The organism is Brevundimonas sp. TWP3-1-2b1 (assembly GCF_049896165.1).
Taxonomy (GTDB): Bacteria; Pseudomonadota; Alphaproteobacteria; order Caulobacterales; family Caulobacteraceae; genus Brevundimonas; species Brevundimonas subvibrioides_B.
The window spans coordinates 55,271-109,091 of sequence record NZ_JAFCTT010000007.1 but is presented as its reverse complement, the minus strand read 5'-3'; the positions used below and the strand labels follow the sequence as shown (position 1 = coordinate 109,091).

Below are 53,821 nucleotides of genomic sequence, written 5' to 3'. Positions count from 1 at the left end.
ACACGGCCTGACGCGCGCGATCCGAGGTCGGGCGCGTGCCCTGTCCCTCCGGCGCCACGATGGCGCGACCTTTGAGCTTTCCGGCGACGATCCTCATGGCCTGCCTCTGGACCGAAACCGCGACGCAATGCAACGGTCGGCCATGTCCCCGTATGAAGCCCTGATCCGCGCCGTCCCCCTCGCGCGTCAATCGCCGATGATCACCGGCTTCGAACCGGAACGGCCCTGGCTCAAGCTGGGCGGCTTCATCGCCCTGGCGATGCTGCTGATAGTCGCCGTCATGATCGTCCTGGCCATTATCGTCCGCATCATTCCCGGGGCGACCGATCAACTAGGCCTGTCCGGGCCCTTGCCGGAGACGCCCCTGCGGTTGATCGACGAGAGCGTGAGCACCCTGCTGCTGGCGGCGATACTGGGCAGTCTGGCCGTGGCCATTCTCGCCGCGGCGGCCATGATCTACCTGCGTCCGCTGGCGGACTTCCTGTGGCCCGGCCGCAGATTCAATGCCGGGGATCTCGGCGTCGGCTTCCTGGCGATGGCCTGTGTCAGCGTGATCCTGTTCCCCTTCTATCTCATGATGGGCGCAGAATGGACCCCGCCGCTTCTCAGCCCGACCTATGCCGACTGGACGCGGCCGGTCTTCGTCGTGGCCAGCATCGTCGGCCTGCTGGGCGCGGCGGCGGCGGAGGAGGTCATCTGTCGCGGCGTCCTGCTGCGTCTCACCACCCAGCTGACGCGGCATCCCGTCGTCCTGTGCCTGATCAACGGCCTGCTGTTCTCGGCCCTGCATCTCGACCCCGATCCCGTGGCAAATGTCGCGCGGGCCCTGTCCGGCGCGATCTGGACCTGGGCCGCGATCCGGCTGGGCGGGCTGGAATTCGCCATCGGCGCCCACCTGGCCAACAACCTGATGATCTGCCTGTTCTGGCAGCCCCTCTCTGCGAGCGAGGTGGGACGCGATTCGGACTGGATCGAGCTGGCGCCGGAGGTCTTCGTGGCCATTGTCATGCTGGTCGTCATAGAGCGGCTGGCCGACGGACCTCGCGACTGGCGACTGGCGCGACTAGCCCCGCGAGGGGCCGCGTGATCCGCCGGGCTTGCCGCCTGTAGGACGAGGACCGCCCGGGCCAGAGCGAGGCCCGCTGGAACGCGGCGCGCCGGCGCCGTCGCGCGGCTTGAAGTCGCGCCTGGGCTTATCCCCGTCGCGGGCCCAGGTCGCCGACTTCGGACCGATCATCTTGTCCTCGCGCGGCTTGAACACCCGGGCGGGCCGTTCGCCGCCCCCGGCGCCCTCTTCGCGAGGCTTCCACGGCGTCTTGGTCGAGGGACCGCGCGGATTGGGCGCGCCGGCCTTGGCCCAGCCGGCCTTCTTGGGCGGCCGGTTGGCGCGTTCGACGCCCTGGACATGGGCGGTCTCGGCGGCGCGCACGCGGCTGGGCTTGCGCGACGGGTCCGACATGGCCGAGCCCGAGACGCCCGCCACCTTGGGCGTGCTCGTGCGGCGACCCGGTACGGGCGCGGGCGTGGCGACCGTGTTGCCCTCGGGCAGATTGTCGGGGCGGATGTGTTCGCCCAGCAGTTCGCGGATCACGCGAGGGCCGATCTCCTCGACCGAGCCGGTCGCCAGGGTCCCCAGCTGGAAGGGTCCGTAGGCCAGCCGGATCAGCCGATTGACGGTCAGGCCGACCGATTCCAGCACCTTGCGGACTTCGCGGTTCTTGCCCTCGGCGATCTGGACGCTGATCCACAGGTTGGCGGCCTGCGAGCCGTCCTCCTTGGTCGTGGCCTTGTCTATGGCCGCCTCGACCGGGCCGTAGCGGACGCCGTCGACGGTGACCCCGTCCTTCAGCCTGTCGAGCTCGGCCTGGGTGATGCGACCCCGCGCCCGCGCCCGGTACTGACGCACCAGCGCGGTCTCAGGCAGCTCCAGGGCACGCGACAGCTCGCCGTCGTTGGTCAGCAGCAGCAGGCCTTCGGTGTTGATGTCCAGACGCCCGACCGAGATCACCCGCGGCAGGCCGCTGGGCAGGGCGTCGAACACCGTCGGCCGCCCTTGTGGATCGTTGTGCGAGGTCAGCAGGCCGACCGGCTTGTTGTAGCGCCAGACCCGCGTGGCCTGGGCCGCCGCGATCGGCTTGCCGTCCACGGTGATGACGTCGTCGCGCGTCACCAGGGTCGCCGGCGTGTCGAGGATGCGGCCGTTCACCGCCACCTTGCCCAGGCCGATCAGCCGCTCGACCTCGCGGCGCGAGGCGATGCCGGCGCGCGCCATCGCCTTGGCGATCCGCTCGCTGCGTTTCGGCTCGACCGGAGCGGCATCCTTGCCTGGCTTGCCGCCCGGCTTGCCACCGGCGCGCGGGCCCTTCGGCTTCGGTTCCGGGCGTGCGCCCTTGTCCGGCGCATAGGCGCGTCCGCTGCCCGAGCTCCGTCCCCCTTCAGGGGCCTTGGTGCTGGACTGGAACAGGGCGGCGGAGGCCGAGCCTGGGCGCGCGGAGCCGCTTTTCGGGCGGTCGCCGGGCTTATGCGCCCTCGGGGCTTGACTGGGCCGGGGCTTCTTGTCGTTGTCGTCTGTATGGCGGGCCATGATGAGCGGTTCATGCGCATGGCATTGGACCTGGCGCAAGCGGCGGCGGACGCCGGAGAGGTGCCTGTGGGCGCCGTCGTGGTCGATGAAGCGACCGGATCCGTCGTTTCCGTCGGCGCCAACGGCCCCATCGGAGGCCTTGATCCCACCGCTCACGCAGAGATCGAGGCCATTCGCGCGGCGGCCCGGGCGACCGGAAACTATCGTCTCACGGGCCTGACGCTTTATGTGACGCTGGAGCCCTGCGCCATGTGCGCCGGGGCCATCAGCCACGCCCGAATCGGCCGCGTTGTCTGGGCGGCGGACGATCCGAAGGGCGGCGCCGTGATCCACGGCCCCCGCCTGTTCGAACAGCCGACCCTGCATTCGCGCCCGACGACCGAGGGCGGCCTGTTGGGGGAAGAAGCGGCGGCGCTGCTGCGCAGATTCTTCCGGGAACGGCGGTCCGTCCGGCCCGTTAGCCAAGCCTGACCGTAACGCCTGGAGAGACTGATGCGTCACCTGATCCTGATTGCGGCCGCGACTTCGGCCCTCTCCGCCTGCGGCCCCAAGCCCGCCAAGGCCCCGACTGACGGCGAGGCCGTGCGCCAGCGTGCGATCGACGCCCAGACCGCGCGTCGTCGCACGGGTGCCGAACTTCAGGATCGCACGGTCAACCGCGTCATCCGCACCGTCTATCTGTGCGACAACGGTGAACGCCTCTCGGTCGATTTCGACAACCCCCGCGCCATGGCGACGGTCCGCAACTCGAACGGCGAGGCCGTTGATCTGTATCAGGAAAGATCCGCCGACGGCATCTGGTACAAGGCCAGCGCCTATGAGCTGCGCGGCAAGGGCATCCTCGCCACCTGGTCCGCCGACGGCCGTCAGCCGACGGACTGCCGGGCGATCGACTAGGCCGGCGCCGTCAGCCGAACGTCGAGGCGGCTCCGGACCTCCGGCCAATCCCGGTCCAGAACGGCATACAGCGCCGTATCCCTGACCCGGCCGGTCCAGGTGATCTTGTGATTACCCAACACGCCCTCGAACCGCGCGCCCAGCTTCGTGATCGCCGCACGGCTGCGGGCATTGATTGCGTCGGTCAGGATTTCGACCCGCACGATGCCCGAGGTGAACGCGTGCTCCAGCATCAGCCGCTTGCAGGCCGGGTTGACCACCCCGCCTCGCGCGTCCGGCCGATAGAAGGTCGCTCCGATCTCGCAGCGCCGGTGCTCGGGCCGGATCTCATAGAGGCTGGAGGTGCCGACCACGACGCCGTCCGACAACCGCCGCACAGCGTAGGCCACCTTGGTCCCGGCCTGCATGTCCCGCAGCGCCGAGGTCCAGAACCGGTCGAAATGCTCACCGTGCGCCGTCCCGACCATGACGGCCCAGCTGTCCGGATCGACGTTCAGCGCCGCCCGCACCTCCCCCTCCAGCCCGGCCGCATAGGGCTCCAGCCGCACGCAGGCGTTTTCCAGCGGAACGATCGGGATCACGCCGCGCCTTCACGCTTCAGGAAATCGAGGATCGGCGCGGTGTCGTCATATCGCTGCACAAAGGCGTCGCCGATCCGACGCGCGAGGATCAGGGTCACTCCCCCGGCCTCCGCCTTCTTGTCCCCCGCCATACGCGCCAGCAAGGCCTCGGCCGAAAATTGACCCGCCTGCGTCAGCCGGGTCGGCAGACCCGCCGCCGCGATCACCGCCTCGACCCGCTCCGCATCAGCAGCGTCGCACAACCCCTGTCGCACCGAGAACCGGAACGCCATGCAGCAGCCGAGCGCCACGGCCTCGCCATGGGCCAGCGCCGCCGCCTCGAAGCCCAGTTCCGCCTCGATGGCGTGGCCGAAGGTGTGGCCGAGGTTCAGCAGGGCGCGACGGCCCGCCTCCTTCTCGTCCTCGCCGACGATGGCCGACTTGATCTCGACCGAGCGAATCACCGCCCGCTCCAGCGCCGCCGGATCGCCCCTGGCCCCCGCTGCCCCGTCTCCCGCCAGCCAGTCGAAGAAGTCCGCATCGCAGATCAGCCCGTGCTTCAGCACCTCGGCCCAACCCGACCGCAGCTGCACATCCGGGAGGGTCGCCAGCACGTCGATATCGGCCAGCACCAGCCGCGGCTGGTGAAAGGCCCCGACCAGGTTCTTGCCCCGGGGCGTATCGATCGCCGTCTTGCCGCCGACGGAGGAGTCGACCTGGGCCAGCAGGGTCGTGGGAACCTGCACGAAATCGATGCCGCGCATGTAGAGGGCCGCCGCCAGACCGGCCAGGTCGCCGACGACCCCCCCGCCCAGGGCCACCACGACGTCCTTGCGATCCAGCCCCGCCGCCAGCAGGCGGTCCATCAGCCGTTCCAGCTCGGCGAAGGACTTGGACGCCTCGCCCACCGGCACCGCCACGATCTCCGAGCGCACGCCCGCCGCCGCCAGCGAGGCCTGCAGCGCCGGCCCGTGGAGCGCCGCCACCGTCTCGTCCGAGACGATCACCGTCCGCCCGCGCGCGATCGGTGCGATCCGCGCGCCCGCCTCGGCCAACAGGCCGCGCCCGACAACGACGTCATAGGCGGCGAACGATCCGCCGGAGACCGCAACCACCGTCATGCCGTCGCTCCGTTCGCCCAGTAGTGGTTCAGGGCCGCGACGATCGCGTCCACCGCCTGGGCATGGGCGCCCGCGCCGACGTCCACGGTCAGATCGGCCGTCGCCTCGTAGAGGGGGTAGCGCACCTCGGCCATCGCCTTCAGCGCCACGAGCGGGTCCTTGCCGCGCAACAGGGGCCGGGTGTCCCGCCGTTGCACCCGCTGGGCCACGATCTTCAGATCGGCTCTCAGCCAGACCGAGGTCGCATGGGCCTTCATCAGCTCCCGCGTGTCGGGATTCAGCACCGCCCCGCCGCCGGTGGCCAGCACGATCGGCGGCCCTTCCAGCAGGCGGCGCATGACCCGCGCCTCTCCGGCCCGGAACTCGGCCTCACCCATCCGGGCGAAGATGTCGGACACGGTCATCCGCGCCGCCGCCTCGATGGCCTCGTCGCCATCGACAAAGGCCAGGCCCAGCCGGTTGGCGAGGCGACGCCCGACCGTCGATTTGCCCACGCCCATCAGCCCCACCAGCGCTATGGTGCGGGTCGGCGCGGGAATCGCGGCGGCCGAGGCGCGTGCGCTCACGGTCGGTCTCGGCGGGAGGAGTTACGGCAAGGCATGGTCGCTCCAGTCTCTACACCAAGCGCCGCCGCTCGCCAGCGCCCGTCTGACGGCGCCCGACAATGACCACGCCGCCATGACCACACCACAGGTCGAAGCCTTCCTGGAGATGATGGCTGTGGAGCGGGACGCCTCGCCAAACACGCTGTCGGCCTACGCCCGCGATCTCGCGGATGCGGAGGCGGCCCTCGGTGCGCTCGGCCTGATGGCCGCGGATGAGACCGCGATCGAGGCCTGGTTCGCCGGACTCTCGCTTCGGGGCCTGTCCGCCGCCACCGCCGCGCGCCGTCGCTCGGCCGTGCGCCAGTTCTACCGCTTCGCCATGGGCGAGGGCTGGCGCGCCGATGACCCCTCCCGGCGCCTGGACGCCCCGAAACAGGGCCGTTCCCTGCCCCGCACCCTGAGCCGCGAAGAGGTCGTGCGGCTGCTGACCGCCTCCGCCGCCCGCGACGGCGCGTCGGGCGTGCGCATGATCGCCCTGGTCGAACTGGCCTATGCCTCGGGCCTGCGGGTGTCGGAACTGCTGGCCCTGCGGGTCGAGGCCGTGCGCCGCGATCCCGCCTACCTCATCGTGCGCGGCAAGGGCGGCAAGGAGCGGCTCGCCCCCCTCAACGCCTCGGCGCGCGAAGCCGTAAAAGCCTGGCTCATCGTTCGGGACGCCGCTCGTCCGGAAAAGGCGCCCGACAGCCCGTGGCTGTTCCCGTCAGGCACGACCGCCAGCCATCTGACGCCGCGTCGCTTCGCCCAGATGCTGGATCAGGCGGCGCTGGACGCGAACATCGACCCCGCCCGGGTCAGCCCCCACGTCCTGCGCCACGCCTTCGCCACCCATCTGCTCGAGGGCGGCGCCGACCTCCGCGTGGTCCAGACCCTGCTCGGCCACGCCGACATCGCCACGACCCAGATCTACACGCACGTGGCGACCGACCGCCTGACCCAGGTGGTCAACCGGCACCATCCCTTGGCAAAGGACGAGTAGGCTCAATCGACATTCAGCCTTGTCATCCCGGAAATCGCGCTGGCGATTATCCGGGACGAAAAAACGTCTGTTCGACCCTCCCGGAAGACGCGAAGCGGCTGTCCGGGAGACAGAGATGGCCGTCGGGCCTTCTCCCGGATAATCGCCAGCGCGATTTCCGGGAGCCCGACGCTCGGCGTCCAGCGTCCCGGCTCTCCGCTTCGCTGCGGCCGGGATGACAAGCGTCTGGAACGCTGAACGTCGATTGGTCCTGGTTTCCCTCTGTCGACCTCAGGCCTGTCCCGAGGAGAACGGACTGTCGATGCCTTGATCCCGCCCCGCCCCTCCCCTAGCCTCTGACGCTCACCCCAGACGAAGGCCCGCGCCGACCATGTGATCCCCTCCCGACCGCAACTGCCCCTCAAAGCCTTGCATCGGGAAAGCCATGTCCGCCTCCATCGTTCTGCATGATCTCGCCTGGGCCCCGCCCGGCGGATCGCCTCTCTTCTCCGACCTGAACCTCGCCTTTGGGCCTGAGCGCACCGGGCTCGTCGGTCGCAACGGCGTGGGAAAGACCACCCTGCTGAGCCTCATCGACGGCCGTCTGACGCCTCAGGCCGGGAGCGTGACCGTAAACGGCCGCGTCGCGCTTCTGCGCCAGACCGTTCAGGTCGATCAGATCGAAACCATCGCCGACCTGTTCGACGCGACGGACGCCCTCGCCCTCCTCGGCCGCGCCGAGGCGGGACTGGCCGACGCCGACGACCTGGCGCGCGCCGACTGGACGCTGGAGGCGCGCATCGCCTCGGCTCTCGGCCGGCTGAGCCTCGACGCCACCCCGGCGACACGTCTTGTGACCCTGTCCGGCGGCCAGCGCACCCGGGCCGGCCTCGCCGCCCTGCTGTTCGCAGAGCCGGACTGGCTGATCCTCGACGAGCCGACCAACAACCTCGACAGCGAAGGGCGACAGGCGGTGATCGACCTGCTGGCCGACTGGCGCGCCGGAGCCATCGTGGTCAGCCACGACCGCGAACTGCTGGAGACGATGGACGCCATCGTCGAGCTGACCACCCTCGGCGCGACCCGCTACGGCGGGAACTGGTCGGCGTATCGCGTCCGCAAGGCGCTGGAGCTTGAAGCCGCCCGGCGCGCCCTCGCCGACGCCGACAGGCGGCTGACCGATCTCGCCCGCACGGCGAGACAGACCGCCGAACGCAAGGCCCGCTCCGACAAGGCCGGTCGAGCCGCAGCCGCGCGCGGCGACCAGCCGAAGATCCTGCTCGGCGCCAGGAAGGACCGCGCCGAGGACACCGGCGGCGAGCAATCCCGTCTCGCCGAGCGCCGCCGGGAACAGGCGGAGGGCGTGGCGACAACAGCCCGCGAACGGATCGAGGTGCTCCAGCCCCTGACCGTAACCCTGCCCTCGACCGGCCTGTCCATAGGCCGGGAGATCCTGGCCCTCGACAGGGTGACCGCCGGCTACGTCTCTGACCGCCCCGTCCTGACCGGCCTGTCTCTTCGTATCGCAGGACCGGAGCGGGTCGCCGTCATCGGCCCGAACGGCTCGGGCAAGACCACCCTGCTGGCTCTGATCATCGGCGCCCTCGCCCCCCTGTCGGGCAGCGTCCGAAGGTCCACGCCCGCGGCCATGCTGGACCAGCAGGTGGCGATCCTCGATCCGGCTCTGTCGATCCGGGACAATTTCCGCCGTCTGCACCCGGACGTGGACGAGAATAGCTGCCGCGCATCCCTCGCCCGCTTCATGTTCCGCGCTGACGCCGCGCTCCGGATCGTCGGCGACCTGTCGGGCGGCCAGCGCCTGCGCGCCGGCCTGGCCTGCGTGCTCGGCGGCCCGGCGCCTCCGCCCTTCCTGATTCTCGACGAGCCGACCAACCATCTCGATATCGACTCTATCGAGGCGGTGGAGGCGGGCTTGAGGGCCTATGACGGCGCGCTTCTGATCGTCAGTCACGACGAGGCCTTCCTCGACGCCGTCGGGATAACGCGACGCATCGACCTCTGTTCTCCTGAACCCCCGCTTGCCCCCGTGCGTTGACCTCTCTAGGTTCCCGCGCCTTGCGACAGGGCCGTTTCGCCCGCCCCTTCCGGACGCCTCATGGCCACCCACTATCTCGAATTCGAAAAGCCGATCGCCGATCTGGAGGCCAAGATCGAGGAACTCGGTCTGCTTTCGGCCACCTCCGGCTCGTTTGAGACCGAGATCGACGGCCTGCGCCGCAAGGCCGAGCAGCTTCGCAAGAAGACCTATGCCGAGCTGGACCCGTGGAAGAAGACCCAGGTCGCCCGCCACCCCCAGCGTCCGCACTTCATCGACTATCTGGACGCCCTGTTCACCGACTATGTCGAGCTGCGCGGCGATCGCCAGTTCGGCGACGACCAGGCCATCCTGGGCGGTCTCGCCCGCTTCCGGGGTCAGGCCGTGGTCGTCATGGGCCACGAGAAGGGCCACGACACGGCGACCCGCCTGACCCACAATTTCGGCATGGCGCGGCCCGAGGGCTATCGCAAGGCCGTGCGCCTGATGGACATGGCCGACCGCTTCGGCCTGCCGGTCCTGACCTTCGTCGACACCGCCGGCGCCTATCCGGGCCTGGGCGCCGAGGAGCGCGGCCAGGCCGAGGCCATCGCCCGTTCGACTGAGCGCGGCCTGATCCTGGGGACGCCGATGATCGCCACGGTCACGGGCGAAGGCGGATCGGGCGGCGCCATCGCCCTGGCCGCCGCCAACCGCGTGCTGATCCTCGAACACTCGATCTATTCGGTGATCTCGCCGGAGGGCGCCGCCGGCATTCTGTGGCGCGACGGCGCGCGGGCCAGGGACGCGGCTAACGCCATGAAGATCACCGGCCCCGACCTGCTGGCGATGAAGATCGTCGATCGGATCATCCCCGAACCGATCGGCGGCGCGCACGCGAACCGCGAAGCCGCCATGCAGTCCGTCGGTGACGCCGTCTGGGACGAACTGCAGCAGCTCATGCCCCTGACCCCGGCCGAGTTGCGCAAGCAGCGCTCGGACCGCTTCTACGCCATCGGTCGTGAGGCCTAGAGGCTGATCGTGTGAGACGGAAGCGCTTCACGCTTCTGTCGAAAGCGTGAAGCAGGCTCTCGCCGATAGCTGATGCCGATCCTGCTCCAGAGACCGTCCGGCGGCTGCGCTTGGCCACGTTCCGTCATGGGAACCGGACTCCGGCGTTAACGCGTCGTAGAGAAGAAACCGCCATTTTTGGCCCTTCGCGACCAAGGCCACCCCATGCACCCTTTGATTTCCCGGACCCGGCGTCGTCCATGAGCGCTGTCGGCGAGCCGCTGCGCGAAAGCGCGGTCTTCAATCTGACCGAGGCGGTCACGATGGTCGTCGACGAGTCGCCATTCAGCATGGAGGTGACCATCCAGGCGCTCCAGGGCTTCGGCATCCGCACGAAACACACGCCACGCAGCACGGCCCAGGCGATGGAATTGCTGAAGATCCACTCCATCGATCTACTGTTCATCGACTGCGAAATGGAGGGCTCCGACGGTCACGGACTCGTCCGCTGGCTCCGCCGCTCCGGCCTGGAGCCCAACGCCTTCGTCCCGGTGATCATGACCGCCAGCCATGTGCGCCGCTCCAAGGTGGCGGACGTGCGCGACTGTGGCGCCAACTTCCTTGTCACCAAGCCCTTCAGCCCCGCCGTGGTGCTGGAACGCATTATCTGGGTCGCGCGTGACAACCGGCCGTTCCTCGAGGCCGGGGACTTTTCCGGCCCCGACCGTCGCTTCGCCCCCGCGACGCCGCTTAACGACGGCGAACGGCGCGCCGACATGATCCGCCTGATCTCGCACCTGGCCGACAGTTCCGCCGCCGCTTCCACCGAGGCGCTCTCATCATGACCGCCGTGATGTGGAAGCCGCGCACGTCGCGCCTGTCGACCATCATCGACCAGCCCGGCGGCCTGAGCGTCGGCGTCGCCATGGCCCAGGCCCGCGCCAACCTCGACAACCTGAAGACCGAAAGCCAGTCCATCGTCGCAGAACGGATCGGCCGGCTCGCCGCCCTTCTGGCCCCGCCCGCGGATCAGGACCCGGTTCAGCGGTTGAACGAGGCCTATGAGATCGGCAGCGCGATCATCGACGCGGCTGGCCCGTTCGATCGCGACGACCTGTGCAAGGCCGCCGCCGGCCTGTGCGACCTGATCGACGCGGCCCTCCCCGGCGCGCCTTTCGACTGGCGTATCGTCACCGTCCACGCCCAGGCGCTTCAGCTGATCCTCGGCCTGCCCGAGGATGCGGAGGAGACCCGCACCGCGATCCTGGCCAATCTGCACCAGATGGTGGCGCGCAAGATTCCGGCGGCGGATCAACCCGCCGACTGACGGTCCCCGTCGAGGCCGATCCGCGCGCCGCGCGTCTGCTTCTTCCACAGAGCCGCGTATTCGCCGCCAACCCGGGCCACCAACTCATGGTGCGCCCCGCGCTCGACGATCCGGCCGGCCTTCAGCACCAGGATCTGCTCCGCATCGGCGATGGTCGACAGCCGGTGAGCCACCACCAGGGTCGTCCGACCCGCCTTGGCCTTGCGCAGGGTCTTCTGGATCGCGGCCTCGGTGCGGCTGTCCAGCGCGCTGGTCGCCTCGTCCAGGATCAGGATACAGGGATCGGCCAACAGGGCCCGGGCGATGCCGACCCGCTGACGCTCGCCGCCGGACAGCTTCAGACCCCGCTCGCCGACACGCGTCTCCATCCCGTCCGGCAGGCTGCGGATAAACTCCGCCAGTTCCGCCGCCTCCGCCGCCGCCCAGATCGCCGCCTCGTCCGCCTCGGGGCGGGCGAAGGCGATGTTGACCGCCAGTGTGTCGTTGAACAGGGCCACGTCCTGCGGCACCAGGGCCACCGCGCGCCGCAGCGAGGCCTGGGTCACATCGCGCACGTCAGCCCCGTCGATCACCACGCGTCCAACCTGCGGGTCCAGCAGCCGCAGCGCCAGTTTGACGATCGTCGACTTGCCCGATCCCGAAGGCCCGACCAGGGCCGTCGTCGTGCCCGGCTGGACAGTGAAAGACACATCCTCCAGCCCGTTTGCGCGCGCGTCGTGACGGAAGGACACGTCCTCGAAGGCCAGCGCCCCGCCGCTCTGCCCCTCGGGCCGGACGAGATCCGCGGCGCCCGGCGCATCGGCGACCTGCGGCGTCTGGCGGGTGACCTTCAGCATCTCCTCCATGTCGATGAAGGACTGGCGGATTTCCCGATAGGCGAAGCCCAGGATGTTGAGGGGCGCATACAGCGAGATCAGGATCAGCACCGCCGCCGTCACGTCGCCCGGCCCCATCCGCCCGGCCGCCGCCTCGAACCCGGCCATCACGGCCATCACCCCGAGGCCGACATTCATGATCAGGGCCTGCACCGCGTTCAGCAGCGCCAGCGAACTGTTGGCCTTCAGCGCGGCGTCGTTATAGGCGCCCAGGGCCCGGTCGTAGCCCAGCGCCGCCCGCGTCTCGGCCCCGAACGACTTCACGGTCTCATAGTTGATCAGGGCGTCGACGACCTGGCCCGCTGCCTCGGTGTCGGCCGTGTTCATCGTCCGCCGATGCTCGATCCGCCAGTTGGAGATCGAGAAGGTCAGGATCGAGTAGACGACCACCACGACCACCGCGACGGCCGCGAACCGCCAGTCGTATTTCCCGCCCAGCACCGCCGCCGCCAGGATCAGCTCCAGCCCGGTCGGCGCGAGGTTGAACGCGAGAATCCTCAGCAGGAAGTCGACCGAGCGCGACCCGCGGTCGACCGTCCGCGACAGGGAGCCAGACCGCTTTGTCTGGTGGAAATCGAGCGACAGGCTCAGGGCGTGGGCGAAGGTCTCGGTCGCCGCCGTCCGCTGCGCCGCCGCCCGCACGGGCGCGAAGACCACGTCCGAAAGCTGCGGCGCGCTCGACGACAGGAACCGCACGATCGCCCAGCCGACCGCGAAGCCCGCGAAGCCCAAGCCGACCGAAACGCCCGCCGGCTGATCCGCCGCCAGATGGTTGACCGCCGCGCCCAGCACCAGCGGCGCCAGCACCCCCAGCCCCTTGCCCGCGATGGTCAGCAGGATGGACACGGTCAAACGCAGCTTCAGCTGCGGTGCGCCGGATCGGCCGACCAGCCGGATCAGATCCATCAGGGCGGGGATGGTTTTGGGATCGACGGGCGCCTCGGCCGCGGCGCCGGCGTTCTGCGCCTTCGCCTCTATGCCGCCCCCGCCCCTCTGTCCCGATCGTTCACCACGCGCCATGCGACCGATATGGACTGCGTTGGGGTCTCACGAAAGGCCCGCGATCGCCTCGATGATTTCATCCACCGCCGCCTCTTCCGTGGCCCATGAGCAGACGAACCGCACCGAGCCGTCGTCGAAGCGGTAGCAGGCCCAGCCCATCTCGTTGAGACGCGCATGCGCCTTTACGGGCATGCGCACGAAGACCGCGTTGGCATCGACCGGATGGGCCAGGACCCAGGGAGAGCGCGTCGCGATACCCTCCGCCAGGCGCGCCGCCATCCGATTGGCGTGGGCGGCGCCGTCCTCCCAGGCGTTGGACTCCAGCATCCCCAGGAAGGGCGCGGCCAGGAAACGCGCCTTGGACGCGGTCTGCCCCGCCTGCTTCAGCCGGTTGTCCACCCTGCGGGCCAGGGTCTTGTCGAACATCACGATGGCTTCGGTGCAGAGGCCGCCGGCCTTGGCTCCGCCGAACACCAGGACATCGACGCCGAGCCGCGCGATCTGGGTCAGGTCGAACCCCGCCGCCGCCGCGTTGGCGAGCCGCGCGCCGTCAAGATGAACGCCATAACCCCTGGCCTTCACCGGCTCGATCAGGTGGCGCAGTTCCTCCTCGGTATAGACCGTGCCGTATTCGGTCGACTGGGTCAGCGACAGGGCGGCCGGCGGCTGGCGGTGTCCGACCTCCGGCTCGTCCAGCGCGGCTTCCAGCGCCTTCTGATCGATCTTGCCCGACACGCCCGGCAGACCGATCAGGCCCAGCCCCTGGCCGAAGAAGCCCGGCGCGCCGGTTTCGTCCGTGCAGATGTGAGCCGCGTTGTGCGCCAGCACCGCCTCGTGCGGATAGGCCAGCATGGACAGGGCGATGGCGTTGGCGGCCGTGCCCGAAAAGACGAATCGGATCTCGGCGTCCGCATCCAGCCTCGCCCGGATCTGCTCGGCCGCGCGCGCGGTGACATCATCCGCCCCATAGGCCCGGGCGAACCCGGTATTGGCGTCGATCAGCCCCTGCAGGGCGGCGGGGGCCATGCCGGCGGTATTGTCCGATCCAAAGTCGTAGCGCATCGCGGATCAGGCCTCGTTCTAGTCGTCGTCGGGACGGGTGTCGAACCCCGCGCTGCGGGGATTCGTCCGGCCGCGCAAACCCTGCACGCCCTCCGTCGCCAGAGGCAACGGCGCCTCCTCGTCGCCATAGGGCACGGCGACCTGGTGCGGGAACGGGATCTCGATACCCGCCGCGTCCAGCGCCTCCTTCGCCGCCTGGAAGACATCGGCCCGGGCCTGCCAGTAGTCATCGGACGTGGTCCACGCCGTCAGGGTCATCTCCACCGAACTGTCCAGCAGGTCGGTCACCCCGGCCCAGGGCGCGGGATCGGGCAGAACCGCATCAATGCCGCTCGCCGCTCCGACCAGCGCCGCCTTGGCGGTATTCAGATTATCGCCGTAACCGACCCCGAGTTTCAGCTCCATCCGCCGGTTCTTTTGCCCCGACAGATTCAGGATGATGTCGCCAAACACCTTCCCGTTCGGGGCCATGATCTTCACATTGTTGGCGTCCGACAGCTGGGTGAAGAACAGGTCCAGCCGCTGCACCTTGCCGACATTGCCGCCGATATTGACCAGATCGCCGACACGATAGGGCCTCAGCACCAGCAGCATGACCCCGGCCGCCACGTTCGACAGCGTCCCCTGCAGCGCCAGGCCGACGGCCAGGGAGGCCGCGCCCAGCACGGCGATGATCGAGGTCGTCTGCACGCCCAGCCGCTGCAGCACGGCGATGAAGCCGATCAGATAGACCAGCACCCGCACGACCTGAACGGCAAAACTCAGCACCGTGGGGTCGTGGCGGAACCCGCGCACGCGACCCAGGGCCTTGCGCGTCGCAGACGACGCCCAGCGCGCGGCGAACACCGTGGCGACCAGGATGATCAGGGCGATCGCCAGATTGACGGCGAAATCGCCCGCGATCTGGGTCAGCCTGGCAAGCATCACCGCATCGACGGCGACAGCCTGCTGTCCCGTGGCGAGGAGTGTGTCGAAGGTATCGAGCGTCGAAGACATGGGCGGGGTCTAACGCCTTGGCCCCGATTTGGAACCCTGCCTGTCAGGAACCCTGTTTCGCCAACCGTCCGCCGCCGCTCTCCAGCGAATCCAGCAGGTCCATCACGTCGTCCAGGGTATTGGCCTCCCGGGCCGGCTTGTCCCAGCGGATGCGGCTGACGCGGGGGAACCGCATCGCCACCCCCGACTTGTGCCGCGGCGACCGCTGCAGGCCCTCGAAGGCGATCTCCAGCACCAGGCCGAAGTCCCGCTCCGCACGGACCGACCGCACCGGTCCGAACCGCTCCACCGTGTGGTCGCGCACGAACTTGTCGAGCTGTTTCAGCTCCTCGTCGGTGAACCCGAAATAGGCCTTGCCCACCGGAGTGAGCGCTCCCTCGGAGGTCCAGACCCCGAAGGTGTAGTCGGAATAGAAGCTGGACCGCTTCCCGTGCCCGCGCTGGGCGTACATCATCACGCAGTCGACCGTGTGCGGGTCGCGCTTCCACTTGAACCACGGCCCCTTGGGACGCCCGGCGATATAGGGACTGTCCCAGCGCTTGAGCATCAGCCCCTCGGCCGCCGCCCCCACCGGCGGATCCGCCCGCAGAACGCCGAGCCCCTGCCAGCTGTCGAACGCCACCACCGGCGAGAGATGCAGCCGGTCGCCGGTGTGGCCCGCCACCACCGCCTCGAGCCGCGCGCGTCGTTGGAGCAGCGGCAGACCGCGCAAATCTTCCCCCGCCTCCCCCAGCAGGTCGTAGGCATAGAGCGACGCCGGCCAGGCGGCCATCAGCTTCGCATCCACGGTCTTGCGGTTCAGCCGCTGCTGCAGGTCCCCGAACGGCGCCACCTGCCATTCTCCCTGCGATCCGGCGCGCATGACCAGCAACTCCCCGTCGATCGCCGCTTCGAAGGTCAGGGCGTTCATCAGGTCGGGGAAGGCGCTGGTGATTTCGTCGCCGTGCCGGGAATAGAGCCGCGCCACCCCGTTCTCGCGCACCGCCTGCACGCGGATGCCGTCCCACTTCCATTCGGCGGCGTAGTCGGCGGGATCGAGCCTGTCGAAATCCACGGCCTCGTCGATGGCGACGGCCAGCATGACCTGCCGGAACCGGCCCGGCGCCTCGGTGTCCGGCCGCTGCGCCCGCCCCTCGACCCAGGCGAACAGCTCGGCATAGGGCGGTTCGACGGCATGCCACACCTCGACGATGTCGGCGGCGGTCAGCGGCTCGAGCGATTGCGTCGCCTCCCCGCCCCCCGGCTCCGGCGCCCTGGTGACCGTCCCGGGCCGCATCATCGCCACCGCCGTACGCGCCAGCTGCGCCGACAGTCCGACCCGCATCCCGCCCGTGACCAGCTTCAGCAGCGCCCACCGCCCCTTGGGTGCCAGAGCGTCCAGCCAGCCCTCGATCAGCCCCTGCACCTCGCCGCGCTTCGCCAGGGCCAGGGCATCGACCACCTCGCCCAGCTCCGGCTCCCGGTTCGGCCGATGGTCCGGGCTCTCCGGCCAGATCAGGGCCACCGTCTCCGCCAGGTCGCCGACATAGTCGTAGGACCAGCCGAAAAGCACCGGATCGACCCGGGCCTCCACAGCCTTGCGGATCATCGCCGGCTTCGCGGCATCGAAGGTCAACTCACCGGTCAGGGCCGCAAGGGCCCAGCCCCGGTCGGGATCGGACGTGGCGCGAAGATAGTCTCTCAGCAACACCAGCTTGGCGTTCCGCGACCCGGTCAGCGCCAGGCGGTCGAGCAATTCGGCGAAGGCGCGCATTGTTCCCCATGAGAAGAAGCCTGAAGCCTCTCCCCACTCCGTGCACCGCAGCGAAGGCCGGGGTCCAGATGCAAACTCCGAAGATGCCGATTGGTCTCCGGCATGCCTACCTGCGACGAACATCGAATCCGCGATCTGGACCCCGGCCTTCGCCGCGGCGCACGGTGATTTATCGTGCGAAAACGCCCCGGAAGTTTCCCTCCGGGGCGCCATCATCAAGCGGGGATCAAACTAGTTGAACAGACCCGCAATCACGGCGGTGATCAGACCCCCGGCGACGGCGGTCAGGACCACGTCATTGCCCGAGCGGACGTACTGGTATCCGCGCGGCGGCGCGCGCAGGCCGTAACGGTTGTAGTCGTTCACGACATAGCCGCGCGAATAGTAGCTCGGCATCCGCTGGCCATAGCTCCACTGACGGACCTGATAGCCGCGCGGCGGGGCATAGCGACCGGCGTTGTAACGACGCTCCGACCGCTGCCAACGGTCATAGGCCCGGACGTCCTGACGGTACTCGCGACGGTCCTCGCGGTTGTCCTGACGCCATTCCCGACGGTCGTCACGATGATCGGAGCGATCGTCGCGTCGGTCGTCACGACGATCATCGTGACGGTCCTGGCGGTGTTCCTGGCGATCCTGACGGTCGTGGCGCGACTGCGCGTCGGCGGCCGAGGCGACACCCATGCTGCCGGCCGCGATCAGGGCGGCCAGTGCGACTGTGGTGAACTTCTTCACGGCGAACTCTCCTAATGGTCGGGGACTTCCGACTTCCCCCCCACATTAGGATCCGGCGTTTGAGCCGGGCCTGAACGACGCCGCTCACCTCAGGTTCAGGCGGCCGCCGCCGTTTCGCCCAATTCGGCCACCTCGGCCGCCACGCGCACGCCGCTCCGGCCGCCGTGCACCTTTTGCATCAGCCGGGCCAGGGCGGCGAAGTCGATCGGCTTGTTCAGATAGGCGTCGGCGCCCGCTTCGAGGCCTGCCTGATGGTCCTCGTTTCGCGCCGAGGCGGACAGGACCGCGATCGGCGTCTCCGCGTTCGGCCCCTTGGTGCGGATCAGGCGCGTGGCGCTCAGACCGTCCATGACCGGCATGTTGACGTCCATGATGATCAGGTCGAACCGCTGCTGGCCCGCCATTTCGACAGCGATCTGACCGTTCTCGGCGGTGACGGTCGCATGGCCCGCCGAACCCAGCCAGGCTTCCAGGATCATGCGGTTGACCGGGTGATCCTCGACCACCAGGACGTTCAGGCTTTCCCCGTCGCCGACCTCGGCATCGATGGCCTCGGCCTCGGTCAAGGCCTGCCATTCGACCACGTCCGCCTCGACCACCAGGGTGAAGGTCGAGCCCTGGCCCACGGTGGAGGTCACGATGATGTCGCCGCCCATGATGTTGGCCATGCGCCGCGCGATGGTCAGTCCCAGGCCCGTGCCGCCGAACCGGCGGGTCGACGAGGCGTCGGCCTGGGTAAAGGGCTGGAACAGACGTTCGAGATCGGCCTCGGCAATGCCCGAACCGCTGTCGGTCACCGAAAAGGTGAAGGCCACCCGGCGGTCGTTGATGCGGGTGGATTCGGTGCGGAATTCGATCACACCGGCGTCGGTGAACTTCACCGCATTCGACAGCAGGTTCTGGAGCACCTGGCACACGCGCAAGGGATCGCCCTTCACCACGGCCGGGGTTTCACCGACGAAGGTAGAGCGGAACTCCAGCCCCTTGGCCTCGGCCTGGGCCACGAACGGGCCCGTCACGCGGCGATGCAGATCCTCGAGCGAGACGTCGATGCTCTCGAAGGTCATCTTGCCGGCCTCGATCTTGGTCATGTCGAGGATGTCGTTCAGCAGGCTCAGCAGGTTGTCGCCCGAGTTGCGGATGATCGACAGATATTCCCGCTGCGTCGTCTCCAGCCGCGTCGCGCCCAGCAACTGGGCCGCGCCCAGGACGCCGTTCATCGGCGTGCGCAGTTCGTGCGAAATGACGCCGAGGAAGTTCGACTTGGCCTGGTTGGCGGCGTCCGCCTTGTCGCGGGCGCCCTGCAGTTCCTCGATCAGGTGGGCCTGATGCTCCTGGAAGGCGCGAATTCGCTCTTCGCGCAGCATGGTCATGGTCACCAGAACGAACATGCCGGCAGAGGTGAAGGGCAGGATGGCCACGAACGGCCAGAACAGCGGCCCGCCCCACAGGCTGGCGGCGATGATCAGCGCCGCCAGCGTATAGGGCGACGAGATCACGATCGCCTGTTTCGGCGAGCTTCTAAGCTGGGCAAATACGAGCACATAGCCGCTGACCAGCAGGGCTACGGCCAGCGGTTGTCCGAACGGATGAGGCGAGAACCACGCCATCAGGGGCGCGGAGGCCCAGGCGGCGGTGGTCACGGTGGCGACGGCGGGGAACACCAGGCCCCAGCCCGCATCGACCCGACCCGCCATGCCCTTTTCGACCTTGCCGCGGATCGCGCCGGCGCCGACCGTGCCGATGAACCAGATGATGGCCTCGACCCAGCCGACCGTGCCCAGCAGGCCGATCGCCCAGCTGCCGATGATGATGTAGCGCAGATACTGGGTTTGCAGGATCGCCGTCAGGGCCTGCGCAGCCTCGCTCGCGCTAACGCCCGCCGAGCGACCCGCGTCGAGGCTTTTGCCGATATCCTCGGATCCAACCATACGTTCGCGCCATCCCTGAAAGTCCCGGGACTGACGCTATGACGAACCTTCTAAGACGAGGTGAACGCTGGTTTCTCCTCAACCCCCGGCTTCATCAGGGGTCAGGGCCTTGATCGACAGCGCATGGACCGGCCCCGCCAGCTCGTCGGCCAGCACGGCGTTCACCGCCCGCTGACGCTGCACCCGCCCCAGGCCCGCGAAAGCCTCAGACACGATAGTCAGGTTGAAATGGCTTTCGCCGCCGGGCTTCGCGTCCATTCCGCCTTCGTGATGGTGTCCGGCGTGCCTGGCGCTGTCATCTTCGAGCTCCAGCCGTGTCGGCTGGAGCGCGGATGTGAGTTTTTCCCGCATAATCGACGCGATAGGGCCTTCCGGCATGTCGGTTTCCTTGATGGTGACCAATTCGACCCTACACTGGGATCAATGCCAGCGTCATTCGAGTACAAACCCCGTTTCAAAGACATGCGGATCAAACCGCCCAAGGCCGGCGAAGCCGAAGCCGCGGCCGATGTCCTGCACCTGAAGCCCGGCGAGAAGCCGTGCGACTGGCCCGATTGTCTCAAAGCCTCGACGGCCAAGGCGCCGAAGTCGCGCGAGCGGCTGAACGACTTCTATGAATTCTGCCAGCCGCACGCCGCCGAGTACAACAAGAGCTGGAATTTCTACGCCGGCATGAACGAGGCCCAGGTTCGCGCAGCCAAGGAAAACGAGGCCATGACCGGCGGCCGTCCCACCTGGGAAATGAAGGCCGGCAAGAACTCGCGCGAAGCCGCCGCCTTCGCCTCGAAGATGGGCACGACCCGGGCGGAAGGCGCCGCCGGCTCATGGCAGGACAGTTTCGGCCTGTTCGGTCGCCGCGTCCGCGAACAGGCGGTCAACGAGGAAGACACCCTGCGAATCGGCAAGCTGGAGCGTCAGGCCCTGGCGGACCTCGATCTGGACCTCCGCACCGACAAGGCGGGCATCAAGGCGCGCTATCATGAGCTGCTGAAACGCTTCCACCCTGACCTCAACCAGGGCGACCGCGGCGCCGAAGCCAAGCTCCAGCGCGTCATCAAGGCCTACAAGACGCTGAAGAAGGCCGGGATCGCCGGCTGAAACACCCTCTCCTCCCTGCTGCTCAGCGGTGGGGAGGCGGCAGAGAGCCCTTGTGAGCTGACGGCAGGGGTCTTGCCGCCGCAGAGAACCCCTCCGTATCCACCACCCCATCGCTGGCGCGACAGGGAGGAGACACTACGTAAGCGGTTCCCACACCCAGGAGCGCTCCATGAACATCCTCTACAAGGCTCACGCCACCTCGACCGGCGGCGGCCGCGACGAAGGCCGCTCGGCCACCAACGACGGCAAGATCGATGTCCTGCTGTCCCTCCCCGCCGAGATGGGCGGCAAGGGCGGCGCGGGCACCAATCCCGAACAGTTGTTCGCGGCCGGTTATGCCGCCTGCTACATGGGCGCCCTGCGTCTGGTCTCGGGCAAGGCGGGCACGCCGGTCGGCCCCGACACGAAGATCCACACCACGGTCGGCATCGGCCCCAACACGCGCGGCGAAGGTTTCAACCTCGACATCGCCATCAAGGTCACCGACCACGGCCTCGACAAGGCGACCATAGACGCCCTGATCCAGGCCGCGCATCAGGTCTGCCCCTACTCCAACGCCACCCGCGGCAACGTCGACGTGGACCTGTCGGCGGAATAACTGACGCACCGGGCCGCGCGCGTGTTGAGCCGCGCGCGCGGCGCCTCTAGATGATGCCCATGGCTCCTCTCCTCGACGCGACCCCCGATCCGCTGCTGACGTTCGAACCCCACCGCAAGGTCTCCGTGCGCGAGATCTTCGGCATCGATTCCGACATGATGGTGCCCAGGTTCGACACGGTCGACAGCCATGTCCCCGAGACCGATCCGGCCTACAAGTTTGACCCCCAGACGACCCTGGCCATCTGCGCCGGCTTCGCCTTCGACCGTCGCGTCATGGTCCAGGGCTATCACGGCACCGGCAAGTCGACCCATATCGAACAGGTCGCCGCCAAGCTGAACTGGCCGACCATCCGCGTGAACCTGGACAGCCACGTCAGCCGCATCGACCTGGTCGGCAAGGACGCCATCGTCCTGAAAGACGGCAAACAGATCACCGAGTTCCGCGAGGGCATGCTGCCCTGGGCCCTGCAACGCCCGATCGCCCTGTGTTTCGACGAATACGACGCGGGCCGCCCTGATGTGATGTTCGTCATCCAGCGCGTGCTGGAAGCCCAGGGTCGCCTGACCCTGCTGGACCAGAACCGCGTCATCCGGCCCAACAAATGGTTCCGCCTGTTCGCCACGACCAACACCATCGGTCTGGGCGACACCTCGGGCCTGTATCACGGCACCCAGCAGATCAATCAGGGCCAGATGGACCGCTGGAACATCGTCACCACCCTGAACTACCTCGACCACGACGTTGAGGCCGAGATCGTCGCCGCCAAGGCGCCCGAGTGGAACACCGCCGACGGCAAGCGCGCCATCGCCGCCATGGTCCGCGTCGCCGACATGACCCGCAACGCCTTCATGAACGGCGACATCTCCACGGTCATGAGCCCCCGCACGGTCATCACCTGGGCCCAGAACGCGACGATCTTCGGCGGCGACCTGGGGCTGAGCTTCCGGCTGACCTTCCTCAACAAGTGCGACGAGCTGGAACGGCCGACCATCGCGGAATTCTACCAGCGGGCGTTCGGGGAGGACCTCCCCGAGGCGGCGACGCGGGTGAAGGTGGGTTAATGACGACCGCCGACTACGCGCTGATCATCAGTATCGTATCGGTCTTTATCGCTATCGCTTCGTTCGTCTGGAACGTCTGGTCGAAGTTCATATTCCCTAAGCCGAAGGCTTCCGCATCGGCTGGCATCTTTATGATGTACACGGATGCTGGCTCCTCGAACCAGCATCTGGCGGTGACATTCACGAACCACGGGCCAGGCGAACTAACGCTTCATCTCGCGTGCATCAAATACAAGCCTTGGCCTTGGTCCAAAGCGTTAGCAGCTATGCTCAACCCGATACATAACTTTCCGTACGAACCTTACGAGAGCTTGGGACCATTTAGTGGAGGGCTGCCTAAGAAGCTGCTCGTGGGCGAAGGGCACACAATTCGCTTCCCGTACGAGGCAAATGGCTTTCTCGCCTTGCCATTCTCGCATCTTGGCGCGGTCGATACTTTCGGACGCGACCATTGGGTGCCCAAAAAGCAAATCAAAGCCATCCGTAAGCAGTTTAAAGAAGACTTCCCGGACGCACCCGCGCGCAAATGGGGCGAGCAGCCCGACCAAGGCGAGTTGGAATCTAACAATTAAGCGTGGACGACAAATCCAAGGAGGTGCCCCCTCACCCCCTCCGGCCACCCCGCCACCCCGCCTCGAACCCCGCCGCGTCCCCCCACGAACAGCCTCCGCGTCGCCTCCTCATACCCCGGCAGATCTCCCGCCACCGCGGTCATGAAGCGGTAGGCCGCCTCCCGGCCCTTCCTCACCCGGTCCGGCCCCTCGGCCTCCCCCACCGTGCACCCGGCCCCCGGGGTCCGGCTTCGCCGGCCCGAGGATGAACTACGGCCGGGGTCCAGAGGCACACTCCGTCGGCTGGAGCAGGCACGGCAACTCCAGACTTCTTGGCGTCCATCCCGTGATCTGGACCCCGGCCTTCGCCGGGGTGCACGGTGAGGGGGGAGGCTGCGCGGCGGGTCGGTGATCACGGCTCGCCGATGCGCCGTTTCACTTCGACCCGCTCCGCAACCCGGTTCCGCTTCCAGAACGCGCGGCTGGTGTCGCGCAGGTGTTTCCACCAGGCCGAGAGGCTCAACGGCGTCGCCAGATAGCCCTTCTTTACCGACGCCATCACCAACCGTGCACCCCGGCAAAGGCCGGGGTCCAGAGGCACACTCCGTCGTCTTGTGCAGAATCACAACCCAGACTTGATTTTTTGAGACCCGTCCTGTGATCTGGACCCCGGCCGCGGTTCATCCTCGGGCCGGCGAAGCCGGACCCGGGGGCCGGGGTGCACGGAGAAGTGTGAGCCGGGATGCACGGAGATTGGGATGGCGCGTCAGGTCTATGTCGGGATGCGGCGCGACGGCGGCCCGATCGGCTTCTGGGTCTACATCATGGCCAACAGGCGCAACGGCACGACCTATGTCGGCCAGACCGACGACCTCGCCAAGCGCGTCCATCAGCATCGCACCGGGACAGGTTCCGACTACACTCGCAAATACGGTTGCAAGACACTGGTCTGGGCGGAGTGGCACGAGACCCGCGCGGGCGCCTTTCAACGGGAGCGCCGGATCAAGGAATGGAACCGGGCGTGGAAGCTGCGCCTGATCGAGGAGAAGAACCCGACCTGGTCAGACAGGCTGGAGTACTACCTGAACTGACCCCTCCCCCATCTCCGTGCACCCCAGCGAAGGCCGGGGTCCAGATCAAGGACACAGGCCGCCGGGATGGGCCACCTGACTGTTATTCAAGGGCACTGTCTGCTCCATCTGGACCCCGGCCTTCGCCGGGGTGCACGGAGAAGTGTGGATCAGGAGACAACCAACCCCGCCGCATACTCCCGCACCCCCTCCGGCCAACCCGCCACCGCCGCGTCGAACCCCGCCGCGTCCCCCGCGAACAGCCTCCGCGTCGCCTCCTCATACCCCGGCAGGTCCCCCGCCACGGCGGTCATGAAGCGGTAGGCCGCCTCCCGGCCCTTGCGCACCCGGTCCGGCCCCTCGGCCTCCCTCAGCGACGCTTCGACCAGTTTCCTCAGCGCCACCGACGCCCCGCCGGGCTGGCCGGCCAGCCAGTCCCAGTGGCGCGGCAACAGGGTGACCTCGCGCGCCGTCACCCCCAGCTTGGGCCGCCCCGGCCCGCGCTTCGGCTCCTCGACCGGCGGCGCCAGCCGCGCCAGCGTCGCTTCCAGGTCGCCGCGCAGGTCGAACTCGACCGGCCGGGCGTCGGCGTCGTCGAACACCAGCACGCTCTCGCCCGCCTCGACCGCCGCCTTCACCGCGCCCACGATCTCGCGCGGCGAACCGGACGCGATCCGCCGATGGCCGGCGAAGGCGGTGCAGGATTGAACTGTGGCGGCGGACATGACGGAATCTCCTCGAAATCGAGGCCTGATTTGCCCGGATGAAATCATGCCGTCAATATCGCCCGGGTATTAATCCCGCGCGACAGGCCGCCGGTCGTCGGGAATGATCGAGCCGGCGATCCAGCTGACTACGCCGGTCACGATCGCCGCGCCCACGCCCGCCCACAGACCCTCGACCACGAACCCACCGAGGAAACTCGCGACGATCCCGATCGTCGCCGCGTTCACGACCAGCAGGAACAGGCCGAAGGTGATCACCGTCAGCGGGAAGGTCACGAACACCAGCACCGGCCGCACGATGGCGTTGACCAGCCCCAGCAGCACCGCCGCCGCGACCAGGGACCCGGTCGACAGGAACTCCACCCCCGGCACCAGATAGGCCGCCAGCCACAGGCCCAGCGCCGTCACCACCGCCTGAAGGATGAATCTCAGCATCTCGTCGTTCCCGCTTTCGCCATTATCGTCACGCTTGATATCGCCATGCCTTAACGGGCTCGCAAGGACCATTGTTCAAGGAACCTGAGCGGTTCGCGCGCGCTATCCCGACACGCCTCCCCGGCACACCCTCAGCAAGGATTTAGACCATGACCGACGAACGCATCGAAGGCGCCGCCACCGGCCTGAGCGGCAAGCTGAAAAGCGGCCTCGGCACCCTGACCGGCGACACGAAGCTGCAGCTCGAAGGCCGGTTCGACGAGGTCAAGGGCAAGGCGCTCGACTACTACGGCCGCGCCATCGACCAGCTGGAAACCCTGTCCGACCGCGCCCCGGAAGACCTGCGCGGCCCGGTCAGGACCGGCCTCGACTTCGCCCGTCGCAAGCCCCTGCTGACCACCGGCATCCTCGCCGGCATCGCCTTCCTGATGGCCGGCTCGGGCCGCCGCCGCTACTAGGGTCCGCCCCCGGACGAACGAAAGGCCCGGGATCGCTCCCGGGCCTTTTTGCTATTCCTCCCCCATCGGGGGAGGTGGCGCGGAGCTCTTCGCGACGTGACGGAGGGGGCCCACCTCAGACAACGAGTCTGCGGCCGGCCCCCTCCACCACTTCGTGGTCCCCCTCCCCCGTCGGGGGAGGAATAACCTAGACCGTCTCGCCGTCGACCGTTTCCTTCACCGGGCCGCCCGAGGCGGCCTTGATGTCGAAGACGATCTTGCCGTCCTTGAGCTCGACCTTCACATGGCCGCCGCGCGTGAGGCGTCCGAACAGGATGTCGTCGGCCAGCGGCTTCTTGATGTTTTCCTGGATGACCCGACCCAGGGGACGGGCGCCATACAGTTCGTCGAAGCCGTTCTTGGCCAGCCAGTCGGCCGCGTCGTCGCTCAGTTCGATGGTGATGTTGCGGTCCGCCAGCTGGGCTTCCAGCTGCAGGACGAACTTGGTCACCACCTGACGGATGACGTCCGGCTGCAGCGACTTGAACGAGACCACCGCGTCCAGACGATTGCGGAACTCCGGCGCGAACAGGCGCTGGATGGCCTTCTCGTCCTCGCCCTCGACCTTGCCGCGCCCAAAACCGATCGAGGCCCGGGCATTGTCCGCCGCGCCCGCATTGGTGGTCATGATCAGGACCACGTTGCGGAAATCGACCTTCTTGCCGACGGCGTCCGTCAGCATTCCGTTGTCCATGACCTGGAGCAGGATGTTGTAGACGTCCGGGTGGGCCTTCTCGATCTCGTCCAGCAGGACCACGGCGTGCGGATGCTGGTCGACGGCGTCGGTCAGAAGCCCGCCCTGGTCATGCCCGACATAGCCCGGAGGGGCGCCGATCAGGCGGCTCACCGTGTGCCGCTCCATGTATTCCGACATGTCGAAGCGCAGCAGCTCGATGCCCAAGGTGGCGGCGAGTTGCTTGGCCACCTCGGTCTTGCCCACGCCGGTCGGGCCGGCGAACAGGAACGACCCGATCGGCTTCTGCGGATCGCGCAGGCCGGCGCGGGCCAGCTTCATGGCCGAGGCCACCTGTTCGATCGCCGAGTCCTGACCGAAGACGGCCCGGTTCAGGTCCTTCTCCAGTTCGCGCAAACCTTCGGTGTCGGACTTCGACACCGACTTCGGCGGGATGCGCGCCATCTTGGCGACGACGGCCTCGACCTCCTTCTGGCCGATGACCTTCTTGCGCTTGTTCTCGGGCAGCAGCATCTGCGACGCCCCCGCCTCGTCGATCACGTCGATCGCCTTGTCGGGCAGTTTGCGGTCGGTCATGTAGCGGGCCGACAGCTCCACGGCCGAGCGGATCGCCGCATCGGTGTAGCGCAGCCTGTGGTGGCTCTCGTAGGCGGTCTTCAGCCCTTTGAGGATCTTCACCGTGTCCTCGACCGTCGGCTCGTTGACGTCGATCTTCTGGAAGCGACGCACCAGGGCGCGGTCCTTCTCGAAATGCTGGCGATATTCCTTGTAGGTCGTCGACCCCATGCAGCGCAGGGTGCCGGACGCCAGGGCGGGCTTCAGCAGGTTGGACGCATCCATCGCCCCGCCCGAGGTCGCGCCCGCGCCGATCACCGTATGGATCTCGTCGATGAACAGGATCGCGTTCTCGTGGTTCTCCAGCTCCTTGACGACCTGCTTCAGCCGTTCCTCGAAGTCGCCGCGATAGCGGGTGCCGGCCAGCAGCGCCCCCATGTCGAGGCTGTAGATGGTCGCGCCTTCCAGCACGGCCGGGACCTCGTGGTTGACGATCTTGAGCGCCAGGCCTTCGGCGATGGCGGTCTTGCCCACGCCGGGTTCGCCGACCAGCAGCGGATTGTTCTTGGTCCGGCGGCACAGGATCTGGATCGCCCGGTCCACCTCGGCATGACGGCCGATCAGCGGGTCGATCTTGCCCTTGCGCGACTTCTCGTTGAGGTCGACGCAATAGGCTTCCAGCGCCTCGCCGCCCGACTTCACGGCGGCGGCGTCCTCGGCCTCCTCCGGCGACTGGCCGGCGGTCTTGGCCGGACGCTGCTCGCTCATGCCCGCCTTCTTGGCGATGCCGTGGGCGATGTAGTTGACGGCGTCGTAGCGCGTCATGTCCTGCTCCTGCAGGAAATAGGCGGCGTGGCTCTCGCGCTCGCTGAAGATGGCGACCAGCACATTGGCCCCGGACACCTCCTCGCGGCCCGAGGACTGGACGTGGATCACCGCGCGCTGGATCACGCGCTGGAAGCCGGCGGTGGGCTTGGCGTCCTCCCCGTCCGAGGTCGCCAGCGCGGCCAGGTCGGTGTCGACATACAGGGTCAGCGCCGTCTTCAGCGCGACCAGATCGACGTTACAGGCCTTCATCACCCCGCTGGCGTCAGTGTCGTCGATGAGGGCGAGCAGCAGGTGTTCGAGCGTCGCATACTCGTGGCGGCGTTCGTTGGCGTAGGAGACCGCGCGATGCAGGGTCTCTTCGAGAGGACGTGAAAACGAGGGCATGGGGAGATCCTCTCAGTCTTTTTCCATAGTGCATTGCAGCGGATGCTGGTGACGGCGCGCCGTCTCGACCACCTGGGCGACCTTGGTTTCGGCCACTTCGTAGGTGAAGACGCCGCAGACCCCGACGCCATGCTGGTGCACATGCAGCATGATGCGGGTCGCGTCCTCGCGGCTCTTCTGGAAGAACCGCTCCAGCACATAGACGACGAATTCCATCGGCGTGTAGTCGTCGTTCAGGATCAGCACCCGATACAGCGAGGGCTTCTGAAGCTTCGGTTTCGTTTCGGTGATGGTGCCAGCGCCGAAGCCCTGATCCTGTCCTTCACCTGGCCTTTTGGTTGGCATCGTCGTCCGTCATTTCGGGGGAGTCGAAACGCTATGTAGGAAGTGTCAGCCGGTTTTGGAGTCGCGTCCAGTCACGGCTGTCGTGAAACGCCCGCGGAGCGCTGGCGCCATCCGCCGTTTCGCGCCTGCGCTTCATCAGCCGCGCCGAGAGTTTCGCTCGCGATCGTCGCATCGACGAGGTCCAGCACAGCCTCGGGCGTATCGCTCCCAGCCATCCGGATATCGCCCGACGAGGGCGCCAACGGAGCCAGCACCTGCATGGCCCAGCCGTCGTCGCGCCGACAGGCCAGGCCCGCCACCCCGGCCTCGCCCGCCCGGAACGTCCGGCACCAGCGCCCCTCCCCATCCCTGAACGTCAGCCCCACCGATCGGCCCGCTCCGTCAGCTCCGTCGGCGTTCAGTCGCGTGTCCAGCACCCGGACCAGACCCGCGTCGGACAGTGCCCCGCCTTCGACGCGGAGACCCTCGGAACGACCGCCCAGCAAAGGCCCCAGCGCCAGCCCGCCGACGAAGGCCGCCGTCGCCAGTCCGCCCCAGATCATCGCCCGGCGCGGCGCGAACGCCTCCGCCAGAGCCCTGCCGATCCCTTCGAACAGCGACGGCCGCCTCGATGCCGCGATCATCCGCGCCAGATCCCGGTCGCGCGCATCTGTCGCGGCCGGGAAGGCCCCTGCCGCCGCCGTCCGCGTCCGCCGCAGCGCCGCAATCCGGGCGGCGATCGTCGGATCCGCCTCTGCCGCCGCATCCACGGCCGCCGCCTCCGTCGGGTCCAGTTCGCCGTCGACCCGGCGCATCAGGATTTCGTCGTCCAGCCGGATCATCCGGTCACTCCTTGTTCGGCCAGGGTCTGGATCAGGCTCTGCCTGCCCCGGATCAACCGGCTCGTCAGCGTCCCTGCGGGCACGCCCAGCACCTTGGCCGCCTCGGCGTAGGAAAGCCCTTCGACCAGCACCAGGGCGACGGCGTGCCTCTGATCGTCCGGCAGGGCGTGTATGGCGTCACGCGCCGCCAGGGCGTCCGCACGCAGGCTTTCGTCAGCCTGGCTCAGGTCCGCCACCCGGACGGTGGCGTCGTCCTCGGCCGCCACCACCCTGCACCAGCGCAGGATCGATCGGCCTTCGTCTATCGCGATCCGTCTCATGATTGTGAAGGTCCAGCTGTCGAGCCGCGTGCCGTCCCTAAATTTCGACCGCGACGCCAGCGCCCGCTCGACGGTCTGCTGGACCAGATCCTGCGCGTCCGCATCGTGGGGCCGCAGAACACGCGCAAAGCGGCGCAGACGCGGAAGCAGGTCCACAAGCCCCGTCTGAAATTCGTCCAAACCCCTACCTCGTCCATGTCGGATGAAACGACCGGCCCCGTTCGTTTCATCCATGGCATAGGACGAATGTAAGGCCGTGCAGCGCAAGACGGACGAAAGGAAGACGATGGCTCTGGCCAGACGGATTGCAGCCACGGGGATCGCGGGATGCCTGGCGCTGGCGGCCATCGCGGTCTCCACCCCGTCATGGGCGCAGCTGGGCGGCCTGCCCGGTCCTGCCCTGCCGAACCTGCCGTCCGCCCTCATGGATCGACTGCCGCGCGGGGGCGATGATCTGATCGATCGCACTCTGGACCGCGCGCTTCAGGCGCCGGCCCGGCTGGACGACTTGATCCGCCGCTCGCGTGGCGCGCTCCAGGCCGATCCGCTCGGCTGGCCCGTCGCCGCCAGAGAGATCGTCGCCATCGACCTGTCGCCCGACGCCCGGACCCGAGCCCTGGCAGGGGGATATTCCGTCCTCCGCGAGGAGCCGCTGGAGGCGCTCGGCCTCTCCGCCACCGTGCTCTCGCCGCCACGCCGGACGTCGCTCTCGCGCGCCGTGGACCGCCTGCGCCGGATCGCGCCCGAGGCCGACATCGCCTTCAACCATGTCCACGTTCCGGCGAGCATGGAGGGCCCGGGCGCGACCCGCGGCCTCGCCGCGACCGGTCCCCAGCCGACGAACGCCCGACTGGGTCTGATCGACACCGGCATCGACGTCACCCACCCGGCCTTCACTGGATCCGGCGTCACCCAGCGCGGCTTCGCCGGCCCCGCCCGGGTCGGCGCGCACGGCACGGCCGTCGCCTCCCTGATGATCGGCCGCAGCGGCGCCTTCGCGGGCGGGTCGCCCGGCGCCGACATCATGGTGGCCGACATCTACGGCGGACAGGCGGCGGGCGGCACCTCCACCGGCCTCGCCCAGGCCCTGGCCTGGATGGTCGAACAGCGCGCCACGGTCGTGAACGTCAGCCTTGTCGGTCCCCGCAACGCCCTGGTGGCGCGTGCCGTCGCGGCAGCCCAGGCGCGCGGCGTCACCTTGGTCGCCGCCGTCGGCAACGACGGTCCGGCCGCCCCGCCCCTCTACCCCGCCTCCTATGAAGATGTGGTCGGGGTGACCGCAGTCACCGCGCGCGACCGGGTCCTGCCCGAGGCCGCGCGCGGGCCGCAGGTTGATTTCGCCGCCCCGGGCGCCGACATGGCCGCCGCCGGCGCGGCCGGAAGCTGGACGACCGTGCGCGGTTCCTCCTTCGCCGCCCCCATCGTGGCGGGTCTTCTCGCCCGGGAGGCCGTCTCGGCCCTCGCGGAGACCGCAGTCGACCTCGGCGAACGCGGCCGGGATCCGGTCTATGGCGCGGGTCTCGTCGGCGCCCGGTCGCGGGTCACGCCGGACGCCATGGGTGCCCGAGGCCGGTTGTCGCGCTGAAAAATAGTCGCCCACCCGGGATGAAACCGGGGCGGCCGGTCGTTGGACCCTGTGCGGGCGTCACGCCCCACAAGCCACAGGAGATCCTGACATGAACAAGACACTCACCCTGGCGACCGTCGCCTTCGGCCTGGCCCTGGCCGGCGGCACCCAAGCCCAGATCCTCGGCGGATCGGGCGGACTGACCGGCGGACTGGGCGGCGGACTGGGCGGCGGACTGGGCGGCGGCCTCGGAGGGCTGGGCGGAGCCGGTTCCTACGGCGGGACCGGATCCCTGACCGGCGGCCTCGACCCGTCGAGGCTGCGGGATCGGGCCACGGACGGTCTGACCCGCGCCGAACGCCGCACCCAGGCCGCCCAGGCGCGCGCTGCCGCTGCGGCCTCCCGCGCCGGCGACCGGGCCGGAACCGCGGCCGCCCACGGCCAGGGCGCCCTCGGCGGAACGCTCAATCGCGCCGGGTCGCTGCAGGGCGAGGGTTCCGGCGCCCTGAACGGCGCGGCCGCCTTCACCGACGGCGCGCTCTCGGGCTCAGCCTCTAGCGCCGGCCAGGGCGGCCTCGTCCCGGCCCCCGCTGTCGAGCAAGACCCCGCCAGCCCGGAGTCCGGCGATCAGGCGGCAGCCCCCGCAGCCGATCCCCAGTCCGTGGCCAGTGATCCCCCGGCCCGTACGCGCGCCCTCAACGGCGCCGGCGGCTTCAACGGTGCGACCTCGGCAAACCGCAACGGCGCATCGCTCTCGGCGGGCGCGACCGCTTCCGGCTCTGCACGTCGCGACTGATCCCCACGGCGACGCGCATAAAGAAGGCCCCCCGGATTGCTCCGGGGGGCCTTTTCGTTACGCGACGGGAAAAAGTCGGGTCGCCTTAGCGGGCAGCCTGGAACTTCTCGACCGAGGCGGTGACGCGCTCGTTGATGGGCTTGAAGCTGTCCTTGACCGAACCGGTCAGGGTCTCGGTCATCTTGGTGACTTCCGAGAGATAGGTTTCCATCGCCGACTTGGCGAAGTTGGTCTGCAGCTCGATCAGCTCCTGGATCGAACGGGCTTGCGAGATGGTCTGGGCGGCGGCGACGCCGTTTTCCCAGCTCGTCTTGCCGTACGAAACGACCTGGGCCGACAGGGCCTCGGCGCCCTTCTGGGCGGCGGTGGCCGAGGCGGTCAGGGCTTCGAGGTTCTGCTTCGACTGGGCCGACAGTTCCGCCATCGTGGCAGAGGTCTTCTCGACGCCTTCGCGCAGGGCTTGCGTGCCCTTGGCCTGGAGCTGTTCGGCCTGGGCCTTGAACTGCTCGCCCTGGACCTTGGCGGTCGCGGTGGCCTGTTCGATGGTCTTCTTCACGGTTTCGGTGCTGTCAGCCATGGTGGTCTCCTGAACCTGGTGTGGCGGTTGGCCCGCCTGAATGGTGCTCTCCCCGGGCGAGTCCCGGGTCGACGCCGCGCTTATGGTGCAAGTGCGAACAGGGGTCAAGAACTTTTGTGCACTGCACCATATTATCGATGTTCACCTGTTCGCGTGTCAGGATTGGTTCGTTCAAATCCGCGTTGATACCTGCTTAACCACCGTGAAACCTGCGGCCCTCATGCTAGGTTCTTCACTTGCGTCGCGCCGGGGGGCCGTCGCCGCGTCACGGATGTAAGAGGCTTCGCTTGGCGATGATGCGTACCGGATCGACCTCACTCCGTCGCCCCACCCTGCACAGGGTCGTCGCAGGCCTGGTTGCGCTTAGCCTGCTGGTCGGCCTCGCCGGCCTCGGCTTCAGCCGGGTTCAGGCCCAGTCGGGCGAGAACAGCCGCTACGCCGCCATCGTCGTCGACGCCGGCACCGGAGAGGTCCTGTTCGCCCGCCACGCCGACAGCCGTCGCTATCCGGCCTCCATCACCAAGATGATGACCCTGTATCTGGTGTTCGAGGCGCTCGAAAAGGGTACGGCGACGCTGGACGACGTCATCACCGTCTCGCCGCTCGCCGCCTCCCAGCCGCCGTCCAAGCTGGGCCTCGCCGCCGGCCAGACGATTCGTCTGGACGACGCCATGCGCGCCACAGCCGTCCGCTCGGCCAATGACATGGCCATGGCCCTCGCCGAAGAGATCGGGGGGTCCCAGGCCCGCTTCGCCTCGATGATGACGCTGAAGGCCGAGGAACTGGGGATGACCCAGACCCGCTACGTCAATCCGAACGGCCTGCCCGACAGCCGCCAGCTGACCTCGGCCCGCGACCTCGCCATCCTCGCCCGCGCCATCATGCGCGATTACCCCCAGTATTACAGCTACTTCGGCCTGCACGACTGGAACTATCAGGGCCGCGAGTACCGCAACACCAACGGCCTGCTGCTGAGCGGCGCCGGCTATGACGGCATCAAGACCGGCTTCACCAACGCCTCGGGCTACAACCTCGCCGCCTCGGCGGTGCGCAACGGCAAGCGGGTCATCACCATCGTGCTCGGCGGCCGGTCCAGCCCGACGCGCAACGCCCATGTCGCCGCCCTGATGGACACCGGCTTCGAGGTCGAGAACCGCCGCGCCGCCGGTGAGCGCATCCAGGTGGCCCAGGCCTTCTTCGAGGCGCGCGGCTTCGGCATCGGCGGCCCCGACACGGGCGGCGCCGTCGCCTATGCGGCCCTCAACGGCGCCCCGGCCGAGATCGAGGAAGGCCAGGGCTCCAGCGGCATCGCCTACGCCTCCCTGCCCCTGCCGGCGTCCCAACCGGTGACTCCGACCGCCTCGCCGCCGGGCTACACCCGCGCGACGCCGGTCCCGCCCGCCGCCACGCCGCCGGTTCGCCGCGCCGAGGCGATCCCGGCTCCCAGAACCGGCAACCTGACCGCCAGCCTCAACGGCGGAGTCGCCGCGCCTCCCGGCGCGCCCTCAAGCCTGAACCGCGGCGCCGTCGCCAATCCGCCTCGCCCAGCCGCCACGCCGCCCGCCGGCCGCTGGTCCGTCCAGGTCGGCGCCTTCCGGGACGAAACTGTGGCCCGCAGCTGGCTGACCGAAGTCAATCGCCGCTTCCGCACCCAGTTCGCGGCCGCCGAACGGAGCGTCGCCAGCGCCGCTGGCTGGCATCGCTCACGCTTCACCGGCATGACCGAGGCCGCCGCACAGTCCGCCTGCGAAGCCCTCGCCCAACGCCGGGTCACCTGCATGGTCGTCCGCCCCGGCGGCTGACACCGGCCCTTCTCCGCCTGCGGAAGGGCCCCATACCCATCAACGGACGCCCGGAATCGCCCAACGATTTCAATGCCCGGAACTTTTGAGAGCCCTTTTACCAGGCGCCGTCCGAAACGGGCGTACACTTCTCCCGTCCCGTCGCGAGGGGAAGGCGTCCTGGGCCCAGGACCCGGACGTGCGGCGGGGCGCGATCGAGCGGGACCCGAAGGGCGGCGCGTAGCAGCCAAACCGCATCGTGGATCCGACCGAGGCCCCTTGTCCGGCGTAGAACCTGGACTTGCGGAGGCACGAACCGGAAGCGATGCGGGACTGTCCATGGGGCGTAAAACCCCGGAGCCCGGAGGGGCCTGAAACCCTCCGCCCGTCGTGGGCTTAAGTCTTTCTGGGATTAAACGGCGTCAAGCGTCGGGGGCGAATCGGCCACACCCGACAGGCCGCGACGAAGCCCACCATCGACTGCTCACGTCCAATCGAGCGCGACGGAGCCGTTCACAGCGGAAGGACGATGACGCGTGCCTGCACCTAACGCCGTGCATCCCCGCGAAGGCGGGGACCCAGTGCTTTGGGCGACAGGCGGCGACGAGTATGCGTTGGCCGTGATCCAAGGCCCGGTGTCCCTGGCTAAAATCTGGGTCCCCGCCTTCGCGGGGATGCACGGAGATGAAGAGTCTCCTCCCCACGCCTGCGGCGTTGGGAGGAGACCAAGGTAATCGCCTAGTCCGCCGGCAAGGCCTTCAGGTCGGTGTCGATGGCGGTGATGATCGCCGGAGTGACCGCGCCGCCCGACATCGGGGCGACCTGGCCTAGGGTCATGTCCTGGAACTGCGGCAGGGCCGGATGCTGGCTGACGCCCGGCAGGTGCTTCTCAACCACGGCGGCGGTCGCCGGATTGGCCAGCAGGTCCTTGATCGGACTGTCGATGGTCGGCAGAGCAGCGGCCGGAGCGGCGGCGTGGCCGGAGTGATCCTGGGCGGGGGCGGTCTGGGCGAAGGCGGCAGTGGAAACCGCCGCGAGGGCGGCGGCGGCGAGGATGGACTTGATCATGGCGACACTCCGGAAGGTAAAGGACGGCAGATGACCCGCAAATCGCGACAGGCTCAAGACAGGAACTTTCGCTGCGGCGCACGCGGCGCTAGGAAAGCCGGATGACCGACACCCTCTCCTCCTCGAAACTGATCCAGGGCCGCACCGGCGACTGGGAAATCGTCATGGGTCTGGAAATCCACGCCCAGGTGGCGTCGAAGGCCAAGCTGTTCTCCGGCGCCGCCGTCGGCTTCGGCGCGGGTCCGAACGAACAGGTGTCGCTGATCGACGCGGGCTTCCCCGGCATGCTGCCGACGTTGAACAGGCACTGCGTCGAACAGGCCGTGAAGACGGGCCTGGGCCTGAACGCCGCGATCAACAGGAAGAGCCAGTTCGACCGGAAGAACTATTTCTACCCCGACCTGCCGCAGGGCTATCAGATTTCCCAGCTCTACTTCCCCATCGTCGGCGAAGGCGTCGTCGAGGTGGAGGCCGAGGACGGCTCGTTCTTCAACGTCGGCATCGAGCGGCTGCATCTGGAGCAGGACGCCGGCAAGCTGATCCACGACCTGTCGCCGACCGAGAGCTATGTCGACCTGAACCGCGCGGGCACGGCCCTGATGGAAATCGTCTCGCGTCCCGACATCCGTTCGCCGGAAGAGGCCGTCGCCTACGTCAAGAAGATCCGCACCATCCTGATCTATCTCGGCACCTGCGACGGCGACATGGAGAAGGGCAATCTGCGCGCCGACGTCAACGTCTCCGTCTGCCGCGTCGGCCAGTACGAGAAGTACAAGGCCACCGGCGATTTCAGCCACCTCGGCACCCGCTGCGAGATCAAGAACGTCAACTCGTTCCGCTTCATCTCCCAGGCCATCAACTACGAGGCCCGTCGCCAGATCGAGATCCTCGAGGACGGCGGCAAGATCACGCAGGAAACCCGCCTCTACGATCCCACGGCCGGCGAGACCCGCTCGATGCGCTCCAAGGAAGAGGCGAACGACTATCGCTACTTCCCGGACCCCGACCTGTTGCCGCTGGAGCTGGAACAGGCCTGGATCGACGCCATCAAGGCCGACCTGCCGGAACTGCCTGACGCGAAGCGCCGCCGGCTGATGGCGGACTACGGTCTGTCGCAATACGACGCCGTCGTCCTGATCTCGGAACAGGCCAAGGCCGACTATTTTGAGAAGGCCGCCAAAGGGCGTGACGCCAAGCTGGTCGCCAACTGGGTCACCAACGAACTGTCGGCGCGTCTGGCCGCCGACCACAAGGACTTCTCCGAAAGCCCCCTGCCCGCCTCCCAGGTCGCCGAACTGGTCGCCCTGATCGAGGAGGGCGTAATCTCGTCCAAGATCGCCAAGGAAGTCTTCGACCACGTCTGGAACGGTGAGGGTTCGCCCCGCGCCGTCGTCGAGGCACGCGGCCTGGTCCAGGTCAACGACACCGGCGCCATCGAGAAGGCCGTCGACGAACTGATCGCCGCCAATCCTGACAAGGCCGCCGCTGTCGCCGAAAAGCCCCAGGCCCTCGGCTGGTTCGTCGGCCAGGTGATGAAGGCCACCGGCGGCAAGGCCAATCCGGCCTCGGTCAACGAGATCCTGAAGGCGAAGCTGGGTCTCTGACATCGAAAGGCCCGCCCGGATCGCTCCGGACGGGCCTTTCACCATGGGTCCGCCGCCAGATGGTCAAGACACGCGCGCTTCAGCGCGGGCATCGCTGCGCCGCAGCCAGTTGGACGCCCAGCACCGACTGCACGGCGAGCGGCGTGTCGGTCGCGATCACGACCGCGCCCTCGTCGAACAGGGCGCGGTATTCGGACAGGTCGCCGTCCGCCGCATACTGGTCGTCCAGCCGCCGGCCCGGCGCGCCTAGCGTGCCGAACTGGGCCTCGACGCCCGCCTCGGCCAGGGACCGCCAGAGCGCCGGCCGGACTTCCCGCGTGCCGGTCCAGGCCAGGATCTGCGGCGCGTTCAGCCCCTCCAGACCCGCGACGCCGTCGAGTCCGGCCGAGATCATCATCTCGGGCGCCAGGGCCGCCACGGCGCGCGCCGTCTCCGGCGAATAGGTGATCAGTATGACCCGGTCCTGCGCATTCGCAGCCCGCACCTCGGCGATCACGGCCCGCGCCAAGGTGATCGTCGCCGCCTCATCGGCAGGCTTCAGGTCGATGCTGGCGATGGCTTCCGCACGACCTGCAGCGTCCAGCGCCTCGCGCAATGTCGGCGGCGGCGCGTCGGTCACATCGCCGTTGGTCGCTTCAAGCCGCGCCGTGCGCACCTCGGCGAAGGTCAGATCCGCGACACGGCCCGTCCCCGTCGAAGTTCGCTCCATCGTCTCGTCATGCATCAGCACGAGCCTGCCGTCACGGGTCAGGACCGCATCGATTTCCAGGATCGCACCCGGGATCGCCCGCCCCGTCGCCTCGATGGCGGCGATGGAGTTTTCCGGCTGGTCATCGGCCGACTGGGCCCGGTGCGCCGAGATGGCCACGCCCCCGCCCTGTCTCACACAGTCGAAATAGGCTGCGAGGGCCGGCGCGTCTGACACGCTCCGCATCGGCGTCGCCGCGCATCCGGAAGCCAGAAGGGCGGTCATCAGCGCAGGAGCGAGGAAGCGGGTCATGGGGCGGCCTGTACGATCGAGGCCAACCTCATAGCCCCCCGGATCGACTGGCGTAAGACAGGCGCGTCCCTTGCCCGCGCCTCGTCACCGACGCATGTTCGGGGCCAACGAATATCGGGAGAGAATCGGTTGCAGGATCTTGTGGCGCCAGCCTTGGGCACGCTCGCGGCGGTGGCTGTCGGCGGCTACCTGCTGGGCTCCATTCCGTTCGGCGTGCTCATCACCCGCGCCGCCGGCGCCGGCGACGTGCGCACCATCGGCTCCGGCAACATCGGCGCGACCAATGTGCTCCGCACCGGCCGCAAGGATCTGGCGCTCGCCACCTTGCTGCTTGACGCGGGCAAGGGCGCCGCCGCCCTGCTGATCGCGCGCCATCTGTTCGGTTCGGACGTCGCGGGCGCCATCGCCGGCGGCGCGGCCTTCCTCGGCCACCTGTTCCCTGTCTGGCTGGGCTTCAAGGGCGGCAAGGGGGTGGCGACCTTCTTCGGTCTCCTTATCGCCGCCTGCTGGCCACTGGGCCTCATGGCCGGGGCCACCTGGCTGATCGTCGCCTTCGCCCTGCGGTATTCGTCACTGGCGGCGCTGGCGGCCGCAGCGGCAGCGCCGATCTATGCCCTGCTGCCCCTGCCCGCCCTGACTTTGCCGGCCGCCCAGCCGATCTTCTGGCTGGCGATGGTCACGGCGGTCCTGATCTACATCCGGCATAACGAGAACATCGGACGCCTGCTGAAAGGGGCCGAACCTCGCATCGGCGCCGCCAAGACGTGAGCCTGCCGGAAGCCGAGCGCTTCGCCCGCCTGCGCCTCGCGCGCGCAGAGCGGGTCGGCCCGGTTTCCTTCCGCCAGCTTCTGGACCGGTTCGGCAGCGCGGGGCGCGCACTGGACGCCCTGCCCGATCTGGTCCGAAAAGGCGGCGGCCACGGCTACAGCCTGCCGCCGGTCGAGCAGATCGAACAGGAGCTGGCGGCCGGCGACCGCGCCGGAGCCGTGCTTCTGGTGCTCGGCGACGCCGCCTATCCGCCGATGCTGGCCGCCGTCGATCCGCCCCCGCCTCTTCTGTGGACCCGGGGCGATATGGCTTTGCTTTCGCGAGAGGCCGTCGCCGTGGTGGGCGCCCGGGTCGCCTCGGCGGGCGGTCAGCGGATCGCGCGCGGCCTTGCCCAGCAGTTGGGACAGGCGGGGTTCGTCGTTGTCTCGGGCCTGGCGCGCGGCATCGACGCAGCCGCCCATGCCGGATCGCTGGAAACGGGCACGGTTGCGGTGCTCGGCGGCGGTGTGGACGACGTCTATCCCTCCGAGAACGCCGGACTCTATGACCAGATTGTCGAGCGAGGCTGTGTCGTCTCTGAAAGCCCGATGGGCGCGCGGGCCCAGGCGCGGGATTTCCCGAGGCGCAACCGGATTATCTCCGGCCTGTCGCGCGGCGTGATCGTCGTCGAGGCCGAACTGCGGTCGGGGTCCCTGATCACCGCCCGCCTGGCCAACGAGCAGGGACGGGATGTCTTCGCCGTACCGGGTTCACCGCTGGATCCCCGGTCGAAGGGGCCGAACGAACTGCTCCGGCAGGGCGCCATCCTGTGCGAATGCATCGACGATGTCCGCCGCGCCTTCGAGACGCTGAGGACCCTGCGCGAACCTCCGGTCGATCATCCCTTCGAGGGGGCCCCGGACGAGATCGACGCAGCCTTCCTCGACCGGGTCGCCGACCTCCTTTCGCCGACGCCGACGCCGCGCGACGAGATCGCCCGCGCCCTTGACGCGCCGATCGGCGAAGTGGCCGCCGCGCTGCTGGAGCTCAGCCTGGCCGGGCGGGCGACACTGCTGCCAGGCGGATCGGCCTCGATCTAGGCCGGGCGACGCCGGCCCGGTTCGGCGCGTTGCGCCCCGGAGCGCCTCAAAGGCTCGCCGGCCAGGGCCGCTGCGCTTTCCAGCAACCGTCCCAGCGCCTCATCGCCGTCCCATCGCGCCATCTGGGCCAGTTCCAGCGCCATGGCGCTGATATATTCACGCACTGGGAAATCCGTCGTTGCTTCGTCCTGCGCGGCCCTGATCGGGGTCGCTCCTGCCGTTTCACTCGCGCGCTGCATCGCCGTAGCCCTTTCCATAGCCACCGAAGCCATTGGATACAACCTTAAGTATCTTGGCAACCTTAGCGAGAGAATGAGCTGGAATGTTTCGCCCGGTTGACAGGGTTCGCAACCCCAACCACGTTCTGCCCCCCTCCTCCCAGACTGAGCCGTAATGAATCTCGTTATCGTCGAGAGCCCCGCGAAGGCCAAGACCATCAATAAATACCTCGGCCCGGACTTCGAGGTTCTGGCGTCCTACGGGCACGTTCGCGACCTGCCGTCTAAGGACGGATCGGTGAAGCCGGACGACGACTTCTCGATGGATTGGGAGATCGACGCCAAGGCGTCGAAGCGTCTCTCGGAGATCGCCGAGGCGGCCAAGCGCGCCGACCGCGTCATCCTGGCCACCGACCCCGACCGCGAGGGTGAGGCGATCAGCTGGCATGTTCTGGAAATCCTGACCAAGAAGAAGGTGCTGAAGGACACGCACGTCGAGCGCGTCACCTTCAACGCCATCACCAAGTCGGCCGTGCTGGAGGCCATGGCCAATCCGCGCCAGCTCGACATGGAACTGGTCGAGGCCTATCTGGCCCGCCGCGCGCTGGACTATCTGGTCGGCTTCACCCTGTCTCCGGTGCTGTGGCGCAAGCTCCCCGGCGCTCGTTCTGCGGGTCGGGTTCAGTCCGTCGCCCTGCGCATCGTCGTCGACCGCGAGATGGAGATCGAGCGGTTCAAGGCCCAGGAATACTGGTCGATCGAGGCCGACCTGGCCGCCGACAGCCCGCCCTTCACCACGCGTCTGGTCAAGCACGAGGGCAAGCGGATCCAGCGTCTGGACATCCCCTCTGAGTCTGTTGCGTTCGCCGCCCGCGACGCCATCAAGGCCGGCGAGTTCACCATCCGGTCGATCGAGAAGAAGCCGGTCCGCCGCTTCCCCTCGCCGCCCTTCACCACCTCGACCCTGCAGCAGGAGGCGTCGCGCAAGCTGGGCTTCGACGCCCAGCGCACCATGCGCGCGGCCCAGAAGCTGTACGAGGGCGTCGACGAGACCGGCGGCCTGATCACCTATATGCGGACCGACGGCGTCCAGACGACGCCCGAGGGCATCGCCCAGGCGCGCGAAGTCATCAGCGAGACCTTCGGCCCCGCCTTCGTCCCGGCCGAGGCCCGCTACTACAAGACCAAGGCCAAGAACGCCCAGGAGGCGCACGAGGCAATCCGCCCGACCAATATCGCCCGCCGCCCCGACAGTCTGCGGCTCGAGAGCGACCTGCAGCGGCTCTACGAACTGATCTGGAAGCGGATGGTCGCCTCCCAGATGGAGGCCGCGCGTCTGGACCGGACCACGGTCGAGGTCGAGACGCCCGACGGCCAGACGGGGCTGCGCGCCACCGGCCAGGTCGTGACCTTCGACGGCTTCCTGGCCGTCTATGAGGAAGGCCGCGACGAGAAGCAGAAGGGCGCCGAGTCCGAGGAGGACGACGATTCCACCCGCCTGCCCGCGCTCAAGGAAGGCGCCAGGGCGAAGGTCGAGGCGATCCGCACCGAACAGCATTTCACCGAGCCGCCGCCGCGCTTCTCCGAGGCCACCCTGGTCAAGAAGCTGGAAGAGCTCGGCATCGGCCGGCCCTCGACCTATGCCTCGATCCTGACGACCCTGCGCGACCGCGAATACGTCCGCATGGACAAGAACCGCTTCTATCCCGAGGACAAGGGACGGCTGGTCACGGCCTTCCTGGAACAGTTCTTCCGCAAATGGGTGGAATACGATTTCACCGCGGCGCTGGAGACCCGGCTGGACGAAGTTTCGGCCGGCGAGCTGAACTGGAAGGTGCTGCTGCGCGAGTTCTGGAGCGACTTCCATGTCGCGACCCAAGCGGCGGGCGAACTGCGCACCACGGCCATCCTAGACGCCCTGAACGAAAGCCTGGGCGCCCACATCTTCCCGATGAAGGAAGACGGCTCGGACCCGCGCGAATGCCCCCTGTGCAAGCAGGGCCAGCTGAGTTTGAAGACCAGCCGCTTCGGCGCCTTCGTCGGCTGTTCGCGCTATCCCGACTGCAAATTCACCCGGCCGGTGGCGGCCCCGGATGCGGCCGACGGCGGCACCGAGGGCGGAGACCGGGAACTGGGCGTCGATCCGGTGACCGGCCTGCCGGTGCAGCTGAAGATCGGCCGCTTCGGCCCCTATGTCGAAACCGCCGTGCCCGACGAGGAGAAGCCCAAACGCTCCTCCCTGCCCAAGGGCTGGAGCCCGGCGTCCCTGACGCTGGAGCAGGCCCTGCGCCTGCTGGGACTCCCGCGCGAGGTGGGCGACCACCCCGAGGACGGCAAGCCGATCACGGCGGGCCTGGGTCGCTATGGCCCCTTCATCCTGCACGCCGGCACCTATGCCAATGTCGCGGACATCGACGAGGTGTTCGAGATCGGCCTGAACCGCGCCGTGGTCCTGCTGGCCGAGAAGCGGGCCGGCGGGTTCAAGGGCCGGGGGGCCGCCACAGCGCCGCTGAAGGACCTGGGGGCCCACCCCGAGACGGGCGAACCGGTGCACGTCATGGCGGGCCGTTTCGGGCCGTATGTGAAGTCGGGCAAGATCAACGCCACCCTGCCCAAGGGCACGGCCCCCGAGGACATGACCATGGAGGTGGCCGTGCCCCTGCTGGCCGCCCGCGCCCTGGTCGCGCCCAAGCCCAAGAAGGCCCCGGCCAAGAAGGCGGCGCCCAAGGCCGCGGCCAAGAAGCCGGCGGCGAAGAAACCGGCTGCCAAAAAGGCCGCGCCGAAGAAGGCTCCTGCCGCGAAGACGGCGGCGGAGTAGCCTCCTGGCTCCCCGCCAGCGCCGGCTGGCGGGCCTCGGCCTCCCGGGACGACACGGGCTGAACCGGCTGGGCTGAGGCTGGCGTCCAGACTCCGAAAATGGAGTCTGAATCGTCCGTTGAGTCTGGATCGAGCACGTCGGCGCCGGACTCCAAAACACCGGCCGAAGCGTTCGAACCGTTCGGATAACCTCCCCTGCGTCGCGCCCCATCCGCTCCACCCTCACGAAACGGATCAGTATGGGGGCGTTTCGGGGGGTGATGGGTAAAACGCCTCTCATTAGAGCCGGCCGTTGATTTCAAACGCGGATTCGGACGATCCGTTGATGGGTATCGCACCAATTCCGTGCATCCCCGCGACCCGAAGGGCGGCGCGTAGCTGTCAAGGCGGGAACCCAGGTTTTGAAATCAGCCCGCAGGAACGGCCCCACGGTCAACCGGCGAACACCTGCTCGGCCGTCGGCGAGCGGAGGCGGTTGCGGGAGCAGATGAAGAGCGGATTGGTCATGAGTGGTCGCCTGTCAGCAAGGCCGGATACAGGTCGGTCCAGTGCGGATTGGTTTCCTCGACCAGGGCGAATTTCCACGGTCGCAACCAGCGCTTGATGCGTTTCTCCCGCAGGATCGCCTGATCGACGTATCGGTGATGCTCCTACCAGACCAGCAGATCTGTCTTTCGCTCGCGGCTGTAGCCGTCGATCTGCCTGTGCCTGTGCTCGCCGATCCGCCGGACGAGATCGTTGGTCATGCCAACATAGAGCCAGCCGCACGGTCCGCTAGCGACGATATAGACCCAGTAGTGGTGGTCGACCTTTCCCATCGCGCCGCCACTTTGTCGCGCGCAACCATACGCGCCAAGATTGTGTGAAGGCCTTGTCATCCCCGACGGAGCGAAGCGGAGATCGCTCTTTTGTCATCCCCTACGAAGCGCAGCGAAGATCGCTCTTTTGTCATCCCCGACGGAGCGAAGCGGAGATCGGGGACGGACCAGACCCCATGTTTCCAGCCACGCCCGGACAGCCCGCTTAGGCTGAGCCGGGCGACAGCCTGCAGCCACGGGAGGTTGGGATTTGCCCTGAACGCCGCAGCCAGGCGTCATCCACCCGTGCCGCCGCCACCCGTCTCCCGGCTCAGCCCAAGCGGGCTGTCCGGGAGGGGTCAGGGGGTGGGAGAGCGTGCCGTCCCGGCTCTTCGCTTCGCTTCGGCCGGGATGACAAGGGGCTCGCGCGATGCCTTGTCATCCCGGAAGCGCCGCAGGCGCTATCCGGGACGGTTGCGGGCGCAGAGGAAGAGGAGGTTGGCCAGGTTTGCACGTTTCAGTGCAATTTCATGCCGCTGCGCTGAACGATTGCCCGGTCGATGATTGTAAGAACCTCAGCATTCGCATGCAGGAACCGAACTCGCCCCATGAAAACCATCGGACCCAGATCGACAAACAGCCGACCAAACACCTCGTCCGCAAAAGACGACGAGATTACTGAGACTTCGGCAAAATCAACGGTAAGGCCGGATATGTCCGTATTCTGAAGAATATTCTTCAAGTAGGTGTAGGCCGCCTTCCCTGCAGACCTAGAGCCAAGCGAAACAAATTTGTCTTTAACTGACACACTGAAGCTTCCGCCCGCTGACTCGTAAATCCGTTCCATGTAATCAAGCGCCGTATCAATCGGGCGGCCCTTGAATACCAGAGCTCTGTTCAAAACATCCGACGCGTCTGTTCGCATTGTCCAGCGCACAACCGTTCCCTTGAACGGCACTTTGCTGGCAGCGATTTTAAACGACCCATCCTGACTAAGAACAAGCGTCGCAAATCCGGAAAATATATTGAAATTTCCGTGGCTGTTCGCAGCGATCCGGTAGGATCCAAAAAGTCCGTTGCCCTGATTTGTCTTCTTGTTTCTCGTAACCCCCTCTTGAACAGATTGCTCGAGAGCGATTTTGTGATCATGCTCGCCTAGCGATTTGGCGATGCCTACCCCGCCATCAGCCACGACGAATTCGATGCTTTTTTGATGTTTGAACCAAGTGGCTTGGATAAAACCGTGGGCCGACTTCCCCGCGTGATTGAGCACGTTGTCAGTAATCTCATTAAGAGACCACTCCATCGCCTTTAGTACGCTTCTATCGATATCGGAAGCTGTCAAAACAAGACCAAGTATCCTGTCGACTGCAGAAAACTGCTCTTTTGCGGTGGAAAAGCGAATTGCAGGGCAATGGGTGTCTGATTTTGCTTCCTGGAAATCAAATCTCTCTGACTCAATATAGTGAGCCCAGTTAAATTCTCTAAAGATATTAGCCAAACGAACGTCGGTCGGAAGTATTAGCTCAAATTTGACACGGCTCTTTTCCCGATACTGCGATAGGATCGGCAAGATAGGAAGGATTCCTGCTTCGAACGCTGCTTTCGTTGTCGAGAAATCAAGCGTGATTTCCCTTTTTCCATCGAACGATATCGCGTGATGCAAACGCGCGAGCATCTCCGGCAATGACTGGGCGGAAAATGTATGGGGCGCGATGTAGATCGACGAGTCTTTGCCGAACGAGCGAGAGTTGTTAGATTTCACAACGGAATGTTGTCATGCTTCTTCCAAGGGTTGTCCAGCTTCTTGTTCTTCAGCGTCCGTAGTGCCCGGATCAGCCTTCTCCGCGTCCCATGCGGCATGATCACGTCGTCGATGTATCCCAGACCCGCCGCCACGAACGGATTCGCGAACCGTTCCTTGTACTCCGCCTCCCTCGCCGCCAGGGCCTCCGGGTCGCCCGCCTCCTTGCGGAAGATGATCTCGACCGCGCCCTTGGCGCCCATGACGGCGATCTCGGCCGAGGGCCAGGCGTAGTTGACGTCGCCGCGCAGGTGTTTGGAGCTCATCACGTCATAGGCGCCGCCATAGGCCTTGCGCGTGATCACGGTCAGTTTGGGCACGGTGGCCTCGGCATAGGCGAACAGAAGCTTGGCGCCGTGTTTGATCAGGCCGCCGTACTCCTGACGCGTACCGGGCATGAAGCCGGGCACGTCGACGAAGGTCACCAGCGGGATGTCGAAGGCGTCGCAGAAGCGGACGAAGCGGGCGGCCTTGCGGCTGGAATCGATGTCGAGGACGCCGGCCAGGACCTGGGGCTGGTTGGCGACGATGCCGATCGGCTGGCCGTCCAGCCGGCCGAAGCCGCAGACGATATTGCGGGCGAAGTCGGCGCCGATCTCGAAGAACTCGGCCTCGTCGACCGTCTTCAGGATCAGCTCCTTGATGTCATAGGGCTGGTTCGGATTGGCCGGGACCAGGGTGTCGAGCGAGGCCTCGTCGCGGTCGGGGTCGTCGTAGGAGTCGCGGACCGGCGGCTTCTCGCGGTTGGACAGGGGCAGGAAGCCGATCAGACGGCGGACCTCGCTGAGGGCCTCCAGATCGTTCTCGAAGGCGCCGTCGGCGACGCCGGACTTCTGCGAATGCACCCGCGCGCCGCCGAGGTCCTCGTGGCTGACCACCTCGTTGGTGACGGTGCGGACCACGTCGGGGCCGGTCACGTACATGTAGGAGGTGTCCTTCACCATGAAGATGAAGTCGGTGATGGCGGGGGAATAGACGTCGCCGCCGGCGCAGGGGCCCATGATGACGCTGATCTGGGGGATGACGCCCGAGGCCAGGGTGTTCTGGAGGAAGATGTCGGCATAGCCGGCGAGGCTCTCGACCCCCTCCTGGATGCGGGCGCCGCCGGCGTCGAACAGGCCGATGATCGGCGCGCCGTTGGTCAGGGCCATGGTCTGGAGCTTGACGATCTTGGCCGCATGCGCGCCGCTAAGAGAGCCTCCGAAGACCGTGAAATCCTTGGAGAAGACATAGACCAGACGACCGCCGATCGTGCCGCGGCCGGTGACCACGCCGTCGCCGGGGACGCGCTGGGTTTCCATGCCGAAGTCATGCGAGCGGTGCTCGACGAACATGTCGGTCTCTTCGAAGCTGCCCTCGTCCAGCAGGACCTCGATCCGCTCGCGGGCGGTCAGCTTGCCCTTGGCGTGCTGCGAGGCGATGCGGGCGGCGCCGCCCCCCTGACGCGCGGCTTCGCGGCGGGCTTCGAGCTGTTCGAGGATGGGCGTCATGCGGGCGGTCTCCGTGTCGTTATGGATTAGGAGGCGGGCGGTTGGGAGGCAAGGCGCACGTCCTCTCCCTCCCCCTGCGGGGGAGGGGCGTCGCGAAGCGACGGGGTGGGGGCGGCAGAGCGATGCGGATGCAGGACTGCGGTGTTTTGCCTTGCCGCCCCCACCCGGTCTCCGCTGGGCTGCGACCACCCTCCCCCGAGGGGGAGGGAGAATGATGTGCGCTCGCCTACAACCGCCCCTGCTCCGCCAGCTTGTCGACCAGCCAGACGCGGGCCGCCGGGATCGGCCTGTTCTGGGGGTGGAAGACGAACTGTTCGAGGAAATGGCCGGTCAGATCGAGGCCGGCGCGGACGTCGCCCTCCGACAGGCCCGCCTGGGCGCCCAGCATGAAGGGCGGCAGTTTCAGCAGCTTGTCGGCATAGGGGGCCCCCGCCTCTCTGGAGACCGCGCGTCCGGTGCGGGGGCTTACCCACAAGAGATCATCCATTGATCCGGTGACGGCGCAGCGGCTGAGGTCCAGGCCGAAGCCGAGATCCTCCAGCAGACCCGCCTCGAAACGCACGAAGATGGCGGGCCAGACGGCCGGGATCTGGAACGCCGCCATCAGGGCCTCGAAGGCCAGGAAGGCGCCGGGGTGGGGCTCGCGTTCCGGCAGGGCGCCTTGCGCCACGGCGGCGGCGGCGGCGAGGCCGGTCAGGGCCAGGCCGTCGTCGAACAGGGCGCTGGGCCCCTCCCCCACCGGCTCCAGACGGGCCGAGCCGAGGTGGTCCGAAGTGCGGGCGCGGTAATCGGCGATGACCCGGGCGCCGGGCTGGAGGAAGGGCTTCATGCGCCGCGACGCCCCGCCGGCGACATAGGCCGAGTGACGGCCGTGGGTCTCGGTCAGCAGGTCGACGACCACGCCGGTGTCGCCGTGGGCCCGCGCCGACAGGACGAAGGCCTCTTCGTGGAATTCCATCAGGGGGCGGACCCCTTCGCCGTTTCGTAGGTCTTGATGATGCGGGCGATGGGACTGGCCAGGTCGTTGGGGATGGCGAGGCTGAGCACGTACTGTTCGATCTTCCAGCCGTCGTCGGTCAGACGCATAACGCCGGACCCGCGCGTCCGGCCATAGCTGTCGTTGGTCAGCTGTTCCTCGAACCAGGCGACGCAGCGGCACTCGATCGGAGCGATGGTGATGACGCGCGACGTCGCCGGATAGGACCAGCCCTGACCGCGCGCGAAATAGGGACCGACGTAGCCGCGCAGCTCCGCGATGGTCCAGTGCTCGCCGGCGTCGGTGCCGACGAAGCGGGCGTCGGCCGTATAAAGGGCGAAATAGGCGTCGGCGTCGGCGGCGGCCGAGGCGACGTTCAACTGATCGAGAACGGCGGCGACCTGGGCCTCTGGCGTGGCCTGTAGCGCGGCGGCGAGGGCGAGGGCTGCGAACATGGCGGAGGCCTCCAGCGGGGTGAACCCCAGTCCTAACCCCGATCGCCGCTTTCAGGAACCGGATAGGTATCGGGTTTGAGCACCTTCGACAGGGCGATCAGGTTGCGGGCGGCGTTACGGCCGACGCGATCAGAATAATCGTGGCCCTGATCGGTCTCGACATAGTCCGGGCCGGGGCCCGGGCCGAGATGCCAGTAGGTCCAGCTCTGCGCCGGGATGGTGAAGCCCATGTCGATCAAGCCTTGCGAGATCGTCGCCACGATATGGTGGGCGCCGTCCTCGTTGCCGGTGATGACGATGCCCGCAACCTTGCCGAAGGCGACGGGGCGGCCGGTGTCGTCGGTCTCGCCGAACCAGGCGTCCATACGTTCGAGCGCGCGCAGGGCGACGCTGGACATCTGACCGAGCCAGGTCGGGGTGGCGAAGACAACGATGTCGGCGGCCTTCAGCTTCCTGTCGACGCCCGGCCATTGGTCGCCACCGCCCTCGTCGGCGGTGACGCCGGGCTTGATGTCGAGATCGACCAGCCGGATCATTTCCACCTCGGCTCCGCCCTTCTCCAGCTCAGCGATGACGACCCTGGCAAGCGCCTCGGTGTTGGAGACGCCGGGCGAGGGCTTGAGGGTGCAGTTCAGGACGACGGCGCGCATGGTGATCTCCGGGCTGGGTCTAGAGAACGGACGGTGATTGAGCCTGTTCCTCCGCTTCTTTCGTCATCCTCCGGCGAAGCGCAGCGGAGACCGGGGGACACAGCGGCGCGCGAGAGCGCGAACCTGCCGCGCACACGCCTGCTTCTGACATCGAGCGTGAACAGATCGCCTTCGGCGCCTCCCCCGGTCCGATCTTCGATCGGCCGGAGGATGACGAAGCGTCCCCCGGTCTGCGCCGCCAAGCGGCGACTTGCCGGAGGATGACGAAAGAAGAGGAACCGCATTTAACCGAAAGGTTGACAACACGATCCAACAGCATCATTTGACCGATCAGTTCAACACGAAACCCGTCATGCAGACCGATCCCCTCTCCGCCAAGTTCGCCGCCCTGGCCGACCCGACCCGTCGGGCCATCCTGGCCAGGCTGACCGAGGGCGAGTGTTCGGTCGGCGACCTGGCGGAACCGTTCGACATGAGTCTGCCGGCGGTCTCGAAGCATCTGAAGGTGCTGGAAAAGGCCGGCCTGATCTCTCGCGGCAAGGAGGCCCAGTGGCGCCCTGCCCGGCTGGAGCCGATGGGCCTGAAGGGCGTGGCCGAGTGGCTGGAACACTACCGCCGCTACTGGGACCAGAGCTTCGACCGTCTGGAAGATTATCTGCGCAAGATTCAGAAAGGAAACGATGATGGCAAAAGAAGCTGAGACCAATCCCTGCGACACCGACGGCGCGGCACACGCCTTCGACCTGACGCTGGAACGCATTATCGATGCGTCGCCGGAGAAGGTCTTCAGGGCCTATACGGACCCCGCGATCCTGGCCCAGTGGTTCGCGCCCAAGCCCTGGAAGATCGTCGATCCGATCATCGAGGCCCGCGTCGGCGGCCGCTTCAACTTCACCATGCACGGGCCGGACGGCGAGGTGTTCCCGAACAGCGGCGTCTTCCTGGAGGTCGTGCCGAACCGCCGCATCATCACCACCGACGCCTTCACCTCCGGGTGGAAGCCGGCCGGCCAGCCCTTCATGGTCGCCCGCGTCGACATGGAGCCGACCGGTGACGGCAAGACGAAATACACGGCCGTCGCCAGCCACTGGAACGAAGACGCGATGAAGCAGCACGAGCAGATGGGCTTCCACGAGGGCTGGGGCACGGTCGCCGACCAGCTGGCCGAAATCGTGAATACGTTCTGATCCGATGAGCCCCCTCGTCGCCGAGACACCCGCCCGTCCGACCCTGAACCTGCAGCGCGTTTTCGATGCGCCGCGCGACCTCGTCTGGCGCGCCTGGTCCAACCCGGAGATCCTGGTGCTGTGGATGGGGCCGGTCGAATGGCCGGCCGTCAGCGCCACAGTCGACTTCCGGGTCGGTGGCGAGTGGCGCATCTGCCTGCGCTCGCCGACGACCGGCGAGGACCTGTGGCAGGGCGGGGTCTATCGCGAGATCGTCGCCCCCGAACGGATCGTCTTCACCTTCAGGTGGGACGAGAGTCACGAGGACGGTCCGCCCGTCGACACCCTGGTCACCGTGCGTTTCGCCGAGACGGCGGAGGGCCAGACCCGGATGGACTTCACCCACGAGGGCCTGAAGTCCGAACAGAGCCTGACCGGCCACAAACATGGCTGGACCTCCACCGCCGACAGGCTGGAAGCCTGGTTGGCCGCCAACCCCGACTGAAGGAGCAGACCATGAAGATCGTGACCAGTCTGAGCTTCCCCGGCAATTGCCGCGAAGCCTTTGATTTTTACGCCGGCGCTCTGGGCGGCGAGATCACGGCCGCCATCCCCTATGGCGAGGGTTTCCCCGGCATGCCGACGCCGCCGCAAATCCGCGACTGGCTGATGCACTGCTGGCTGCAGGTCGGCGACCAGGCGATCATGGGCTCCGACATGCACCCGGACTTTGCGCCGGACATGCACAGGCCCAAGGACGGCTTCGACGTCACCCTGCATTTCGACAGGGTCGAGGACGCGCGCCGGATCTTCGAGGGCCTGTCGCAGGGCGGCGAGGTCCGCATGCCCTTTGCCGAGAGCCCCTGGTCGCCCGGCTTCGGCGGCTTCACCGACAGGTTCGGCGTGCCGTGGATGATCAACACCATGCCTGCGGCCCAGTCGTGAAGGCCTCGCCCATGGTCTCTTCATGTCGGGCGGGCTGTGGCTGCGGGACGAGCGGCTGAGGTCGCTGGTCCCCTTCCGGCGCTGAGGTGCGAACGGCCGGCTCTGGCGGCCAGGTTCAATCGACATTCGGCCTTGTCATCCCGGAAATCGCGCTGGCGATTATCCGGGACGAAAAGCCATCTGTTCGTCCCTCCCGGAAGACGCGAAGCGGCTGTCCGGGAGACAGCAAAGGGCGGTCGGGCTTTCTCCCGGACAATCGCCGACGCGATTTCCGGGAGTCTGACGCTCAGCGTTCAGCGTCCCGGCTCTCCGCTTCGCTGCGACCGGGATGACAAGCGTCTGGAACGCTGAATGTCGAAAGCTCTAGTCCGCCAACGCTGTCGGGAACTCATGGCCGAGGGCCTCGGCCATGGCCTGCTGCGAGATCAGCAGGACCTGCTCCTGCTGATGGTAGTTGTTCGACAGCACGATCACGGCGATCCGCTTGTCCGGCTGCCAGACCTCGATGTTGCGGAAGCCCGACCAGCTGCCCGTGTGGTAGATTTCCCGGTCCTGGAATGCGGGGGTGACCCGCGTGCCCAGCCGGTTGGCCATCAGGCCGTAGCCCCAGGCGCGATGCGGCCGCCCGTCACGCTCGTTCGGCTGGTCGGCCGGAGAATGGTCCATGATCATCTGGGCGTAGCTGTATGGGCTCAGGACATGACCGCCGTGCAGGGCCTGCTCCCACACCAGCTGATCGTCCAGGGTCGAATAGAGGGCGCCGGCGCCGGCGACGATCGAGACGTTCGGATTGCGCTGGGCCGTCAGCCCCTCGGGGAAGGTCGCGTGGCCGGTGACGATGCCGAGGTCCGTATCGTCGTCGAAGCCGGTGTCGGTCATGCCGAGCGGCCCGAAGAAGGCCGTGCGGAGGTAGTCCGCGAAGCGCTGGCCGCTGGCCTTCTCGACGATGGCGGCGGCCAGGTTGAAGCCGGCATTGTTGTAGCGAACCTTGGTTCCCGGTTCGAACGACAGACGGAACAGTCTGGAGTCCTCGGTCAGCTGGTCCAGCGTCGCGGGGGTGGTGCGGCGATTGCCCCAGCCGGGCCGGGCCATCAGGTCGGGAATGCCGGAGGTGTGCGAGATCAGGTGATGGATCTTCAGCGGCGCCCAGGCGGCGGGGCACGGCTGGATCCATTGGCAGACCGGATCGCCGATGGTCAGCCTGCCCTCGTCCTGCAGCTTCAGGATGGCGGCGGCGGTGAATTGCTTGGAGATGGAGGCGAGGCGGAAGCGCGAACCGACCCGCAGCGGCGCCCCTGTGGCGACGTCCGCGGTTCCGTAAGCCTGGCGGAACAGGATCTCGTCGCCGCGTGCGACCAGGACGGCGCCCATGAACCGGCCGGCGTCGGCCTCGCGTTGAAGGCGGGCGGTCAGTTGCGGCAGGGCCTCGACGACCTCGAGCGGCGGGCGCGGCGGCAGGGGCGCGAGACGCGACGAGGCCGTCGGCGGCGGCTGCGAGGTCAGGACGGCGGCAAGACCCGCCCCGCCGATCAGGACGACGGCGCCGATCAGGCCGAGGAAGAGCCGGGGATGATTTCCGGCGGTACGGGGAACGTGAAACATCGAGGCTTGGTAACGCCTGCGTACGATTCGTCACCCCACGGACCGATCCCATTTCCGTCATCCCCCACTCTTTTCCGTCATCCTTGGGGCGCGCAGCGAACCCGAGGACCCAGCTTCACCGACCTGTCCGCGCAGAACGATAACGGGGCGTCGAGGCCCGGGGGCTGGGTCCTCGGGTCAAGCCCGAGGATGACGGAAGAGTATGGGTGAGCGACGGATGGGGTGGTCGACTACGCGTTGAAGTCCAGGCCGAACTGGGCGTAGAGCGCGCGGCTGTCCTGCCACTTCGGATCGACCTTGACGGTGATGAACAGGTGGACCGGACGGTCCAGCAATTCCGTCAGTTCCTCGCGCGACTTCTGGCCGATCCATTTCAGGGTCTGGCCGCCCTTGCCGAGGATGATGGGGCGCTGGCTCTCGCGCTCGACATAGATGGTCTGTTCGATGCGGGCCGAGCCGTCGGCTTTCTCGTCGAAGGCCGTCGTTTCCACGGCGGCCGAATAGGGCAGCTCCTCGTGGACGCGCAGATAGACCTTCTCGCGCGTGATCTCGGCAGCCAGGACGCGGATCGGCACGTCGGCGGACTGGTCTTCGGGATAGAGCCAGTGGCCCAGCGGCATATCGCGCGCCAGACGCTGTTTCAGGTCGTCGACGCCGTCGCCCGAAAGGGCCGAGATCATATAGACCTCCGAATAGACGCCGGTCTCGAACAGGCTGTGCGACAGGGCCAGCAGGGTGTCGCGGCGCATGCCGTCGATCTTGTTGAGCACCAGGATGACCTTGGTCCCCGTGGATTTCAGGTTGGCGATGATGGTCTCGGTGTCCTCCGCCGACTTGCGGTCCGCGCCCGTGCCGTCCTTGCCTTCCGAGGCGATGTGGGAGGCCGCGTCGATCAGGTGGACCACGACGTCCGCGTCCTGGGCTCCGCCCCAGGCCGAGGCGACCATGGCCCGCTCCAGCCGGCGCCGCGGGGTGAAGATGCCCGGGGTGTCGACCAGCACGATCTGGGCGTCGCCCTCGATGGCGATGCCGCGCACGGGAAACCGCGTCGTCTGGACCTTCTGGGTGACGATGGAGACCTTGGATCCCGTCAGCCGGTTCACCAGCGTCGACTTGCCGGCGTTCGGCGCGCCGATGATGGCTGCAAAGCCCGCGCGGTGCTGGGGGTTGGTATCGGTCAAATCACGCCTTCACGTTGGAGCATGGCCATGGCGGCCGCTTTTTCCG

The 53,821-nt window shown here is 67.7% G+C and carries 58 protein-coding genes (2 of these 58 cut by a window edge); 25 read left to right on the top strand and 33 right to left on the bottom strand.

Annotated features, from left to right (window positions below):
- A protein-coding gene (gene rsmD, locus ACP7AB_RS08610) for a 16S rRNA (guanine(966)-N(2))-methyltransferase RsmD (RefSeq protein WP_425989974.1) crosses the window boundary here: on the bottom strand, nt 1-97 show its 5' portion. The gene continues 479 nt to the left of window position 1, outside the view; 97 of the gene's 576 nt are visible here — the first part of the coding sequence; its start codon is at nt 95-97; its stop codon lies off the left edge, out of view.
- Between the two features lie 45 nt (nt 98-142).
- Here rsmD and ACP7AB_RS08605 point away from each other — a divergent pair, with 45 nt between their 5' ends.
- Entirely contained in the window at nt 143-1,087 is a 945-nt protein-coding gene (locus tag ACP7AB_RS08605) for a CPBP family intramembrane glutamic endopeptidase (protein ID WP_425989972.1), read from the top strand.
- Here ACP7AB_RS08605 and ACP7AB_RS08600 read toward each other — a convergent pair.
- The gene (locus tag ACP7AB_RS08600) at nt 1,064-2,584 is read right to left on the bottom strand and encodes a pseudouridine synthase (RefSeq protein WP_425989970.1); all 1,521 of its coding nucleotides are present in this window, start codon (nt 2,582-2,584) and stop codon (nt 1,064-1,066) included. The genes ACP7AB_RS08605 and ACP7AB_RS08600 overlap by 24 nt on opposite strands.
- A gap of 12 nt (nt 2,585-2,596) precedes the next feature.
- On the opposite strand from ACP7AB_RS08600, the gene ACP7AB_RS08595 reads away from it, so the two are divergent.
- A complete protein-coding gene (locus ACP7AB_RS08595; RefSeq protein ID WP_425989968.1) occupies nt 2,597-3,055 on the top strand; it encodes a nucleoside deaminase in 459 nt (152 codons plus the stop codon).
- Nucleotides 3,056-3,076: 21 nt separating this feature from the next.
- Nucleotides 3,077-3,481, top strand: a complete 405-nt coding sequence (locus ACP7AB_RS08590) for an MliC family protein (RefSeq protein ID WP_425989966.1) — start codon at nt 3,077-3,079, stop codon at nt 3,479-3,481.
- On the opposite strand, the gene ACP7AB_RS08585 is transcribed toward ACP7AB_RS08590, so the two are convergent.
- Genes ACP7AB_RS08585 through ACP7AB_RS08575 form a run of 3 tightly spaced genes read right to left on the bottom strand, consistent with a single transcriptional unit; the run spans nt 3,478 to nt 5,728 of the window.
- The gene (locus ACP7AB_RS08585) at nt 3,478-4,062 is read right to left on the bottom strand and encodes a GNAT family N-acetyltransferase (RefSeq protein ID WP_425989964.1); all 585 of its coding nucleotides are present in this window, start codon (nt 4,060-4,062) and stop codon (nt 3,478-3,480) included. The two genes, ACP7AB_RS08590 and ACP7AB_RS08585, sit on opposite strands and share 4 nt — an antisense overlap.
- On the bottom strand, nt 4,059-5,162 hold the full coding sequence (gene aroB, locus ACP7AB_RS08580) for a 3-dehydroquinate synthase (protein ID WP_425989962.1): 1,104 nt from the start codon (nt 5,160-5,162) through the stop codon (nt 4,059-4,061). The genes ACP7AB_RS08585 and aroB overlap by 4 nt, the downstream gene beginning before the upstream one ends.
- The gene (locus tag ACP7AB_RS08575) at nt 5,159-5,728 is read right to left on the bottom strand and encodes a shikimate kinase (RefSeq protein WP_425989960.1); all 570 of its coding nucleotides are present in this window, start codon (nt 5,726-5,728) and stop codon (nt 5,159-5,161) included. The genes aroB and ACP7AB_RS08575 overlap by 4 nt, the downstream gene beginning before the upstream one ends.
- Before the next feature lie 112 nt (nt 5,729-5,840).
- Between ACP7AB_RS08575 and ACP7AB_RS08570 the strand changes: the two genes are divergently transcribed.
- The 5 genes from ACP7AB_RS08570 (at nt 5,841) to ACP7AB_RS08550 (ending at nt 11,095) form a co-directional block, all read left to right on the top strand.
- Nucleotides 5,841-6,743: a tyrosine recombinase gene (locus ACP7AB_RS08570; RefSeq protein WP_425989958.1), complete on the top strand. Its 903-nt coding sequence runs from the start codon at nt 5,841-5,843 to the stop codon at nt 6,741-6,743.
- Nucleotides 6,744-7,167: 424 nt separating this feature from the next.
- Nucleotides 7,168-8,778 carry an ABC-F family ATP-binding cassette domain-containing protein gene (locus tag ACP7AB_RS08565; protein ID WP_425989956.1) on the top strand — a complete coding sequence of 537 codons (1,611 nt, stop codon included), beginning with the start codon at nt 7,168-7,170 and terminating at the stop codon, nt 8,776-8,778.
- Between the two features lie 60 nt (nt 8,779-8,838).
- Nucleotides 8,839-9,789, top strand: coding sequence for an acetyl-CoA carboxylase carboxyltransferase subunit alpha (locus ACP7AB_RS08560; protein WP_425989954.1), 951 nt, complete (start codon nt 8,839-8,841; stop codon nt 9,787-9,789).
- Nucleotides 9,790-10,028: 239 nt separating this feature from the next.
- Nucleotides 10,029-10,613, top strand: a complete 585-nt coding sequence (locus ACP7AB_RS08555; protein ID WP_425989952.1) for a response regulator — start codon at nt 10,029-10,031, stop codon at nt 10,611-10,613.
- A complete protein-coding gene (locus ACP7AB_RS08550; protein WP_425989950.1) occupies nt 10,610-11,095 on the top strand; it encodes a chemotaxis protein CheE in 486 nt (161 codons plus the stop codon). The genes ACP7AB_RS08555 and ACP7AB_RS08550 overlap by 4 nt, the downstream gene beginning before the upstream one ends.
- Here ACP7AB_RS08550 and ACP7AB_RS08545 read toward each other — a convergent pair.
- From ACP7AB_RS08545 to ACP7AB_RS08515, 7 genes are all read right to left on the bottom strand, one after another.
- A complete protein-coding gene (locus ACP7AB_RS08545; RefSeq protein WP_425989948.1) occupies nt 11,080-12,990 on the bottom strand; it encodes an ABCB family ABC transporter ATP-binding protein/permease in 1,911 nt (636 codons plus the stop codon). The two genes, ACP7AB_RS08550 and ACP7AB_RS08545, sit on opposite strands and share 16 nt — an antisense overlap.
- Nucleotides 12,991-13,017: 27 nt before the next feature.
- On the bottom strand, nt 13,018-14,034 hold the full coding sequence (locus tag ACP7AB_RS08540) for a threonine aldolase family protein (protein ID WP_425989946.1): 1,017 nt from the start codon (nt 14,032-14,034) through the stop codon (nt 13,018-13,020).
- An 18-nt stretch (nt 14,035-14,052) separates the two neighbouring features.
- Complete coding sequence (locus tag ACP7AB_RS08535; RefSeq protein WP_425989944.1) at nt 14,053-15,030, bottom strand: mechanosensitive ion channel family protein; 978 nt, start codon at nt 15,028-15,030, stop codon at nt 14,053-14,055.
- 43 nt (nt 15,031-15,073) lie between these two features.
- Nucleotides 15,074-16,783 (bottom strand): cisplatin damage response ATP-dependent DNA ligase, encoded by a 1,710-nt coding sequence (locus ACP7AB_RS08530; protein WP_425989942.1) that lies wholly within the window; start codon nt 16,781-16,783, stop codon nt 15,074-15,076.
- A 231-nt stretch (nt 16,784-17,014) separates the two neighbouring features.
- Complete coding sequence (locus ACP7AB_RS08525; protein WP_425989940.1) at nt 17,015-17,518, bottom strand: RcnB family protein; 504 nt, start codon at nt 17,516-17,518, stop codon at nt 17,015-17,017.
- Between the two features lie 95 nt (nt 17,519-17,613).
- Entirely contained in the window at nt 17,614-19,449 is a 1,836-nt protein-coding gene (locus tag ACP7AB_RS08520; protein ID WP_425989938.1) for a response regulator, read from the bottom strand.
- A gap of 78 nt (nt 19,450-19,527) precedes the next feature.
- Nucleotides 19,528-19,827 (bottom strand): BolA family protein, encoded by a 300-nt coding sequence (locus ACP7AB_RS08515; RefSeq protein ID WP_425990142.1) that lies wholly within the window; start codon nt 19,825-19,827, stop codon nt 19,528-19,530.
- Between the two features lie 45 nt (nt 19,828-19,872).
- On the opposite strand from ACP7AB_RS08515, the gene ACP7AB_RS08510 reads away from it, so the two are divergent.
- The 4 genes from ACP7AB_RS08510 (at nt 19,873) to ACP7AB_RS08495 (ending at nt 22,781) form a co-directional block, all read left to right on the top strand.
- Nucleotides 19,873-20,547, top strand: coding sequence for a J domain-containing protein (locus tag ACP7AB_RS08510; RefSeq protein WP_425989936.1), 675 nt, complete (start codon nt 19,873-19,875; stop codon nt 20,545-20,547).
- Nucleotides 20,548-20,716: 169 nt separating this feature from the next.
- Nucleotides 20,717-21,145 (top strand): organic hydroperoxide resistance protein, encoded by a 429-nt coding sequence (locus tag ACP7AB_RS08505; protein WP_425989934.1) that lies wholly within the window; start codon nt 20,717-20,719, stop codon nt 21,143-21,145.
- Between the two features lie 53 nt (nt 21,146-21,198).
- The gene (gene cobS / locus ACP7AB_RS08500) at nt 21,199-22,209 is read left to right on the top strand and encodes a cobaltochelatase subunit CobS (protein WP_425990140.1); all 1,011 of its coding nucleotides are present in this window, start codon (nt 21,199-21,201) and stop codon (nt 22,207-22,209) included.
- A complete protein-coding gene (locus ACP7AB_RS08495) occupies nt 22,209-22,781 on the top strand; it encodes a hypothetical protein (protein WP_425989932.1) in 573 nt (190 codons plus the stop codon). The genes cobS and ACP7AB_RS08495 overlap by 1 nt, the downstream gene beginning before the upstream one ends.
- Here the strand turns inward: ACP7AB_RS08495 and ACP7AB_RS08490 are convergent.
- The gene (locus ACP7AB_RS08490; protein ID WP_425989930.1) at nt 22,778-22,924 is read right to left on the bottom strand and encodes a DUF2239 family protein; all 147 of its coding nucleotides are present in this window, start codon (nt 22,922-22,924) and stop codon (nt 22,778-22,780) included. The two genes, ACP7AB_RS08495 and ACP7AB_RS08490, sit on opposite strands and share 4 nt — an antisense overlap.
- A gap of 248 nt (nt 22,925-23,172) precedes the next feature.
- Nucleotides 23,173-23,319 carry a hypothetical protein gene (locus ACP7AB_RS08485; protein WP_425989928.1) on the bottom strand — a complete coding sequence of 49 codons (147 nt, stop codon included), beginning with the start codon at nt 23,317-23,319 and terminating at the stop codon, nt 23,173-23,175.
- A gap of 199 nt (nt 23,320-23,518) precedes the next feature.
- On the opposite strand from ACP7AB_RS08485, the gene ACP7AB_RS08480 reads away from it, so the two are divergent.
- The gene (locus tag ACP7AB_RS08480) at nt 23,519-23,851 is read left to right on the top strand and encodes a GIY-YIG nuclease family protein (protein WP_425989926.1); all 333 of its coding nucleotides are present in this window, start codon (nt 23,519-23,521) and stop codon (nt 23,849-23,851) included.
- A 149-nt stretch (nt 23,852-24,000) separates the two neighbouring features.
- Here the strand turns inward: ACP7AB_RS08480 and ACP7AB_RS08475 are convergent, their stop codons facing one another.
- Together ACP7AB_RS08475 and ACP7AB_RS08470 are read right to left on the bottom strand one after the other, a co-directional pair.
- Complete coding sequence (locus ACP7AB_RS08475; RefSeq protein ID WP_425989924.1) at nt 24,001-24,555, bottom strand: DUF2239 family protein; 555 nt, start codon at nt 24,553-24,555, stop codon at nt 24,001-24,003.
- 69 nt (nt 24,556-24,624) lie between these two features.
- A complete protein-coding gene (locus ACP7AB_RS08470) occupies nt 24,625-24,990 on the bottom strand; it encodes a phage holin family protein (protein ID WP_425989922.1) in 366 nt (121 codons plus the stop codon).
- A 149-nt stretch (nt 24,991-25,139) separates the two neighbouring features.
- On the opposite strand from ACP7AB_RS08470, the gene ACP7AB_RS08465 reads away from it, so the two are divergent.
- Entirely contained in the window at nt 25,140-25,448 is a 309-nt protein-coding gene (locus tag ACP7AB_RS08465; protein WP_425989920.1) for a CsbD family protein, read from the top strand.
- Between the two features lie 187 nt (nt 25,449-25,635).
- On the opposite strand, the gene clpA is transcribed toward ACP7AB_RS08465, so the two are convergent.
- From clpA to ACP7AB_RS08445, 4 genes are all read right to left on the bottom strand, one after another.
- Nucleotides 25,636-27,948: an ATP-dependent Clp protease ATP-binding subunit ClpA gene (gene clpA, locus ACP7AB_RS08460; protein WP_425989918.1), complete on the bottom strand. Its 2,313-nt coding sequence runs from the start codon at nt 27,946-27,948 to the stop codon at nt 25,636-25,638.
- A 12-nt stretch (nt 27,949-27,960) separates the two neighbouring features.
- Nucleotides 27,961-28,293 (bottom strand): ATP-dependent Clp protease adapter ClpS, encoded by a 333-nt coding sequence (gene clpS / locus ACP7AB_RS08455; protein ID WP_303694323.1) that lies wholly within the window; start codon nt 28,291-28,293, stop codon nt 27,961-27,963.
- Between the two features lie 71 nt (nt 28,294-28,364).
- Nucleotides 28,365-29,114, bottom strand: coding sequence for a hypothetical protein (locus ACP7AB_RS08450; protein WP_425989916.1), 750 nt, complete (start codon nt 29,112-29,114; stop codon nt 28,365-28,367).
- Entirely contained in the window at nt 29,111-29,590 is a 480-nt protein-coding gene (locus ACP7AB_RS08445) for an RNA polymerase sigma factor (protein ID WP_425989914.1), read from the bottom strand. Before ACP7AB_RS08445 ends, ACP7AB_RS08450 begins: the two co-directional genes overlap by 4 nt.
- A 130-nt stretch (nt 29,591-29,720) precedes the next feature.
- Here ACP7AB_RS08445 and ACP7AB_RS08440 point away from each other — a divergent pair, with 130 nt between their 5' ends.
- The gene (locus ACP7AB_RS08440) at nt 29,721-31,019 is read left to right on the top strand and encodes a S8 family serine peptidase (RefSeq protein ID WP_426046131.1); all 1,299 of its coding nucleotides are present in this window, start codon (nt 29,721-29,723) and stop codon (nt 31,017-31,019) included.
- Nucleotides 31,020-31,110: 91 nt separating this feature from the next.
- Complete coding sequence (locus ACP7AB_RS08435; RefSeq protein WP_425989910.1) at nt 31,111-31,797, top strand: hypothetical protein; 687 nt, start codon at nt 31,111-31,113, stop codon at nt 31,795-31,797.
- A gap of 85 nt (nt 31,798-31,882) precedes the next feature.
- Here the strand turns inward: ACP7AB_RS08435 and ACP7AB_RS08430 are convergent, their stop codons facing one another.
- Nucleotides 31,883-32,374 carry a phasin family protein gene (locus ACP7AB_RS08430; protein WP_425989908.1) on the bottom strand — a complete coding sequence of 164 codons (492 nt, stop codon included), beginning with the start codon at nt 32,372-32,374 and terminating at the stop codon, nt 31,883-31,885.
- Nucleotides 32,375-32,667: 293 nt separating this feature from the next.
- Here ACP7AB_RS08430 and ACP7AB_RS08425 point away from each other — a divergent pair, with 293 nt between their 5' ends.
- On the top strand, nt 32,668-34,176 hold the full coding sequence (locus tag ACP7AB_RS08425; protein ID WP_425990138.1) for a serine hydrolase: 1,509 nt from the start codon (nt 32,668-32,670) through the stop codon (nt 34,174-34,176).
- A gap of 717 nt (nt 34,177-34,893) precedes the next feature.
- Here the strand turns inward: ACP7AB_RS08425 and ACP7AB_RS08420 are convergent.
- Nucleotides 34,894-35,223 (bottom strand): hypothetical protein, encoded by a 330-nt coding sequence (locus ACP7AB_RS08420; RefSeq protein ID WP_425989906.1) that lies wholly within the window; start codon nt 35,221-35,223, stop codon nt 34,894-34,896.
- 101 nt (nt 35,224-35,324) lie between these two features.
- Here ACP7AB_RS08420 and gatB point away from each other — a divergent pair, with 101 nt between their 5' ends.
- On the top strand, nt 35,325-36,827 hold the full coding sequence (gatB, locus tag ACP7AB_RS08415) for an Asp-tRNA(Asn)/Glu-tRNA(Gln) amidotransferase subunit GatB (protein ID WP_425989904.1): 1,503 nt from the start codon (nt 35,325-35,327) through the stop codon (nt 36,825-36,827).
- Between the two features lie 79 nt (nt 36,828-36,906).
- On the opposite strand, the gene ACP7AB_RS08410 is transcribed toward gatB, so the two are convergent.
- Nucleotides 36,907-37,827, bottom strand: coding sequence for a glycerophosphodiester phosphodiesterase family protein (locus ACP7AB_RS08410; protein ID WP_425989902.1), 921 nt, complete (start codon nt 37,825-37,827; stop codon nt 36,907-36,909).
- A gap of 129 nt (nt 37,828-37,956) precedes the next feature.
- Between ACP7AB_RS08410 and plsY the strand changes: the two genes are divergently transcribed.
- Both plsY and dprA read left to right on the top strand, forming a co-directional pair.
- Nucleotides 37,957-38,595, top strand: coding sequence for a glycerol-3-phosphate 1-O-acyltransferase PlsY (gene plsY / locus ACP7AB_RS08405; RefSeq protein ID WP_425989900.1), 639 nt, complete (start codon nt 37,957-37,959; stop codon nt 38,593-38,595).
- Nucleotides 38,592-39,674 (top strand): DNA-processing protein DprA, encoded by a 1,083-nt coding sequence (gene dprA, locus ACP7AB_RS08400; protein ID WP_425989898.1) that lies wholly within the window; start codon nt 38,592-38,594, stop codon nt 39,672-39,674. Before plsY ends, dprA begins: the two co-directional genes overlap by 4 nt.
- On the opposite strand, the gene ACP7AB_RS08395 is transcribed toward dprA, so the two are convergent.
- A complete protein-coding gene (locus tag ACP7AB_RS08395; RefSeq protein ID WP_425989896.1) occupies nt 39,671-39,838 on the bottom strand; it encodes a hypothetical protein in 168 nt (55 codons plus the stop codon). The genes dprA and ACP7AB_RS08395 overlap by 4 nt on opposite strands.
- Nucleotides 39,839-40,067: 229 nt before the next feature.
- Between ACP7AB_RS08395 and topA the strand changes: the two genes are divergently transcribed.
- Complete coding sequence (gene topA / locus ACP7AB_RS08390; protein ID WP_426046130.1) at nt 40,068-42,710, top strand: type I DNA topoisomerase; 2,643 nt, start codon at nt 40,068-40,070, stop codon at nt 42,708-42,710.
- A 649-nt stretch (nt 42,711-43,359) separates the two neighbouring features.
- Here the strand turns inward: topA and ACP7AB_RS08385 are convergent.
- The 6 genes from ACP7AB_RS08385 to ACP7AB_RS08360 form a co-directional block, all read right to left on the bottom strand.
- A complete protein-coding gene (locus ACP7AB_RS08385; RefSeq protein WP_425989892.1) occupies nt 43,360-43,527 on the bottom strand; it encodes a GIY-YIG nuclease family protein in 168 nt (55 codons plus the stop codon).
- A gap of 496 nt (nt 43,528-44,023) precedes the next feature.
- On the bottom strand, nt 44,024-45,271 hold the full coding sequence (locus tag ACP7AB_RS08380) for an STAS-like domain-containing protein (RefSeq protein ID WP_425989890.1): 1,248 nt from the start codon (nt 45,269-45,271) through the stop codon (nt 44,024-44,026).
- On the bottom strand, nt 45,268-46,800 hold the full coding sequence (locus tag ACP7AB_RS08375) for an acyl-CoA carboxylase subunit beta (RefSeq protein WP_426046129.1): 1,533 nt from the start codon (nt 46,798-46,800) through the stop codon (nt 45,268-45,270). The genes ACP7AB_RS08380 and ACP7AB_RS08375 overlap by 4 nt, the downstream gene beginning before the upstream one ends.
- A gap of 226 nt (nt 46,801-47,026) precedes the next feature.
- On the bottom strand, nt 47,027-47,758 hold the full coding sequence (recO, locus tag ACP7AB_RS08370) for a DNA repair protein RecO (protein ID WP_425989886.1): 732 nt from the start codon (nt 47,756-47,758) through the stop codon (nt 47,027-47,029).
- On the bottom strand, nt 47,758-48,231 hold the full coding sequence (locus tag ACP7AB_RS08365; RefSeq protein ID WP_425989884.1) for a nuclear transport factor 2 family protein: 474 nt from the start codon (nt 48,229-48,231) through the stop codon (nt 47,758-47,760). Before ACP7AB_RS08365 ends, recO begins: the two co-directional genes overlap by 1 nt.
- 32 nt (nt 48,232-48,263) lie before the next feature.
- Entirely contained in the window at nt 48,264-48,881 is a 618-nt protein-coding gene (locus ACP7AB_RS08360) for a flavodoxin family protein (RefSeq protein ID WP_425989882.1), read from the bottom strand.
- A 352-nt stretch (nt 48,882-49,233) separates the two neighbouring features.
- On the opposite strand from ACP7AB_RS08360, the gene ACP7AB_RS08355 reads away from it, so the two are divergent.
- From ACP7AB_RS08355 to ACP7AB_RS08340, 4 genes are read left to right on the top strand one after another with little or no spacing between them, the layout of a single operon-like run.
- Nucleotides 49,234-49,581: an ArsR/SmtB family transcription factor gene (locus tag ACP7AB_RS08355; RefSeq protein WP_425989881.1), complete on the top strand. Its 348-nt coding sequence runs from the start codon at nt 49,234-49,236 to the stop codon at nt 49,579-49,581.
- Complete coding sequence (locus tag ACP7AB_RS08350; protein WP_425989879.1) at nt 49,565-50,068, top strand: SRPBCC family protein; 504 nt, start codon at nt 49,565-49,567, stop codon at nt 50,066-50,068. The genes ACP7AB_RS08355 and ACP7AB_RS08350 overlap by 17 nt, the downstream gene beginning before the upstream one ends.
- A gap of 4 nt (nt 50,069-50,072) precedes the next feature.
- Nucleotides 50,073-50,552, top strand: coding sequence for an SRPBCC family protein (locus ACP7AB_RS08345; protein ID WP_425989877.1), 480 nt, complete (start codon nt 50,073-50,075; stop codon nt 50,550-50,552).
- 11 nt (nt 50,553-50,563) lie between these two features.
- On the top strand, nt 50,564-50,992 hold the full coding sequence (locus tag ACP7AB_RS08340; protein ID WP_425989876.1) for a VOC family protein: 429 nt from the start codon (nt 50,564-50,566) through the stop codon (nt 50,990-50,992).
- 363 nt (nt 50,993-51,355) lie between these two features.
- Here ACP7AB_RS08340 and ACP7AB_RS08335 read toward each other — a convergent pair whose 3' ends face one another.
- From ACP7AB_RS08335 to rnc, 3 genes are all read right to left on the bottom strand, one after another.
- The gene (locus tag ACP7AB_RS08335; RefSeq protein ID WP_425989874.1) at nt 51,356-52,594 is read right to left on the bottom strand and encodes a serine hydrolase domain-containing protein; all 1,239 of its coding nucleotides are present in this window, start codon (nt 52,592-52,594) and stop codon (nt 51,356-51,358) included.
- 230 nt (nt 52,595-52,824) lie between these two features.
- On the bottom strand, nt 52,825-53,775 hold the full coding sequence (gene era, locus ACP7AB_RS08330) for a GTPase Era (RefSeq protein ID WP_303694299.1): 951 nt from the start codon (nt 53,773-53,775) through the stop codon (nt 52,825-52,827).
- A protein-coding gene (rnc, locus tag ACP7AB_RS08325; protein ID WP_425989872.1) for a ribonuclease III crosses the window boundary here: on the bottom strand, nt 53,772-53,821 show its 3' end. 664 nt of this gene lie beyond the right edge of the window; the window shows 50 of its 714 coding nt (coding positions 665-714); its start codon lies off the right edge, out of view; the stop codon is at nt 53,772-53,774. The genes era and rnc overlap by 4 nt, the downstream gene beginning before the upstream one ends.

Bases quoted from the DNA above. Each gene is read 5' to 3' on its own strand.
- ACP7AB_RS08605 (WP_425989972.1), top strand. From the start codon at position 143: ATGTCCCCGTATGAAGCCCTGATCCGCGCCGTCCCCCTCGCGCGTCAA.
- ACP7AB_RS08600 (WP_425989970.1), bottom strand. From the start codon at position 2,584: ATGGCCCGCCATACAGACGACAACGACAAGAAGCCCCGGCCCAGTCAA.
- ACP7AB_RS08595 (WP_425989968.1), top strand. From the start codon at position 2,597: ATGCGCATGGCATTGGACCTGGCGCAAGCGGCGGCGGACGCCGGAGAG.
- ACP7AB_RS08590 (WP_425989966.1), top strand. From the start codon at position 3,077: ATGCGTCACCTGATCCTGATTGCGGCCGCGACTTCGGCCCTCTCCGCC.
- aroB (WP_425989962.1), bottom strand. From the start codon at position 5,162: ATGACGGTGGTTGCGGTCTCCGGCGGATCGTTCGCCGCCTATGACGTC.
- ACP7AB_RS08570 (WP_425989958.1), top strand. From the start codon at position 5,841: ATGACCACACCACAGGTCGAAGCCTTCCTGGAGATGATGGCTGTGGAG.
- ACP7AB_RS08565 (WP_425989956.1), top strand. From the start codon at position 7,168: ATGTCCGCCTCCATCGTTCTGCATGATCTCGCCTGGGCCCCGCCCGGC.
- ACP7AB_RS08560 (WP_425989954.1), top strand. From the start codon at position 8,839: ATGGCCACCCACTATCTCGAATTCGAAAAGCCGATCGCCGATCTGGAG.
- ACP7AB_RS08555 (WP_425989952.1), top strand. From the start codon at position 10,029: ATGAGCGCTGTCGGCGAGCCGCTGCGCGAAAGCGCGGTCTTCAATCTG.
- ACP7AB_RS08550 (WP_425989950.1), top strand. From the start codon at position 10,610: ATGACCGCCGTGATGTGGAAGCCGCGCACGTCGCGCCTGTCGACCATC.
- ACP7AB_RS08545 (WP_425989948.1), bottom strand. From the start codon at position 12,990: ATGGCGCGTGGTGAACGATCGGGACAGAGGGGCGGGGGCGGCATAGAG.
- ACP7AB_RS08540 (WP_425989946.1), bottom strand. From the start codon at position 14,034: ATGCGCTACGACTTTGGATCGGACAATACCGCCGGCATGGCCCCCGCC.
- ACP7AB_RS08535 (WP_425989944.1), bottom strand. From the start codon at position 15,030: ATGTCTTCGACGCTCGATACCTTCGACACACTCCTCGCCACGGGACAG.
- ACP7AB_RS08530 (WP_425989942.1), bottom strand. From the start codon at position 16,783: ATGCGCGCCTTCGCCGAATTGCTCGACCGCCTGGCGCTGACCGGGTCG.
- ACP7AB_RS08520 (WP_425989938.1), bottom strand. From the start codon at position 19,449: ATGGTTGGATCCGAGGATATCGGCAAAAGCCTCGACGCGGGTCGCTCG.
- ACP7AB_RS08515 (WP_425990142.1), bottom strand. From the start codon at position 19,827: ATGCCGGAAGGCCCTATCGCGTCGATTATGCGGGAAAAACTCACATCC.
- ACP7AB_RS08510 (WP_425989936.1), top strand. From the start codon at position 19,873: ATGCCAGCGTCATTCGAGTACAAACCCCGTTTCAAAGACATGCGGATC.
- ACP7AB_RS08505 (WP_425989934.1), top strand. From the start codon at position 20,717: ATGAACATCCTCTACAAGGCTCACGCCACCTCGACCGGCGGCGGCCGC.
- cobS (WP_425990140.1), top strand. From the start codon at position 21,199: ATGCCCATGGCTCCTCTCCTCGACGCGACCCCCGATCCGCTGCTGACG.
- ACP7AB_RS08495 (WP_425989932.1), top strand. From the start codon at position 22,209: ATGACGACCGCCGACTACGCGCTGATCATCAGTATCGTATCGGTCTTT.
- ACP7AB_RS08490 (WP_425989930.1), bottom strand. From the start codon at position 22,924: ATGACCGCGGTGGCGGGAGATCTGCCGGGGTATGAGGAGGCGACGCGG.
- ACP7AB_RS08485 (WP_425989928.1), bottom strand. From the start codon at position 23,319: ATGGCGTCGGTAAAGAAGGGCTATCTGGCGACGCCGTTGAGCCTCTCG.
- ACP7AB_RS08480 (WP_425989926.1), top strand. From the start codon at position 23,519: ATGGCGCGTCAGGTCTATGTCGGGATGCGGCGCGACGGCGGCCCGATC.
- ACP7AB_RS08475 (WP_425989924.1), bottom strand. From the start codon at position 24,555: ATGTCCGCCGCCACAGTTCAATCCTGCACCGCCTTCGCCGGCCATCGG.
- ACP7AB_RS08470 (WP_425989922.1), bottom strand. From the start codon at position 24,990: ATGCTGAGATTCATCCTTCAGGCGGTGGTGACGGCGCTGGGCCTGTGG.
- ACP7AB_RS08465 (WP_425989920.1), top strand. From the start codon at position 25,140: ATGACCGACGAACGCATCGAAGGCGCCGCCACCGGCCTGAGCGGCAAG.
- clpA (WP_425989918.1), bottom strand. From the start codon at position 27,948: ATGCCCTCGTTTTCACGTCCTCTCGAAGAGACCCTGCATCGCGCGGTC.
- clpS (WP_303694323.1), bottom strand. From the start codon at position 28,293: ATGCCAACCAAAAGGCCAGGTGAAGGACAGGATCAGGGCTTCGGCGCT.
- ACP7AB_RS08450 (WP_425989916.1), bottom strand. From the start codon at position 29,114: ATGATCCGGCTGGACGACGAAATCCTGATGCGCCGGGTCGACGGCGAA.
- ACP7AB_RS08440 (WP_426046131.1), top strand. From the start codon at position 29,721: ATGGCTCTGGCCAGACGGATTGCAGCCACGGGGATCGCGGGATGCCTG.
- ACP7AB_RS08435 (WP_425989910.1), top strand. From the start codon at position 31,111: ATGAACAAGACACTCACCCTGGCGACCGTCGCCTTCGGCCTGGCCCTG.
- ACP7AB_RS08430 (WP_425989908.1), bottom strand. From the start codon at position 32,374: ATGGCTGACAGCACCGAAACCGTGAAGAAGACCATCGAACAGGCCACC.
- ACP7AB_RS08425 (WP_425990138.1), top strand. From the start codon at position 32,668: ATGATGCGTACCGGATCGACCTCACTCCGTCGCCCCACCCTGCACAGG.
- ACP7AB_RS08420 (WP_425989906.1), bottom strand. From the start codon at position 35,223: ATGATCAAGTCCATCCTCGCCGCCGCCGCCCTCGCGGCGGTTTCCACT.
- gatB (WP_425989904.1), top strand. From the start codon at position 35,325: ATGACCGACACCCTCTCCTCCTCGAAACTGATCCAGGGCCGCACCGGC.
- ACP7AB_RS08410 (WP_425989902.1), bottom strand. From the start codon at position 37,827: ATGACCCGCTTCCTCGCTCCTGCGCTGATGACCGCCCTTCTGGCTTCC.
- topA (WP_426046130.1), top strand. From the start codon at position 40,068: ATGAATCTCGTTATCGTCGAGAGCCCCGCGAAGGCCAAGACCATCAAT.
- ACP7AB_RS08385 (WP_425989892.1), bottom strand. From the start codon at position 43,527: ATGGGAAAGGTCGACCACCACTACTGGGTCTATATCGTCGCTAGCGGA.
- ACP7AB_RS08375 (WP_426046129.1), bottom strand. From the start codon at position 46,800: ATGACGCCCATCCTCGAACAGCTCGAAGCCCGCCGCGAAGCCGCGCGT.
- recO (WP_425989886.1), bottom strand. From the start codon at position 47,758: ATGGAATTCCACGAAGAGGCCTTCGTCCTGTCGGCGCGGGCCCACGGC.
- ACP7AB_RS08365 (WP_425989884.1), bottom strand. From the start codon at position 48,231: ATGTTCGCAGCCCTCGCCCTCGCCGCCGCGCTACAGGCCACGCCAGAG.
- ACP7AB_RS08360 (WP_425989882.1), bottom strand. From the start codon at position 48,881: ATGCGCGCCGTCGTCCTGAACTGCACCCTCAAGCCCTCGCCCGGCGTC.
- ACP7AB_RS08355 (WP_425989881.1), top strand. From the start codon at position 49,234: ATGCAGACCGATCCCCTCTCCGCCAAGTTCGCCGCCCTGGCCGACCCG.
- ACP7AB_RS08350 (WP_425989879.1), top strand. From the start codon at position 49,565: ATGGCAAAAGAAGCTGAGACCAATCCCTGCGACACCGACGGCGCGGCA.
- ACP7AB_RS08345 (WP_425989877.1), top strand. From the start codon at position 50,073: ATGAGCCCCCTCGTCGCCGAGACACCCGCCCGTCCGACCCTGAACCTG.
- ACP7AB_RS08340 (WP_425989876.1), top strand. From the start codon at position 50,564: ATGAAGATCGTGACCAGTCTGAGCTTCCCCGGCAATTGCCGCGAAGCC.
- ACP7AB_RS08335 (WP_425989874.1), bottom strand. From the start codon at position 52,594: ATGTTTCACGTTCCCCGTACCGCCGGAAATCATCCCCGGCTCTTCCTC.